40 protein-coding genes, 3 tRNA genes and 5 pseudogenes (1 of these 48 cut by a window edge) are annotated in these 52656 nt (G+C 46.3%); 17 read left to right on the top strand and 31 right to left on the bottom strand.

The window, feature by feature from the left end; genetic code table 11:
• Position 1 precedes the first annotated feature (1 nt).
• The 7 genes from DK423_RS02515 (at position 2) to DK423_RS02485 (ending at position 6040) form a co-directional block, all read left to right on the top strand.
• Positions 2–77, top strand: a tRNA-Val gene (locus DK423_RS02515).
• 27 nt (positions 78–104) lie between these two features.
• Positions 105–180, top strand: a tRNA-Val gene (locus tag DK423_RS02510).
• Between the two features lie 27 nt (positions 181–207).
• Positions 208–283, top strand: a tRNA-Val gene (locus tag DK423_RS02505).
• Between the two features lie 108 nt (positions 284–391).
• The gene (locus DK423_RS02500) at positions 392–1180 is read left to right on the top strand and encodes a glycosyltransferase family 32 protein (protein ID WP_005558507.1); all 789 of its coding nucleotides are present in this window, start codon (positions 392–394) and stop codon (positions 1178–1180) included.
• 112 nt (positions 1181–1292) lie between these two features.
• Positions 1293–2666, top strand: coding sequence for an argininosuccinate lyase (gene argH, locus DK423_RS02495; protein WP_005558505.1), 1374 nt, complete (start codon positions 1293–1295; stop codon positions 2664–2666).
• A 306-nt stretch (positions 2667–2972) separates the two neighbouring features.
• Entirely contained in the window at positions 2973–4322 is a 1350-nt protein-coding gene (gdhA, locus tag DK423_RS02490) for an NADP-specific glutamate dehydrogenase (protein WP_005558503.1), read from the top strand.
• A 263-nt stretch (positions 4323–4585) separates the two neighbouring features.
• Positions 4586–6040, top strand: a complete 1455-nt coding sequence (locus DK423_RS02485) for a catalase (protein WP_005558501.1) — start codon at positions 4586–4588, stop codon at positions 6038–6040.
• A 492-nt stretch (positions 6041–6532) separates the two neighbouring features.
• On the opposite strand, the pseudogene DK423_RS11485 reads toward DK423_RS02485, so the two are convergent.
• The 3 genes and pseudogenes from DK423_RS11485 to dnaE all read right to left on the bottom strand — a co-directional run bounded on the left by DK423_RS11485 (position 6533) and on the right by dnaE (position 10996).
• A pseudogene (locus DK423_RS11485) lies at positions 6533–6745 on the bottom strand (IS3 family transposase).
• A 235-nt stretch (positions 6746–6980) separates the two neighbouring features.
• A pseudogene (locus DK423_RS11080) lies at positions 6981–7425 on the bottom strand (transposase).
• Between the two features lie 94 nt (positions 7426–7519).
• Complete coding sequence (dnaE, locus tag DK423_RS02460; protein WP_061886836.1) at positions 7520–10996, bottom strand: DNA polymerase III subunit alpha; 3477 nt, start codon at positions 10994–10996, stop codon at positions 7520–7522.
• A gap of 197 nt (positions 10997–11193) precedes the next feature.
• Between dnaE and DK423_RS02455 the strand changes: the two genes are divergently transcribed.
• From DK423_RS02455 to nrdG, 4 genes and pseudogenes are all read left to right on the top strand, one after another.
• The gene (locus DK423_RS02455; protein ID WP_005558495.1) at positions 11194–12981 is read left to right on the top strand and encodes an AMP-dependent synthetase/ligase; all 1788 of its coding nucleotides are present in this window, start codon (positions 11194–11196) and stop codon (positions 12979–12981) included.
• A 344-nt stretch (positions 12982–13325) separates the two neighbouring features.
• Positions 13326–19221: pseudogene (gene emaA, locus DK423_RS02445) on the top strand (collagen-binding adhesin autotransporter EmaA).
• A 252-nt stretch (positions 19222–19473) separates the two neighbouring features.
• Complete coding sequence (gene nrdD / locus DK423_RS02440) at positions 19474–21600, top strand: anaerobic ribonucleoside-triphosphate reductase (protein WP_005558491.1); 2127 nt, start codon at positions 19474–19476, stop codon at positions 21598–21600.
• 749 nt (positions 21601–22349) lie between these two features.
• A complete protein-coding gene (gene nrdG, locus DK423_RS02430; protein WP_005558486.1) occupies positions 22350–22817 on the top strand; it encodes an anaerobic ribonucleoside-triphosphate reductase-activating protein in 468 nt (155 codons plus the stop codon).
• A gap of 26 nt (positions 22818–22843) precedes the next feature.
• Here the strand turns inward: nrdG and DK423_RS02425 are convergent, their stop codons facing one another.
• The 4 genes from DK423_RS02425 to DK423_RS02415 form a co-directional block, all read right to left on the bottom strand.
• Positions 22844–23632 carry a TatD family hydrolase gene (locus DK423_RS02425; RefSeq protein ID WP_005558484.1) on the bottom strand — a complete coding sequence of 263 codons (789 nt, stop codon included), beginning with the start codon at positions 23630–23632 and terminating at the stop codon, positions 22844–22846.
• Positions 23619–23921, bottom strand: a complete 303-nt coding sequence (locus DK423_RS02420; RefSeq protein WP_005558482.1) for a type II toxin-antitoxin system RelE/ParE family toxin — start codon at positions 23919–23921, stop codon at positions 23619–23621. The genes DK423_RS02425 and DK423_RS02420 overlap by 14 nt, the downstream gene beginning before the upstream one ends.
• The gene (locus DK423_RS11075) at positions 23914–24069 is read right to left on the bottom strand and encodes a hypothetical protein (RefSeq protein WP_176607399.1); all 156 of its coding nucleotides are present in this window, start codon (positions 24067–24069) and stop codon (positions 23914–23916) included. The genes DK423_RS02420 and DK423_RS11075 overlap by 8 nt, the downstream gene beginning before the upstream one ends.
• 90 nt (positions 24070–24159) lie before the next feature.
• Positions 24160–24672: a peptidylprolyl isomerase gene (locus tag DK423_RS02415; protein WP_005558478.1), complete on the bottom strand. Its 513-nt coding sequence runs from the start codon at positions 24670–24672 to the stop codon at positions 24160–24162.
• A 99-nt stretch (positions 24673–24771) separates the two neighbouring features.
• Here DK423_RS02415 and cysS point away from each other — a divergent pair, with 99 nt between their 5' ends.
• The gene (cysS, locus tag DK423_RS02410; RefSeq protein ID WP_061886207.1) at positions 24772–26151 is read left to right on the top strand and encodes a cysteine--tRNA ligase; all 1380 of its coding nucleotides are present in this window, start codon (positions 24772–24774) and stop codon (positions 26149–26151) included.
• A gap of 148 nt (positions 26152–26299) precedes the next feature.
• Here the strand turns inward: cysS and lipA are convergent, their stop codons facing one another.
• From lipA to rhlB, 10 genes are all read right to left on the bottom strand, one after another.
• Positions 26300–27262: a lipoyl synthase gene (gene lipA / locus DK423_RS02405; RefSeq protein WP_005547662.1), complete on the bottom strand. Its 963-nt coding sequence runs from the start codon at positions 27260–27262 to the stop codon at positions 26300–26302.
• Between the two features lie 63 nt (positions 27263–27325).
• Positions 27326–27964, bottom strand: a complete 639-nt coding sequence (lipB, locus tag DK423_RS02400) for a lipoyl(octanoyl) transferase LipB (RefSeq protein ID WP_005558474.1) — start codon at positions 27962–27964, stop codon at positions 27326–27328.
• Between the two features lie 45 nt (positions 27965–28009).
• Positions 28010–28309: a DUF493 family protein YbeD gene (ybeD, locus tag DK423_RS02395; protein WP_005558473.1), complete on the bottom strand. Its 300-nt coding sequence runs from the start codon at positions 28307–28309 to the stop codon at positions 28010–28012.
• A 73-nt stretch (positions 28310–28382) separates the two neighbouring features.
• Positions 28383–29573 (bottom strand): serine hydrolase, encoded by a 1191-nt coding sequence (locus DK423_RS02390; protein ID WP_005558472.1) that lies wholly within the window; start codon positions 29571–29573, stop codon positions 28383–28385.
• Positions 29574–29603: 30 nt separating this feature from the next.
• Positions 29604–30461, bottom strand: a complete 858-nt coding sequence (locus tag DK423_RS02385; RefSeq protein ID WP_005558471.1) for a septal ring lytic transglycosylase RlpA family protein — start codon at positions 30459–30461, stop codon at positions 29604–29606.
• 48 nt (positions 30462–30509) lie between these two features.
• Positions 30510–31631 carry a rod shape-determining protein RodA gene (rodA, locus tag DK423_RS02380; RefSeq protein ID WP_005558470.1) on the bottom strand — a complete coding sequence of 374 codons (1122 nt, stop codon included), beginning with the start codon at positions 31629–31631 and terminating at the stop codon, positions 30510–30512.
• Positions 31618–33579: a penicillin-binding protein 2 gene (mrdA, locus tag DK423_RS02375; RefSeq protein ID WP_005558469.1), complete on the bottom strand. Its 1962-nt coding sequence runs from the start codon at positions 33577–33579 to the stop codon at positions 31618–31620. The genes rodA and mrdA overlap by 14 nt, the downstream gene beginning before the upstream one ends.
• A 12-nt stretch (positions 33580–33591) precedes the next feature.
• Positions 33592–34059 (bottom strand): 23S rRNA (pseudouridine(1915)-N(3))-methyltransferase RlmH, encoded by a 468-nt coding sequence (rlmH, locus tag DK423_RS02370; protein WP_005558468.1) that lies wholly within the window; start codon positions 34057–34059, stop codon positions 33592–33594.
• Between the two features lie 59 nt (positions 34060–34118).
• Positions 34119–34427 carry a ribosome silencing factor gene (rsfS, locus tag DK423_RS02365; protein WP_005558467.1) on the bottom strand — a complete coding sequence of 103 codons (309 nt, stop codon included), beginning with the start codon at positions 34425–34427 and terminating at the stop codon, positions 34119–34121.
• A 66-nt stretch (positions 34428–34493) separates the two neighbouring features.
• Positions 34494–35750 (bottom strand): ATP-dependent RNA helicase RhlB, encoded by a 1257-nt coding sequence (gene rhlB / locus DK423_RS02360; protein ID WP_005558466.1) that lies wholly within the window; start codon positions 35748–35750, stop codon positions 34494–34496.
• A gap of 299 nt (positions 35751–36049) precedes the next feature.
• On the opposite strand from rhlB, the gene rho reads away from it, so the two are divergent.
• On the top strand, positions 36050–37312 hold the full coding sequence (gene rho / locus DK423_RS02355) for a transcription termination factor Rho (RefSeq protein WP_005577139.1): 1263 nt from the start codon (positions 36050–36052) through the stop codon (positions 37310–37312).
• Positions 37313–37434: 122 nt separating this feature from the next.
• On the opposite strand, the pseudogene DK423_RS02350 reads toward rho, so the two are convergent.
• The 13 genes and pseudogenes from DK423_RS02350 to DK423_RS11250 all read right to left on the bottom strand — a co-directional run.
• A pseudogene (locus tag DK423_RS02350) lies at positions 37435–38657 on the bottom strand (MFS transporter).
• Between the two features lie 236 nt (positions 38658–38893).
• Complete coding sequence (gene acpP / locus DK423_RS02345) at positions 38894–39124, bottom strand: acyl carrier protein (RefSeq protein WP_005544465.1); 231 nt, start codon at positions 39122–39124, stop codon at positions 38894–38896.
• A 273-nt stretch (positions 39125–39397) separates the two neighbouring features.
• Positions 39398–40126: a 3-oxoacyl-ACP reductase FabG gene (gene fabG / locus DK423_RS02340; protein ID WP_005558463.1), complete on the bottom strand. Its 729-nt coding sequence runs from the start codon at positions 40124–40126 to the stop codon at positions 39398–39400.
• A gap of 24 nt (positions 40127–40150) precedes the next feature.
• A complete protein-coding gene (gene fabD / locus DK423_RS02335) occupies positions 40151–41089 on the bottom strand; it encodes an ACP S-malonyltransferase (protein WP_005558462.1) in 939 nt (312 codons plus the stop codon).
• Positions 41090–41193: 104 nt separating this feature from the next.
• Positions 41194–42144, bottom strand: coding sequence for a beta-ketoacyl-ACP synthase III (locus tag DK423_RS02330; RefSeq protein ID WP_005558461.1), 951 nt, complete (start codon positions 42142–42144; stop codon positions 41194–41196).
• Between the two features lie 46 nt (positions 42145–42190).
• Positions 42191–43210 carry a phosphate acyltransferase PlsX gene (plsX, locus tag DK423_RS02325; RefSeq protein WP_005558460.1) on the bottom strand — a complete coding sequence of 340 codons (1020 nt, stop codon included), beginning with the start codon at positions 43208–43210 and terminating at the stop codon, positions 42191–42193.
• Between the two features lie 26 nt (positions 43211–43236).
• The gene (rpmF, locus tag DK423_RS02320; protein WP_005544470.1) at positions 43237–43407 is read right to left on the bottom strand and encodes a 50S ribosomal protein L32; all 171 of its coding nucleotides are present in this window, start codon (positions 43405–43407) and stop codon (positions 43237–43239) included.
• A gap of 16 nt (positions 43408–43423) precedes the next feature.
• Complete coding sequence (gene yceD, locus DK423_RS02315) at positions 43424–43948, bottom strand: 23S rRNA accumulation protein YceD (RefSeq protein ID WP_061886835.1); 525 nt, start codon at positions 43946–43948, stop codon at positions 43424–43426.
• 99 nt (positions 43949–44047) lie between these two features.
• Positions 44048–44722 carry a malonyl-ACP O-methyltransferase BioC gene (bioC, locus tag DK423_RS02310; protein WP_231093205.1) on the bottom strand — a complete coding sequence of 225 codons (675 nt, stop codon included), beginning with the start codon at positions 44720–44722 and terminating at the stop codon, positions 44048–44050.
• 272 nt (positions 44723–44994) lie between these two features.
• Entirely contained in the window at positions 44995–45360 is a 366-nt protein-coding gene (locus DK423_RS02305) for a hypothetical protein (RefSeq protein WP_005558454.1), read from the bottom strand.
• An 86-nt stretch (positions 45361–45446) separates the two neighbouring features.
• The gene (locus DK423_RS02300) at positions 45447–46757 is read right to left on the bottom strand and encodes a phosphatase PAP2/dual specificity phosphatase family protein (protein ID WP_032996808.1); all 1311 of its coding nucleotides are present in this window, start codon (positions 46755–46757) and stop codon (positions 45447–45449) included.
• A gap of 7 nt (positions 46758–46764) precedes the next feature.
• On the bottom strand, positions 46765–47652 hold the full coding sequence (locus tag DK423_RS11255; protein ID WP_231102136.1) for a class I SAM-dependent methyltransferase family protein: 888 nt from the start codon (positions 47650–47652) through the stop codon (positions 46765–46767).
• 129 nt (positions 47653–47781) lie between these two features.
• Positions 47782–48372: pseudogene (locus tag DK423_RS11250) on the bottom strand (alpha/beta hydrolase); the annotation flags it as partial.
• 375 nt (positions 48373–48747) lie between these two features.
• Here DK423_RS11250 and asd point away from each other — a divergent pair.
• Positions 48748–49617: an archaetidylserine decarboxylase gene (gene asd, locus DK423_RS02290; protein ID WP_005558446.1), complete on the top strand. Its 870-nt coding sequence runs from the start codon at positions 48748–48750 to the stop codon at positions 49615–49617.
• 25 nt (positions 49618–49642) lie between these two features.
• On the top strand, positions 49643–50275 hold the full coding sequence (locus DK423_RS02285; protein WP_005558444.1) for an FKBP-type peptidyl-prolyl cis-trans isomerase: 633 nt from the start codon (positions 49643–49645) through the stop codon (positions 50273–50275).
• A 62-nt stretch (positions 50276–50337) separates the two neighbouring features.
• Here the strand turns inward: DK423_RS02285 and proB are convergent, their stop codons facing one another.
• Positions 50338–51444, bottom strand: a complete 1107-nt coding sequence (gene proB / locus DK423_RS02280) for a glutamate 5-kinase (RefSeq protein WP_109043861.1) — start codon at positions 51442–51444, stop codon at positions 50338–50340.
• Positions 51445–51595: 151 nt separating this feature from the next.
• On the opposite strand from proB, the gene DK423_RS02275 reads away from it, so the two are divergent.
• On the top strand, positions 51596–52381 hold the full coding sequence (locus DK423_RS02275; protein WP_005558440.1) for a threonine/serine exporter family protein: 786 nt from the start codon (positions 51596–51598) through the stop codon (positions 52379–52381).
• A 1-nt stretch (position 52382) separates the two neighbouring features.
• A protein-coding gene (locus DK423_RS02270; protein ID WP_109043860.1) for a threonine/serine exporter family protein crosses the window boundary here: on the top strand, positions 52383–52656 show its 5' portion. 191 nt of this gene lie beyond the right edge of the window; the window shows 274 of its 465 coding nt (coding positions 1–274); its start codon is at positions 52383–52385; the stop codon falls past the right edge of the window.

Below are 52656 nucleotides of genomic sequence, written 5' to 3'. Positions count from 1 at the left end.
GGGGCGATTAGCTCAGTTGGGAGAGCACCTCCCTTACAAGGAGGGGGTCACTGGTTCGAGACCGGTATCGCCCACCACTTAAAATCTTAAAGTGCCGATTCGTCGGGCGATTAGCTCAGTTGGGAGAGCACCTCCCTTACAAGGAGGGGGTCACTGGTTCGAGACCGGTATCGCCCACCACTTAAAATCTTAAAGTGCCGATTCGTCGGGCGATTAGCTCAGTTGGGAGAGCACCTCCCTTACAAGGAGGGGGGCACTGGTTCGAGACCGGTATCGCCCACCACTCACTTCCCTTTAATTATTTTATTTCAACAGGTTCAGAACATTTATTCTTTTGGCGTAAAGTGATAAAGTACGCCCAATTTTTCAGTTGCATCAACGGATTCATTGAATGAATAAACCAATTAAAAATCAGACCGCACTTCTTATTTCTAACGGCTTGTTACGTTTAGCCGGCAATATTGTCAAAATCCTAAGTTACCCGTTCCACGCGATTTTTCCGAAAAAGCGCTTTACCATTCCGGAATTCAGCCCGGCAAGATGCCCAACCAATAAGCCCGGCAAAATCAATAAAGTCATCTGGCAAACCAACTACAGCAACCAAGTTACCTTACCGATTTATTGTAACTATTTGGTCAATCGCCTGTTTTCGCCTGGTTATGATTACCGTTATGTGAGCACCGAAGCGCGCAGCGATTATATTGAAAAAAACGCCGATACGCGTACGTTCGCCGCGTATAGCAGACTCACCGACGGCGCAGCGCAGGCGGATTTCTGGCGTTTATTCACGCTCTACCACGACGGTGGTATTTACATGGACATCGACGGCCATTTGGTCGGCAATTTGGATAAGATGATTGATCCCGAAGATGACGAAGTGCTCATTACGCGCCGTGGTCGTTACACCAATTTCTTTTTAGCCAGCCGCAAAGGCAATCCGTTTTTGAAAGAAACCCTGGACATTATTATTGATAATATCGAAAACCGTCGTATTGACGGCGGCGTGTTTGTCCTCACCGGTCCGGACACCTTAAATAAGGCATTGGAAAACAAAGATGTCAATACCCGCCGCGACAAACTGACCTGTGCGCAAGGCACCTTTGCCAACGAATATTTTCAATACATGGATAAAAAACGCGGCAAATGGATTCACGCGAAAAACGAAGATTTATTAAAATAACCGTCAATTAAGCAAAAAGTGCGGTCACAAAAAGCAGATTTTTGTTGATCGCCTTTTTTGTTTCTGTGATATATTTTTTAACCGATTTCACAAATAACAATCAGAGGGTTCTATGGCACTTTGGGGTGGGCGCTTCACGCAAGCTGCGGATAAGCGTTTTAAAAACTTTAACGATTCATTACGCTTTGACTACCGCTTGGCGGAACAAGACATTGAAGGCTCAATCGGCTGGTCGAAAGCGCTGGTCTCCGTGGGCATTTTAGATGCGCAGGAACAGCAACAACTAGAACAGGCGCTGAACGAATTATTAATTGAAGTGCGGTCAAATCCGCACGCGATTTTACAAGATGATGCGGAAGACATTCACAGCTGGGTGGAAAGTAAACTCATTGATAAAGTGGGTAATTTGGGCAAAAAACTGCACACCGGGCGTAGCCGCAACGACCAAGTGGCGCTCGACATCAAAATGTGGTGTAAACAGCGGGTTGCCGAATTGCAGCATTCCATTCGTGACTTACAACGTAAATTGATGCTCACCGCAGAGAACAATCAGGATGCCGTAATGCCGGGCTACACCCACCTGCAACGCGCCCAGCCGATTACCTTTGCACATTGGTGCATGGCGTATGTAGAAATGCTGGATCGTGATTATTCCCGTTTAGCCGACGCTTACCGTCGCATGAACAGCTGCCCGCTGGGTAGCGGCGCCCTTGCCGGCACGGCATACCCTATCGATCGCGAACAGCTCGCCAAGGATCTGGATTTTGCCTTCGCCACCCGCAATAGTTTGGACAGCGTGTCCGACCGCGATCACATCGTCGAACTGCTTTCCTCCGCGTCCCTTAGCATGGTGCATTTATCCCGTTTCGCCGAAGACATGATTATTTTCAACAGCGGCGAATCCAATTTCGTGGAACTCTCCGATCGCGTGACCTCCGGTTCTTCCCTTATGCCGCAAAAGAAAAATCCTGATGCCTGCGAATTGATTCGCGGAAAAGCGGGACGGGTTATCGGCGCCTTAAACGCTATGCTGATGACGCTAAAAGGCTTACCATTGGCCTATAACAAAGATATGCAGGAAGACAAAAAAGGCATTTTCGATGCGTTGGATACCTGGCAGGATTGCTTAGATATGGCGTCTTTGGTGTTGGATGATATTAAAGTGAACGTGGAACGTACCCGCGAATCCGCCCTCAAAGGCTACTCCAACGCCACCGAATTGGCGGATTATTTGGTGGCTAAAGGCGTGCCGTTCCGCGATTCCCACCATATCGTGGGCGAAACCGTAGTGTATGCCATCAAGCAACACAAGGCGTTGGAAGAATTGACCATTCCGGAATTCCGTCAATTCTGTGAAAAAGTGTCGGACGATGTATACAATATTCTGTCTCTGCAATCCTGCTTAGACAAACGTGCCGCCAAAGGCGGGGTTTCACCGTTGCGCATTGCCGAAGCCATCGCAGATGCAAAAGCCCGATTTGCGTAGGAAATACGTCGTAAAGTGCGGTCAGAAAAAATATTATTTTTTCTGACCGCACTTTTGTTTGTTTTTAGCACTGATTTTACTTACTGAGTCAAAAATTAAACTCTATTCAATAAAAGAAAATTTTTATTGAATATAATCTAACGTATTTCCATCAAGACAAAATATTTCAATATTTTTTTAGAAAAAAATTTGAAACTATCTACCCGACTGTTACAATATTGAAAACCGACTTAACAACATAATAGTTGAGCAACACACTACTCACACAAATGCAAACAACAACGTTCATCTTACAGGAGATTTCTTATGTCTAGCTCGGTTCCTTCCTTAGAAACATTTTTAGCCAAAGTCGAACAACGCGATGGCAACCAACCTGAATTTTTACAAGCCGTACGTGAAGTATTTACCTCCATCTGGCCATTTCTTGAACAAAACCCGAAATATCGCTCCGAAGCCTTGTTAGAACGTCTGGTTGAGCCTGAACGCGCCATTCAGTTCCGCGTGGCATGGACGGACGATAAAGGACAAGTACAAGTCAACCGCGCATTCCGTATTCAATTTAACAGCGCTATCGGTCCGTTCAAAGGCGGTATGCGTTTTCACTCGTCCGTAAACCAATCCATCTTAAAATTCTTAGGGTTTGAACAAATCTTCAAAAACGCCTTAACCACCTTACCGATGGGCGGCGCCAAAGGCGGTTCCGACTTCGATCCGAAGGGCAAAAGTGATGCGGAAGTCATGCGTTTCTGTCAAGCGCTGATGGCGGAACTTTATCGCCACATCGGCCCGGATACCGACGTTCCGGCGGGCGACATCGGCGTGGGCGGTCGTGAAGTAGGTTATTTAACCGGCATGATGAAAAAACTCTCCAACCAAACCGGCTGCGTATTCACCGGTAAAGGGTTGACGTTCGGCGGCAGCTTAATCCGTCCGGAAGCCACCGGTTACGGCTTGGTCTATTTCGTGCAAGCCATGTTAGCGGAAAAAGGGCAGGCGTTGAAAGGCAAAACCGTGGCGGTTTCAGGCTCCGGCAACGTAGCGCAATATGCCATCGAAAAAGCTTTGGAATTAGGTGCAAAAGTCATCAGCTGTTCCGACTCCTCGGGCACTGTGGTAGATGAAGAAGGCTTCACCACCGAAAAATTAGCCGCTCTGATGGAAATCAAAAATGTGAAACGCGGTCGTGTAAAAGATTACGCCGATAAGTTCGGTTTGAAATATGTGGCAGATGTGCGCCCATGGAACTTAAAAGTGGACGTTGCCCTGCCTTGCGCCACCCAAAACGAATTGGAATTGAGCGACGCACAAACCCTTATCGCTAACGGCGTACAGGTAGTGGCGGAAGGCGCCAATATGCCGACCACCATCGACGCCACCAATGCCTTCATTGGTGCCGGCGTTTTATTCGGACCGGGCAAAGCGGCAAATGCTGGCGGCGTGGTAACTTCCGGCTTAGAAATGTCGCAAAATGCACAACGTTTAAGCTGGACCCGCGAAGAAGTGGACTCGAAATTACACAGCATCATGCTGGATATTCACGCCAACTGTAAAAAATACGGTTCCGATGCCCAAGACAACATCAACTATGTGGTGGGCGCCAACGTCGCCGGCTTCGTGAAAGTCGCCGATGCTATGTTGGCACAAGGCGTGTATTAATCAGCCAGAAAAAACACCGTTGAAAATGACCGCACTTTGATCCGCCCTGTTTTAGGGTGCAGATCAACGTGCGATCATCTTCTTTTCTCATTTCTTTTTCTTGATTAAATCAATTCTAACTATTAATAGTTATTTTTTAATCGTCAAATATTATTAATTTAATAGATTGAGAACTTTTTGGCGGTATTTATAATTTTTGTCAATCGATCATCCATGAAAATGGATATTTTTTACTCTACTACTCAAAAATTAAGGAAATGATTATGTCAGCAAAATGCCCTTTCGATCATAACTCTGCCACATTGACTACTGCTGCCGGCGCGCCGGTGGTGGATAATGACAACACCATGAGTGCCGGCCCACGCGGTCCGTTGTTGTTACAAGATGTGTGGTATCAAGAAAAACTGGCCCACTTTGCCCGCGAGCGCATTCCTGAGCGCGTGGTGCACGCCAAAGGTTCCGCCGCATTCGGTACATTCACCGTCACCCACGACATCACCCAATACACCAAAGCCGCGCTGTTTAGCGAAGTGGGCAAACAAACGGATGTGCTGTTGCGCTTTTCCACCGTTGCCGGCGAACGCGGTGCCGCCGACGCAGAACGCGATGTACGCGGTTTTTCGTTGAAATTCTACACCGAACAAGGCAACTGGGACTTAGTGGGCAATAACACGCCGGTGTTCTTCATTCGCGACCCGCTTAAATTCCCGGATTTCATCCACACTCAAAAACGCAACCCGCAAACTAACTTACGTGATGCCACCGCCGCGTGGGATTTCTGGTCGCGCCACCCGGAATCCATGCACCAAATTATGATTCTGTTCAGCGATCGTGGCATTCCCGCAAGTCTGCGCAACATGAACGGCTACGGCAGCCACACTTACAGCTTTATCAATGCCGACAACGAACGCTTTTGGGTGAAATTCCACTTCAAAACCCAACAAGGTCATAAATTCTTAACCAACGCAGAAGCGGCGAAGGTGGTGGGTGAAGATCGCGAATCCAGCCAACGTGATTTATATGATGCCATTGCCAACGGCAATTTCCCCCGTTGGAACGTGAAAATTCAAATCATGCCGGAAGCCGATGCAGAAAAACACAATTACAGCTTTGACTTAACCAAAGTATGGCCGCACAAAGATTATCCGTTGATTGATGTAGGCGTGTTGGAACTGAATCGCAATCCGCAAAACTATTTTGCTGAAGTGGAGCAAGCCGCTTTCGCGCCGAACAACAACGTGCCCGGCATCGGCTTCTCGCCGGATCGTATGTTGCAGGGTCGTTTATTCTCTTATCAAGATGCACAACGCTACCGCTTGGGCGTAAACCACCACCAAATTCCGGTGAATGCGCCAAAATGCCCGTATCACACCACCCACCGTGACGGTGCAATGCGCGTAGATAACAACGGCGGCACACACCCGAACTATGCTCCAAACCGCTTTGACACCTATGTGCCAACCCACGATCAAGGCCCGTCATTGCAACTGGAACGTGAAGGCGCGCACTTTAATTTCCGTGATTACGACGAAGATTATTACTCGCAACCTGCTGCGCTTTACGCCATTATGGACGCCGCCCAACGCGACCGCCTCGCCGGTAACTTCGCCGCCAGCCTCGCAGAAGTCACCGACGAAGTCGTCGTGGAACACCAGTTGGTACACTTTGAACGCGTTAATACGGAATTGGCAAACGCCATTCGCGCAAAACTTGCTTAATTCAAATCTAACTCAAGAGCCGACCGCACTTTTGCTTCAAAAGTGCGGTCATTTTTTTAGCCGAATCCGCTATAAAACCAACAAGCTTGATCTAACAATGCACGGTGTGCAAATATTGAAATTCATCAAATTATAGTGTTAAATCTGAACTCATTGTGTGGTTATGCTAAGTAAAGGTTAGAAACAGATTTGTGTAGCTACCTGACATAAACAAATCCTTCTACTACCTCATCGGAAGCATCGATTCTAAAACGGCATTTTGTTACATGGCGGAAGAATAAAAAAACACTTCCATAAAAAGGCAAGTGAAGAACAAATTTTCTAAGCAATTTAATAAATTAGTAATGTATTGACAGAGCACAGCACCTTTAATTTTATTTTATCTAACGGGGAATGTCGCTGTGCCACTAAGCACGTTGGGAACTGAGAAAGCGATGTAAAGCAAATAATACAAATAGAAAGTAATCTGTCCCCAAAAGTTGGACAGGTTAGCTAACTTAAGTATTGATCACGGTATTGTATCGTGCTCAATCCTTTTAAATTGAGTTTAATTCGTTTTTCGTTGTAATACACCAAATATTCTTCAATCTCCGTCTATAATTCAGCAATAGAGGTGTAAGTGCATGAGTAAAAACATTCTGATTTCAAGATAGCAAAAAAACTTTCAATCACTGCATTGTCGTCGCAATTTCCTCGGCGGTTCATGCTTTGCATGGCTTTCCCCTCTAACATGTTCAACCCATTCTGCCGTGCCATATAATATATCCCGGTCGCTGTGAATAATCGGGCAGTCTGTCGGTTTTAGACGACTAAGCCCCTCCTCTAACATCTTTTTCACCGGCGAAAACTTGGGGCTCGTAGAAAAACTATAAGCAATAATTTCCCGGTTCGCTAAGTCCATCAAGGTCGAAATTCTCCCGGCTATAACCTTGCTTTTCCTTTAACTTTTTGATGGCTTTTCTTTTTTCTGCCGTCGTTTTTGATCGTCCAATTGCCCTAACTTTTTTAGATAATCAATATCTGCTTTTGCAAGGGCGGGTTCCCGTTTCAGCTTTTTAAAAGCTTGTGGTGAAAAGTCGCTTGTTTCAGCCATTTCAATCTGCGTTCTTTTCATTTGGGGTTTCAGAATTTTGGAGGTTTTAGGTTTTGGATTTTGGATTTTGGATTTTGGATTTTGGATTTTTGGTTTTGGGTTTTGGGTTTTGGGTTTTGGGTTTAGCATAAGGCAATTTTACGCGATCAAGCCCTCTTTCACGAGAGGCTTTTAACCAATAAATGACTTGAAAATGAGGAATCTGATGAAGTTTAACCACCTCACGGATACCAAAATCCTGCTCGGTGACCGGCTTGATAATTTTTAAACGAAATTGATAAGAATAGGACATAATCTACACCTCAAATTAGATGCCGGTTTTTTTGGGGTGTAGATCAAAGTGCGGTTGAAAAAACAATCATTTTTTTAACCGCACTTTTCCTTATCTATTCAAACTCCAATTCCACCGCACTTTCACCCAACAATGCCGCCAGTTCGGTGAGCAGTTCGTCCGTCGGGTTGACTGACCATTGCACGCCCATTTTAACCAGCGCCCTGCCCTGCGGGCTTTGGTAGTAAATATGCACCAGCAGCGAATTGCCGCTGTAAGGCTGTAAAATGCCTTTAAATTGTTTAATGAATTGCGATGTGATTTGCTCTTGCGACAAGCAAATCGCCAGGCTTTTGGCATAACGGGCACGGGCTTCGTCGATGGTCATCAGATCACGCACGGACATACGCAACCCCTGCGAGAAATCATCAAAACTCACTTGCCCGGAAACCACGATCACCGTGTCTTTTTGCAGTTTCTCGCCGAATTTTTCCAAGGCTTCACCGAATAAGGTTAAATCCAATCGACCGGAACGGTCATCAATGGTGGCGATACCGATATGGTTGCCTTTTTTCGTCACCGCAACGCGGGTGTTAATCACCAAACCGCTGGCGGTGCTCATTTGCCCGCGATAATTCGGCACCAACTCTTTCAAACGAACGGGGCTATAATGCGCCAATTCTTTCAAATAACGGGTTACCGGGTGGCTGCTTAGATACAAACCTAAGGTTTCCCGTTCGCCGTCCAAAATGGTCTTTTCCTTCCAAGGTGCGATGTTGGCGTAGGAATTTTCTACTTCCTCGTTAGTTTCCGTCAGCACACCAAACATGTCCACCTGCCCTAAGGCTTCGTCTTTCGCGTGTTGATCGGAAGCACGCAGCGCATCTTCCAGATTTTGCTGTAGCGCGGCGCGGTGCGGTCCGAGTTTATCGAAAGCACCGGATTTAATCAGGCTTTCAAAGGTGCGTCGGTTGATTTTCTTTAAATCCACACGGGCGCATAAATCAAACAGGTTTTTAAAGATCCCGTTCTTTTCACGCGCTTCCACCAATGCGGCAATAGGGCCTTCACCCACGCCTTTGATGGCACCGATTCCGTACACGATTTCGCCGTTTTCATTCACGCTGAAATGGTGTTTACCGGTGTTAATGTCGGGTGGCACTACTTTTAACCCCATGCGCATACATTCGTCGTATAGGCCTACAATTTTGTCCGTGTTATCCATTTCCGAGGTCATCACTGCTGCCATAAATTCCGCCGGATAATGGGCTTTCAGCCACAGAGTTTGATAAGACACCAACGCATAGGCGGCGGAGTGGGATTTGTTAAAACCGTAACCGGCGAATTTTTCCACCAGGTCGAAGATCTTCATAGCAAGTCCGCCGTCCACGCCGTTTTTCACCGCGCCTTCTTCAAACACGGAACGTTGCTTCGCCATTTCCTCCGGTTTTTTCTTCCCCATGGCACGGCGCAGCAAGTCCGCGCCGCCCAACGTATAGCCCGCCAACACTTGGGCGATTTGCATCACCTGTTCCTGATACAAAATAATGCCGTAGGTCGGTTCCAAAATCGGTTTGAGGGATTCGTGCTGATAATTAGCGTCGGGGTAAGATACTTCCTCCCGTCCGTGTTTGCGGTCGATAAAATTATCCACCATGCCTGATTGCAACGGACCTGGACGGAACAACGCCACCAACGCGATAATGTCTTCAAAACAGTCAGGTTTCAGGCGTTTGATCAAATCTTTCATACCGCGCGATTCCAGCTGGAACACCGCCGTGGTTTCCGCATTCAGTAGCACATCGAAGGATTGTTGGTCGTCTAACGGAATGGCGCTGATGTCCACCAACGGCTTGCCTTCTTTTTCCATGCGGGCGTTAATCATATCCAGCGCCCATTTAATAATGGTCAAGGTGCGCAAACCGAGGAAGTCAAACTTCACCAAACCGGCATATTCCACATCATTTTTATCGAAGTGGGTGACCGGGTGTCTGCCTTCCGAATCGCAATACAGTGGCGAGAAATCCGTGATCAGGGTCGGTGAAATCACCACCCCGCCGGCGTGTTTACCGGCGTTCCGCGTGACACCTTCCAGTTTACGCGCCATGTCGATAATGGCACGTACTTCTTCATCCGCGTCATAAATTTCCTGTAATTTCGATTCTGCTTCAAAGGCCTTAGCCAAGGTCATACCCGGATCCGGCGGCACCAGTTTGGAAATGCGATCCACAAAGCCGTAAGGTTGCCCCAGCACCCGCCCCACATCGCGAATTACCGCTTTTGCCGCCATAGTACCGAAGGTAATGATTTGCGACACCGCACCATGCCCGTACATTTCCGCCACATGGTCAATCACGCGGTCGCGTCCGTCCATGCAGAAATCCACGTCGAAGTCAGGCATGGAAACCCGTTCCGGATTGAGGAAACGCTCAAAGAGCAAATCGAATTCCAACGGATCCAAATCGGTAATTTTTAGTGCATATGCCACCAAAGATCCCGCCCCGGAACCACGCCCGGGTCCCACCGGAATGTCATTATCTTTCGACCATTGGATAAACTCCATCACGATCAAAAAATAGCCCGGGAAACCCATTTGGTTAATCACATCCAGTTCAACCTGTAGCCGTTCATCATATTCCGGGCGGCGTTCGGCACGCACCTTTTCATCGGGGAACAACACCTTTAAGCGTTTTTCCAAGCCGTCTTTGGCGCGCTTCACCAGATAATCTTCCGTAGTTAAATCACCGGTCGGGAATTGTGGCAGAAAATATTCGCCCAAACGAATGGTGACATTACAACGCTGTGCAATTAACACCGTATTTTCCAACGCGCTCGGCACATCGGCGAACAAATCGCACATTTCCTGTTCGGAGCGAAAATATTGTTGCGACGTATAAAGTTTCGGGCGCTTCGGGTCGTCCAAGGTAAAACCGTCATGAATCGCCACGCGAATTTCATGGGCTTCAAAATCCTCCGTCTGCAAGAAACAAACATCGTTGGTCGCCACCACCGGCAATTGTTGTTTTTCCGCCAGTTCCAGCGCTGCTTTAATATAACGTTCTTCGTCAGGGCGACCTGTGCGGGTGAGGGTTAAATAGAAATGATCGGGGAAAAATTCACGGTAAAAATCCACCGCACTTTTTAGTTCATCGGTGTTGCTTCTGAGTAATTTCTTGCCCACATCACCGCTCACCCCGCCGGACAGCACAATCACCCCGGCGCGATGTTCCACCAGCCATTGCTGATCGATATAAGGTAAATCGGCATAGCCGCGTTCATAGGCTTTCGAAAGCAGTAACGTAATGTTTTTATAACCTTCGTTATTCTTCGCCAGCAGGGTTAAACGGAATTTTTCATCGCCGCACAGTTCACTTTGCACCAACACATCCGTCCCGATAATCGGCTTCACACCGGAAGACAACGCCTCGCCGTAAAAACGCACCAAACCGCAAAAATTGGTGAAATCCGTCAGGCCCATCGCCACCATACCACTTCCCACACAGGCTTTCACCAACGGCTTCACCTTGGCGATACCGTCAATCATGGAAAAATCACTGTGAACCTGCAAATGAACGAAACGTGGCTGCGACATAAAAATCCTTGGGAAAAATCAGACAAAAGTGCGGTGTATTTTAGCGGTATTTTGCGGGGAATTGTAGGGATAATTGTCTTGATGTCTTGCCGTACCGACACAATAAATCCCCACAAAACGCGGTTTTATTACTAGAGTTTTGATCGTCAATCGGCTATATTAGCGCACAATTGTTAGCTGATTTTGGATTTTTAACCATGGATCTCAATTTTCATTTTATCAACCGTATTCGCCATCAGGCAAAAACACTGGCAAATCGCACCGCACTTCGCTATTTCAAAGACAATAACCGGCTGGATATTTCCTGGGCGGAGCTGCAACAGCAGGTGGATCACATCTCTCTGGCACTTTTAGCCAATCATATTGATATTCAGGATAAAATCGGTATTTTCGCACACAATATGCCGCGCTGGACAATCACCGACATCGGTATATTACAGGTGCGCGCAGTGACCGTGCCGATTTATGCCACCAACACCGCAAAACAGGCGCAGTTCATTATTAATAATGCCGATATGAAGATCATTTTCGTCGGCGATCAGGAACAATATGACCAAGTGCTCGACATCGCCGATGAATGCCCTAAGCTTATAAAAATCGTGGCGATGAAAAGCACCATTCATTTGCAGGAACACGCCAAAGCCTGTCATTGGCAGGATTTTATTGAAATGGCGGACGAGCAATCTCGACCACAATTGCAACAACGGCTGGACGACAAATGCCTGGAAGATTTATTCACCCTGATTTACACCTCCGGCACCACCGGCGAACCGAAAGGCGTGATGTTGGATTATGCCAATCTGGCGCACCAGCTGAAGGCGCACGACCAGGCGTTGCAGGTGGATGATACCGATGTATCCCTTTCTTTTCTGCCGCTGTCCCACATTTTTGAGCGGGCTTGGGTGGCGTATGTGCTCCATCGCGGTGCCACCAACTGTTACATTGAAGACACCAATCAAGTGCGGGCGGCGTTGATGGAGATTCGTCCGACGTTGATGTGTGCCGTGCCTCGTTTTTATGAGAAGATTTATGCGGCGATTTTGGACAAAGTGCATAATGCACCGAAGCTGCGCCAATGGATTTTCAATTGGGCCATTGCCGTCGGGCGCAAACATTTCGATGCCCTTGCCAAGCAACAGAAAATCGGCTTCCTGTTAAAACAACAACATGCCCTCGCCGATAAATTGGTGCTCGGTAAATTACGCGCCTTACTCGGCGGGCGCATTCGTATGATGCCGTGTGGTGGTGCCAAATTGGAACCGACCATCGGTTTGTTTTTCCACAGTATCGGCTTAAACATCAAACTGGGTTACGGCATGACGGAAACCACTGCCACCGTTTCCTGCTGGAATGATTTCAACTTTAACGCCAATTCTATCGGCACCCTCATGCCGGGCGCGGAAGTAAAAATCGGCGAAAATAACGAAATTTTGGTGCGTGGCGGCATGGTGATGAAAGGTTATTATAAAAAACCACAGGAAACCGCCGATACCTTCACCACAGACGGTTTCCTGAAAACCGGCGACGCCGGCGAATTCGATGCCGACGGCAATTTATACATCACCGATCGCATTAAAGAACTGATGAAAACCGCCAACGGCAAATACATCGCGCCGCAGGTGCTGGAAAGTAAAATCGGCAAAGATAAATTCATCGAACAAATTGCCGTCATCGCCGATGCGAAAAAATACGTCTCTGCCCTCATCGTGCCTTGCTATGCAGCACTGGAAGACTACGCCAAACAGGTCAACATCAAATATCAGGATCGTTTGGAATTGTTAAGAAATTCGGAGATTATTCAAATGTTAGAACGCCGAATTAACGAGTTACAAAAAGAATTGGCAGGCTGGGAACAAATTAAACGTTTCACCCTTTTGCCCCAAGCATTCAGCACGCAATTGGAAGAAATCACACCAACCTTGAAATTACGACGAAAAGTGATTTTACAGCGTTATAAAGAGCTGATTGAGGCGATGTATAACTAAATGATTCAACATAAAAGTGCGGTGGAAAAATAATGTGTTTTTTCACCGCACTTTTTATATTAATTTCTCTTTATTATTCGTCTTTCAAGTGAATTTTAATAAAAAATTTCAAAAAAGACCTTATTTTTTGTAAAACAATGAAAATTTACTTGCATTTAAAAATTATATGGTTACGATGTACCCCCTTAATTCAGTCTTGCGCAAATATTAGCCAATAAAATTCCATTAATATAATCAAGTACCAAATCTAATTTATAACACCTTAATCTACATTTTTAAGCTGCACAACCTATTAACATATTAATTATCAATGTAATTTACCCTAACAAAAAGGAAAACATAAGATGAATAAAGTCTTTAAAGTAATCTGGTGTAAAGCATCTCAGACATGGGTTGCCGTATCTGAACTATCTAAAGCTTTCTCCCTTTCTACCACTACAGATATACCTAAAAAAACTAAAATATTCATTGCTGCAGCCCCGTTATTATTTCTCTCCTTTAGTATCAACGCTTACATTGCTATAGGTTCTGTTGAAAACAATTCTGTGAAATCCGAGGGGGCAAATTCTTCCCCAAGAACAGGGAATAGCCCCTTCAACTATTTCAACCCCGGTAGCAAATCCTACGAAAATAAAGATCAACTCGGTACCCCAAATCGACTGTATGACAGTCGATATGCATATGGTATTGCCATAGGTAAAAATTCAGACGCACGAGATGCAGACCAAGATTAAAATGGGATCGCTTTAGGTGATTATGCCAAAGCAACTGGGGGATTAGCTATGGCCCTAGGTTCGTTTTCCAGAGCAGAAAAAAATGGCGGTATTGCGATCGGTACAGCATCCAGATCATCAGGAATTAATTCCCTTGCGATGATGCGCCAATCTGCGGCAACCGGGGATTATTCCACTGCTATTGGTTCTGTTGCTTGGGCTGCAGGCGAATCTAGCTTTGCGTTAGGTGCTTCAGCAACAGCAAAAGGAGATCAGTCTATTGCCATTGGTAGCGTAAAACCTAAAGTTCTCTCAACATCTACTGGTAATACTAAAAAGACAAAATATGATGGCTTAGACAATACTCAAACTAATGGCCATCGCTCTATGGCATTAGGCACTGCAGCTAAGACTAATGGTGACGATTCTTTTGCATTAGGTTATGGTTCACAAACTGGCGGATTTGACGTAGTACATGATTCCTATCTTAACGAAAATGTTACTTCAGCCAATACCTCTCAAAAAGCGGAAAAAGCCATTGCAGTGGGCACAAATGCAAAAGCTTTAAAACAGTCCTCAGTTGCTTTTGGCTATGAGGCAAATGCAGCTGGTGAAAACACGATTGCTATCGGTTCTAAAGCAAATGCAACCTATAAAAACGTTGTAGCAATCGGTGAAAGTTCTAGTGCAACTAAGGAAGGTGCAATGGCAATTGGTCAAGGAGCTCAAGCTAACGTAGCCAATTCTTTAGCTTTAGGCACAGGCACTATCGTAACTAGTATTGATGGGGGAACATCAAAATATACATCACAAAACTACAATGTTAATAATGGTGTTGTAGCTGTTGCAAACGCCGGTAAAGAGCGTCGAATTATTAATGTTGCCGGTGGTCGTAATGATACTGATGCAGTGAATGTTGCGCAGCTAAAATTCGTGAATGATAATTTAGCCAAGTCCATTGCCGGCAATAGCTATACAGGCTATGCAACAGATGGGCACACTTATCAAGCGCCTGTATTTAATATCAAAAATACCCCATACTCCAATGTCAAAGCCGCCGTTGAAGCGGCACAAACCAATTATGTAAGTGTAAATAGTACCAATACCGCAACCGGTAGCAATTACGACAATAAAGGGGCTAAAGCGGCAGGTTCTATTGCGTTAGGCGAAAAAGCCGCAACAGGAACCACAGCAACGAATTCCATTGCTATTGGTTTAAACAGCAATGTTAGCGGCAAAAATACCGTTGCATTGGGTGCCAATATCACTGCGACAACCAACGGTTCCGTCATTTTAGGAAATTCCTCCACCACGGAAGGTTCACATTCTGTTTCAAGTGTTAGCAGTGCGGCTGTTAACGGATATACCTATTCAGGTTTTACCGGCACGGTAAAAGACTCAGGGTATTTTGTAAGCATTGGCTCAAAAGGCAATGAGCGTCAAATTAAAAATGTGGCAGCGGGTAATGTTGCGGCAAACTCAACCGATGCCGTTAATGGCTCTCAATTATTTGCTGTCGCCAGCCGTGTAGAACAAGGTTGGCAAATCACTTCCAGCGTGGAAAATGGTGGTACTCAAAATGGCGCAGCCTCGACAGCAGCAATCAAACCGAGTAACCAAGTGAAGCTACTGGCAGGAAAGAATTTAGCAGTCAAACAAAACGGCACTAACTTCACCTTCTCAACCCAAGAAAATGTCACGTTCACTAATGTTACGACCCAAGATCTAACTGCAACAGGCAACACCACTGTTAAGAACTTCAGCGTTCAAAATGGCGGAACCATCAATATGGGAAATAATCGCATTACCGGCGTGGCTGAAGGCACTCAGGATAACGACGCGGTTAACTTTAAACAATTAAAAAATCTTCTTGGTGGTGCCGCATCAACGGAAGTTGTTGAGAAAAAAGCAGCTCAAGCCGGAGATGAAAATCTGGCGGATATTAGCGTAGCAAATGGTAAAAACGCCGGCGATATGGGTGCGAAATACGAAGTATCCGTATCCAAAAAAGCTGTACAAAGTGCCGCAAAAGAAGCGGTTAAAGTGACAGGTTCGGCACCGATTAATGTAAACAAAACAGATGTAAATGGCGTTGATACTTATGCCGTAACCTTTAATGGCACAGAAGCGGCGAAATCTATCCTGTTAACTTATAAAGCTAACGGTAGCGGTGATAAAACTGTTATGTTGGACAAAGGGTTAAACTTTACCAATGGCATGATGACAACCGCTTCCGTTGCAGACAATGGCGTAGTGAAATATGACGTCAATTTATCCACCATTAAAGTGGAAAATGGCAAAGCTGCGGTAGCAGGAACGCCGGGAGCAAATGGCGCCAACGGCACTGATGGTAAAGATGGCGTAGCCACAGTTAAAAATGTGATAGATGCGCTAAATAATGCCGCATGGACAATCACTGCCTCTAAATCCGATGGCGAAGTTGTCGGCAATGCGTCTAATTCCGTTAAAAATGGCGATACGGTGACTTACGATGCAGGAAAAAACATCAAAATTACTCAAAGCGATAAAAAATTCTCTTTTGCCACCAAAGATGATGTTGAATTTACTTCTGTGACCACGGGCAATACCAAATTAACCGGTAACGGTGTAGAAATCACCAACGGCCCTAAACTTACTCAATCAGGTGTAGATGCAGGCAATAAGAAAATTACCAATGTAGCAGATGGCACTATTGCAGCTAACAGCCAAGATGCCGTGAATGGCGGGCAATTATTGGCTGAAACCGCAAAAGCCAAAAGCACGGTTGAGAAAGGCGATGATAATATTCAAATCACACCTGAAAACGCGGCGGATGGGCACATTAACTATAAAGTGGCGTTAAATCCGAGCTTGACCGTTGGGCCGAAAACCAATGGCCACCCAATCACCATTGATGGTAATAACGGCCATATTAGCGGTTTAACCAATACAAGTTGGACAGGCGCGCCAATAACCGGTCGTACAGCAACGGAAGATCAATTATCTATAGTCGATAAAAAATTCGATAATAAGGTTTCTTTAGGCGGTAACAACGGTAGCACTACAGAGAAAACCTTATCTCACAACGGCGGGATCAAATTTAATATCAAAGGCGGAGATAACCAGAAATATGTGACAACATTGGCATCCGGCGATGATGTCACGGTGGATCTTGCCCAAACAACGAAAGATAAGATCGACAATGCGGCAGATAAAAATCTCGCCAACATTACCGATAACGGCAAGAAAGTCATTACCGCTTTAGGCGCTGTTGTGAAAGCGGCTGATTCTACGATTACGGTAACTGACGAAACCGATAATACGACAGGACAAAAAACCTACAAAATCAAAGCCAATATTCCAACACCGGAAAAAACAGCAATGGCTTCCGGCAACAATACAACCATTGAAGGCGATGGCTCAGCCGCCAATCCGTTTAAAGTGAATCTGAAAGATGATTTAGCGTTAGGTCAAAAAGACGCTAACGGTGTGAATGGTAAAGATTCTTCCATTAAAGTGAACGGCAAAGATGGTTCCAGTGTGGCGATTAACGGTAAAGACGGTTCCATTGCGTTAAATGGCAAAGACGGGGCGAATCCTGTCACCATCAACACAGCACAAGGTCCTGCCGGTGTGAATGGAACCAATCCGAAAAATCGTTTAATGGTGAATAATGAAGCAGTGGCGACCCTTGAAGACGGCTTAAAATTCGCCAGAGATAACGGCACTGAAGTCATCAGCAAAACCTTAAATCAAAAACTGGAAATTGTGGGCGGTGCGGATAAAAACAAATTATCCGACAACAACATCGGCGTGAATGCCAATAACGGCAAACTGGAAGTGAAATTAGCCAAGGAGCTTAAAGAGTTAACCAGTGCGCAATTCAAGAATGGCGACAATACAACGGTTATCCATGGCAATGGTATGACGATTACCCCGAAAGATCCGACAAAGGCAGTCAGCTTAACGGATAAAGGGCTAAATAACGGCGGTAATCAAATTGTGAACATAGACAGCGGGCTAAAACAAGCTGACGGTTCAACGGTTGCCTTAAAAGATGCCTCAGGTAATACCTTAAAAAATGCGGCGAATATCGGCGATTTACAAAAATCCATTAACAACATTACCGACGCAGGTAAAAATGGTGGATTCGGTTTAAGTGATGACAATGGCGTAACCGCTAAAGCCAATTTAGGGGAAACCGTGCACGTAAAAGGCGATGGCAGTGTTATTACAAAAGTGGTTACCGATAATGGCAAACCGACCTTACAAGTGGGTTTAAGCAATCACATCACCGTAGGAGACGATACGCAAGCAGGCACCATTAGCGTCAAAAGGGGAAAACGGTAAGGATGGCGTATCCATCAATGGTAAAGAGGCTTCCGTCACGTTTGCGAAAGACGGGCAACCAGGTATGTCTATTGCCGCTACACGTAGTGCCGATGGTAAAGACGCGTTGACCCTCAAAGGCAAAGACGGTAAAGACGGCATTTCGTTCCAAGAAGATGGTCGTATTACTCAGGTTGCCGATGGAGTAAATGACAAAGATGCGGTGAACAAATCCCAATTGGATAAAAGTATTGCCCAAGCCAAATCCAATGTCAGCTCCGGCAAAAACATCACTGTGACGCCTCAAAAGAACGCCGACGGAAGCACCACGTACACCGTTGAAACCCAAGACGATGTTGAATTCACCACAGTGAAAACCAGAGATACCACCCTGGATAGCAACGGTATCAACATCAATGGCGGACCAAGTGTCACCAAGGACGGCATTCACGCCAATGATAAGAAAATCACCGGTGTCAAAGACGGTGAAATTTCAGCCCATAGTAAAGAGGCGGTGAACGGCAGCCAATTACATCAAACCAACCAAAATGTGACGAATTTAGCCAACAATGTGGATAAAGGGTTAAATTTCCAAGGGGACAACCAAGAAGTCACGGTTAATCGTAAATTAGGCGATCAACTTAACATTCGCGGCGGTGCGGATCTGAAGAAATTAACGCAAAATAATATCGGCGTGGCTGCGGATAAAAACGGCACCATGACCGTTCAGCTGGCGAAGGAAGTTAATCTCGGCGCGGATAGCAGCCTCACCGTAGGTAATACCACGGTCAATAACGACGGCGTTACGATTAAAGACGGTCCCGGCATGACAAGCCAAGGCATCAACGCCGGCGGCAAACGAATTGCTAACGTTGCGAAAGGGAAAGCGCCGACGGATGCGGTAAATATGAGTCAGCTTCAAGAGGTCGGCAGTGCCATTAACAATCGCATTGATAACATTGATAACCGCGTGAAAAAAATGGACAAACGTCGCAAAGCCGGCACTGCTTCCGCCCTCGCTACCGCAGGTTTGATGCAGCCGCATAGAGACGGACAATCCGCATTAGTCGCCGCCGTCGGTCAATATCAAAGCGAAACCGCTGTGGCAGTGGGTTACTCACGTATTTCCGATAACGGAAAATATGGCGTGAAAGTCTCTTTCAGCACCAACTCCCAAGGCGAAGTTGGCGGTACGGCAGGCGCGGGCTACTTCTGGTAAAATACGCTCGTTGAACTAACCTGAAAAAAAGTGCGGTGGAAAAATAATGTGTTTTCTCACCGCACTTTTTTATTTTCGCCCGCTCATTTCTCCCCGAATGAAATTCCTAACGAAACCAATCACTAAACTTTTCTCATAACAGAACGTTAACAAACAAGCCACAAAAACACTACATCTTGTGTCTTGAAATCCATAAAATATCTATATATAGTATTATCCAATTTTTTATAACACTAAATATGGACATCTCTCATGGGTACATTTTTTGTCATTAAGCGTGACGGTTCACGCATTAGCTTTGAGCTTCAACGTATCGTAAACGCCATTAAAAAGGCGGCGCAAGCGGTCGGCATTACGGATGATCGTTATTGCTATGCCGTGGCGCAAAAAGTCAGTGATGACATTTTCAGCCATTACCAACAGGAAATCGACATTAGCCACATTCAAAAAATCGTGGAAAATCACTTAATGGGGAGCCAATACCCGCAAGTGGCGCGCGCTTATATTGAATATCGTCACGATCGCGATTTGGCGCGTGAAAAACGCAGTCAATTAACCCAAGAAATTGAAGGGTTAATTGAACAAAGCAACGTGGAATTACTGAACGAAAACGCCAATAAAGACGCCAAAGTGATCCCAACCCAACGGGATTTGCTGGCGGGTATCGTGGCGAAACATTATGCCAAACGTTACATTCTGCCGCGCGATGTGGTGAAAGCCCATGAAAAAGGCGAAATTCATTATCACGATTTGGACTATTCACCCTTCTTCCCGATGTTCAACTGCATGCTGGTGGATTTAAAAGGCATGCTGACCCAAGGCTTTAAAATGGGCAACGCGGAAATCGAACCGCCGAAGTCCATCGGCACCGCCACCGCCGTGACTGCGCAAATTATCGCGCAGGTGGCAAGCCATATTTACGGTGGAACCACCATCAACCGCATTGATGAAGTGTTGGCGCCTTATGTTCAACTCAGTTACGACAAACATCTGAAAAATGCCGCGCAGTGGAATGTGCCCGATGCGCAAGGGTACGCGCAGGCACTTATCGAAAAAGACTGTTTCGACGCCTTCCAATCCCTTGAATATGAAGTGAACACCTTGCACACCGCCAACGGCCAAACCCCGTTCGTGACGTTCGGTTTCGGTTTAGGCACAAGTTGGCAGGCACGTTTAATTCAAAAAGCGATTTTACAAAACCGCATTCGCGGCTTAGGCAAAAATCACAAAACACCGGTGTTCCCGAAACTGGTTTTCACCCAACGCAAGGGCGTGAATCTGGAACCGAATGATCCGAATTACGACATCAAACAGCTTGCTTTGGAATGTGCCAGCAAGCGTATGTATCCGGATATTCTCAATTACGATCAGGTGGTCAAAGTCACCGGTTCCTTCAAAGCGCCGATGGGCTGTCGTAGCTTCCTGGGTGCCTACGAAGAACACGGTGAACAAATCCACGACGGACGCAATAATCTCGGTGTGGTGAGCCTTAACCTGCCGCGTATCGCCATCGAAGCCAAAGGTGATGAAAAACGTTTCTATGAAATCCTGGACCAACGTTTAGCCTTGGCGAAAAGAGCGCTCATGACCCGTATTGCCCGCTTAGAACATACAAAAGCCCGCGTGGCACCGATTTTATACATGGAAGGTGCCTGCGGTGTGCGTTTGAAAGCGGACGACAACGTGGCGCAAATCTTCAAAAATGGACGCGCATCCATCTCCCTCGGTTACATCGGCATTTACGAAACCGTCAATGCGCTCTATCACCGAGGTCATATTTACGATGACGAAATGCTGCGCGAAAAAGGTCGCGCCATCGTGGAATACCTCAGCAACGCCACCAAACAATGGCACGCCGAAACGGGCTATGCCTTCAGTTTATATTCCACCCCGAGCGAAAACCTGTGCGACCGCTTCTGCCGTTTAGACACCAAACAATTCGGCGTCATCGACGGCGTGACCGACAAAGGCTACTACACCAACAGCTACCATCTGGACGTGGAGAAAAAAGTCAATCCATACGACAAACTGGACTTTGAAATGGTGTACCCGCCACTCGCCAGCGGTGGTTTCATTTGCTACGGCGAATACCCGAACATCCAGCACAACCTCAAAGCGCTGGAAGACGTGTGGAATTACAGCTACGACCGCGTACCTTACTACGGCACCAACACGCCTATCGACGAATGCTACGAATGCGGTTTCACCGGCGAATTTGAATGCACCAGCAAAGGCTTCACCTGCCCGAAATGCGGCAACCACGACAGCGAAAAAGTCTCCGTCACCCGACGGGTTTGCGGCTACTTAGGCAGCCCCGACGCCAGACCGTTTAATGCGGGCAAACAAGAAGAAGTGAAGCGCAGAGTTAAACACATGTAGTTACTCCTACTTTCTTGCTTGTGCAAGAAAGTAGCAAAGAACACACCCCGGATAAGCCGCTGTTCTTCGCTTGGTTGCAATTTTTTTCACGGAAATTTTCGAACTCGCTGCGCTCAAACAGGCGAAAATTTCCTAAAAATTGCAAGTCGCTCAGGCGTCTTATACGGGGACCCCATTTATTTGAGCATTATTCTGGAAAAGTGCGGTTATTCTTTTAAGCGTTTTTTATAGAAAAATAAAAAGGTTATGTATCAGTTGCACAAAGCTGAAATTCCGATTCCCGAGCTTGTCGAAGGATTAGTAATTCAGCCTTTTCAAACACAAAACTCATGCTTCGACAAGCTCAGCAACCGTTTTGTGCATTTGCTACATAATTTCTAAAAATACCACAAAATTTTACCGCACTTTAAAAGTCAACGTTGGGTTCCCTTCTTTGCCGCCTTTGTGAAATTGAATTTGTAGGGAATTTTGTACTGTTTGAGCGTAGCGAGTTTACAAAATTCCCGTAAAGCAAATTCAATGGAACAAAGGACAAAATGCAACGCATTTTAAGCGTTGGCTATGCCAACGACCCCGAAGGGGTGAGCAAGTCAGCTGTGCTGAGTTGCGAATAAACAAGGCAAAGCAGGGGCGCCTTTCTTTTGGTTACTTTTCTTTGGCGACGCAAAGAAAAGCAACTCGCTATCGGCGAAATCCGATATATCAACAAAAACCATAACGGGTTAAATAATCTAAAAAATAAGTAACTAATGAACTACCTCCAATACTACCCCGTCGACATCGTCAACGGCGAAGGTACACGCTGCACCCTTTTCGTCAGCGGTTGCACGCACGCCTGTAAAGGCTGCTACAATCAAAAAAGCTGGTCGTTTAGTGCGGGTGTACCGTTTGGTATTGAAATGGAAGAACAGATTCTCAAAGATCTCAAAGACACACGCATTAAACGCCAAGGCTTAACCCTCTCCGGTGGCGATCCGCTTCATCCGCGCAATGTGGAAACGCTGTTGCCGTTAGTGCAACGGGTCAAACGGGAATGCCCAGATAAAGACATTTGGGTGTGGACGGGTTACAAATTAGATGAATTGGATGAGTATCAACGGCAAATGCTGCCTTATATCGACGTATTAATTGATGGCAAATTCATTCAGGCGCAGGCGGATCCGAGCCTGATTTGGCGCGGCTCGGCGAATCAGGTGATTCATCGGTTTAAGATCTGATTTCGCACAAAAGTACGGTGCTTTTTTCAGGCGAATTTCGCCACGCTATTGTGCCAAATGGTCTCGGCGATTTGCGCCGGCGTTTCGCTTCTTAATTCACACAAGGCATTGAACACCTGCACCACGCGTTCCGGACGATTAGGCTGCCCTTGAAAACCAAACACCGGCATGTCCGGTGAGTCCGTCTCCAATAACAACGCCTCCAAAGGCAATTTAGCGATAGTCTGACGGGTTTTATTGGCGCGTTGATAAGTAATGGTGCCGCCCACGCCGATTTTATAGCCTAAATCCACAAAGCGTTTCGCCTGATCGTAACTGCCCGCAAAACCATGCACCACGCCGCATTTCGGCACGGCGATACGCCTTAAAAAGGAATACAGCTGCTCGTGAGATTTACGGGAATGCAGATTCACCGGCAAATCGTGCGTTTTCGCCAAATGCAACTGCGCTTCCAAAAAATCACATTGTTTGCGCCATAATTCATCCGTTAAGAGCTCCGGCACGGCGCGCTCCAAACCGATTTCCGCCACCGCCGTGCAACTTGTCGTACGCGCTGCCAATGCCTGATCCAGCAAATCCAAATCGCCGATTTGATGTTCTTTGATATACAAGGGATGCAACCCCAAGCCGTAGTACAGCTGCCCGGGATAAAGTGCGGTCATTTTTTCAATCGTTTTGAAATCCCGCTGCAACACGGCAACAATCAAGATTTTTTGCACGCCCACCGCCTGCGCGTTATGCACCAACTGCGCCAACGGCTCGCCGCTAAATTGTTGCAGGTAATCAAGGTGGGTGTGGGTATCAAAAAAAGGCATGATTAGAAAAGAAATTCGGGTAAAGTCTTTTACAATGAATGATGGTGCTGATTTGGATTTCTGTAGAAGAAACACGATAAACAATTCGATAGCCTCTGACATAAATTTCACGGGTTCCTTCAACACTACCGGCAACCCCCATCAGTGGCATATAGGCAAGCACTTCAATCGCTTGTTTAATATCTTCAAAAATAGTTATGGCACTGCTAAATCCGGCATATTCGGTTAAATCAAATACAATATGCTCAAAATCCTGAACGGCGTTTTCTGAATAAATAATTTTATGCAACGTCCTTCATTCCTTCTTTAGCTTTTACCGCTGCCTGAATCACGCGCTGATAAACTTGTTCAGACTCACATACACGATTATTTTTAAAATCTTCATCCGATTTTGTCACTTTTTGTTGCAAAAACTGTTTATATTCCTGTGTCATCATAACCTCCCGCGATTTTAATTAATTTTAGTACAAACCGATCCATTAAGGAACCAATAACCGCCCAATTATTTAGGCGGTTATTGTGAAAGATTACTTGTCCACAGTAACCGAAGTAATCACCACATCCTCATTCGGCACATCTTGATGGAAACCTTTATTACCGGTTTTAACGCCTTTAATTTTATCCACCACATCCATGCCTTCAACCACTTCGCCGAATACCGCATAGCCCCATTCTTGCACCACTTCGCGCCCGTGTAATTCTTTTGCGCGGTAATCCAGGAAGTTGTTATCGGCAACATTAATGAAGAATTGCGCCGTTGCGGAATGCGGGTCAGAGGTGCGCGCCATGGCGATGGTGCCGCGTTTGTTACTTAAACGGTTATTGGCTTCGTTTTTAATCGGCGCGTTGGTGGCTTTTTCGCGCATACCACTTTCCATGCCGCCGCCCTGAATCATAAAACCGTCAATCACGCGGTGGAAAATTGTGTTATCATAAAAACCGTTTTTACAATAAGTTAAGAAGTTTTCCGCCGTTACCGGTGCTTTCTCGTGATTTAAGGCAATTTTAATATCGCCGAAATTTGTATGGAGTGTAATCATTGTGCTTTTCCTCTACGAATTAAAGAGCGTCATTATTTCATAATCCGCCCCAAATCGCCATAAAGTGCGGTGCGTTTTCAAAAAGATTTGGATCCTAATATGTTAAAACTTTTCAATACCCTAACCCGCGAAAAAGAAATTTTTAAACCGATTCACGCCGGCAAAATCGGAATGTATGTGTGCGGCGTGACCGTGTACGATCTGTGTCACATCGGACACGGGCGTACGTTCGTTTGCTTCGATGTAATCGCCCGTTATTTGCGTTATTTAGGCTACGATTTAACCTATGTGCGAAACATTACCGATGTGGACGACAAAATCATTAAACGCGCGCTGGAAAACAAAGAAACCTGTGATCAGTTGGTAGATCGCATAGTGGTGGAAATGTACAAAGATTTTGACGCCCTGAACATTTTGCGTCCGGATTTTGAACCGCGCGCCACCCACCATATTCCTGAAATCATTGACATTGTACAGAAATTAATCCAACGCAGACACGCCTATGTGGCGGATAACGGCGATGTGATGTTTGATGTGGAAAGCTTCAAAGGTTACGGCAAATTGTCCCGTCAGGACTTGGAACAATTACAAGCAGGCGCGCGCATTGAAATTAACGAAATCAAGAAAAATCCGATGGATTTCGTGTTATGGAAAATGTCCAAACCGAACGAACCGAGCTGGGATTCGCCTTGGGGCAAAGGTCGCCCGGGCTGGCACATCGAATGCTCCGCCATGAATGGTAAACAATTAGGCGAGCATTTTGACATTCACGGCGGCGGCTCCGACCTCATGTTCCCGCACCACGAAAACGAAATCGCCCAATCCTGCTGCGCCCACGGCAATCAATATGTGAACTACTGGCTACATTCCGGCATGATCATGGTGGATAAAGAAAAAATGTCAAAATCCCTCGGCAATTTCTTCACCATTCGCGATGTATTAAGCCACTACGACGCGGAAAGCGTGCGCTATTTCTTACTGACCGCCCACTACCGCAGCCAATTAAATTACAGCGAAGAAAACCTTAACCTCGCGCACGGCGCATTGGAACGGCTCTACACCGCATTACGCGGCACAGATAAAAGTGCGGTGGCTTTTGGCGGTGAAAATTTTGTAGACACCTTCCGTGAAGCCATGGACGATGATTTCAACACGCCGAACGCCCTTTCCGTACTATTTGAAATGGCGCGCGAACTGAACAAGCTGAAAACCGAAGACATGGCAAAAGCCAACGGCTTGGCTGCACGCTTACGCGAACTCGCCGCCATTCTCGGTCTGCTTCAACTGGATCCGGAGCAATTCCTACAAGCCGGTTCCAATGAAGATGAAGTGGCGAAAATTGAAGCGCTTATCAAACAACGCAACGAAGCCCGCGCCGCCAAAGACTGGGCAGTCGCCGACGCCGCGCGCAACGCCTTAACGGAAATGGGCATCGTATTGGAAGACGGTCCGAACGGCACCACCTGGCGGAAACAATAATTCAAGCCATTCAAAAAAACAAAAGGAAAGTTAATCATAACTTTCCTTTTTTGTTATCACTACACGGGGTTCATCATAAAGTGCGGTGGTTTTTCCAAGCGTTTTTCAAGAGAAAAAACGTTCGTGAAAATCACCGCACTTTTTGCGATTATTTCACCAAGCCGCCGCTTGCCTGTAAATCGGCGTGATAAGAAGAACGGACGAATGGACCGCAGGCGGCGTGTTCAAAGCCCATGTTTTGAGCTTTATCGCGGAACATATCGAATTCTGTCGGCGGAACGTAACGGGCAACCGGAAGGTGGTGGCGACTCGGTTGTAAATATTGTCCCAGCGTCAGCATCGTCACACCATGATCCCGCAGATCCTGCATCACTTCCAAGATTTCGTCATTGGTTTCGCCTAATCCCACCATAAGTCCGGATTTGGTCGGAATATGCGGGAACATAGCTTTAAATTCCTTCAATAGGCGCAGCGACCATTGATAATCGGCACCCGGACGGATTTCGCGGTATAAGCGCGGCACATTTTCCAGATTATGATTGAACACATCCGGCGGATTGTCTTTTAATTTCTCCAGCGCCAATTCAATGCGGCCACGGAAATCCGGCACTAAAATTTCAATTTTAATATTCGGATTCAGGGCGCGGATTTCCCGAACGCAGTCGGCAAAATGCCCGGCGCCGCGATCCGGTAAATCATCGCGGTCAACGGAGGTAATCACCACATAACGCAATTTCATATCCTGAATGGTTTCCGCTAATTTACGCGGCTCTTCCGGATCTGGTGCCAACGGTTTGCCGTGCGCCACGTCGCAGAACGGGCAACGGCGCGTACAAATGGCGCCGAGAATCATAAAGGTTGCCGTACCGTGGTTGAAACATTCGTGCAGGTTCGGGCAGGAGGCTTCTTCGCAGACGGAATGCAAGCCATGGCGACGCATACCGGATTTGATGCTTTGAATGCGCGCGCCGTTTGCCGGAATTTTAATTTTCATCCATTCCGGTTTTTTGAGCAGTTCTTGCTCAGGATCGATATTTTTCACCGGAATAATGGAGGTTTTGGCGGCGTCGCGATATTTAACGCCGCGCTCCATTTTAAAAGGTGTTCCCATTGATATTCCTTAATTTTATGTGCAGATTTGTAGAGGTAATGTGCGTAAAAACGGTTGTTGATGTTAACAAGTTGTTACATTATACCCCAATTGCGCGGCGAAATGTTTAACTAATTGTGGGGAAACCTTGTCACAATCGGCATCCTGCGTGGGAATAAAATCTGCCAGCTGACACATTTCCAAGCCTGCATAACCGCAAGGATTGATTTGATGAAACGGAGTTAAATCCATGTTGATATTAAACGCCAAGCCATGGAACGAACGACCGTGGCGAATACGCAAACCGAGGGAGCAGATTTTTTTGCCGTCAATATAAACGCCCGGTGCATCAGGTTTCGCATAGCCTTCAATGTCGTAATCCGCCAAAGTCTTCACCACCGATTGCTCAAGTGCGGTCACTAATTGGCGCACATTTAGATTCTCATGGCGCTTCACATCAATCAGCACATACATAATTTGCTGCCCCAAACCGTGATAGGTAATCTGCCCGCCACGATCGGACTGCACCACCGGAATCGCGCTTTGTTGTAACAAATGTTCCGGCTTGCCCGCCTGACCTTGGGTGAACACCGACGTATGCTGCACCAACCAGATTTCATCGGGGGTATGTTCCGTACGATTATCGGTAAACGCCTGCATCTCGTGCCAAACGTCCTCATAATCACGAATGCCGAGCTGTCGTACAATTAATTCGGGTTGCATGATGATTTCCTAAAAACGTTGTTTTTTCTGACCGCACTTTGATGGTTAGAGTACCATCCGCACACCATCGATCTCCGCCAATTCTTTATACAGCGTTTCGATTTGTTCGATATTCTCGGCGCGCACTGTAATGGATACGGAATGATAAGTGCCTTTGCCGCTTTCTTTCATGCTCGGGTTGTAATCGCCTTTGATGGTTTTATGCACCACCTGAACCACGTCATCTACTAAATCGGGACGGGCGGCGCCCACCACTTTAAAGGTGAAATCGCACGGGAATTCCAACAGATCCTTTAATTTTTGTTGTGGAATATCAGCTAAATTTACGGTTTTTTTATCTGTCATTGCATTTTCCTAAAAAAGTGAACCGCACTTTCATGAAAAAGTGCGGTCAGTGTTGAGTGTGTTTTTTTAAAGGCTAGTCAAATAAACTTTTGATGGTAAGCACCAGCCAGTCCCAGATTTTGCCGAAGATACCGCCTTCTTTCACTTCTTGCATCACTTGTAAGTTCACACCGGCGATGTCTTTGCCGTCTAATTGATACACTACTTTGCCTACAACTTGCCCTTTGGCAAGGGGAGCTTCGAGGTATTTTTTCTCTAACTCGTAGCGGGCTTTGAGCTCGGCGCTTTTGCCTTTCGGAATGGTGATGAAAGCATCTTGCAACACGCCTAATTGGATGTTGCTTTCATCGCCGTAATACACCCGTTGTTCGGAAATGGATTTGCCTGAATCAAAGGTTTTGAAGGTTTCAAAATTAGCAAAACCCCATTGCAATAATTTTTTGCTTTCCACCTCGCGACCTTTATAAGTCGGCACGCCCATGACGACGGAAATCAAACGCATATTGTTCGGGCTGACGGCGGAAGCCACTAGGTTGTAGCCCGCTTTATCCGTGTGACCGGTTTTCATGCCGTCAACGTTAATGGTTTTGTCCCATAACAAGCCGTTGCGATTAGGTTGTTTGATTTTGTTAAAAGTAAAATCTTTTTCGGCGTAAATTTTATATTCTTCCGGTAAATCACGAATAATGCGCGCGCCGATAATCGCCATATCGCGGGCGGAAGAATATTGGTTATCTTCATCTAAACCGTGAACCGTGGTGAAATGGGTGTTTTTTAAACCGAATTGTTCCACATATTTATTCATAGTATCAACGAAGTTCATCACCGTGCCGGAAACGTGTTCCGCCATTGCCACACAGGCGTCATTACCCGAAACAATAATGATGCCGCGATGTAAATCCGCAACGGAAACCTGTTGATTTAAGTTTAAGAACATTTTGGAAGAACCGGGGAATTTATGCCCCCAGGAGCTTTCGCCGATGGTGACCATATCTGTATTATGGATTTTGCTCTGCTTAATTGCCTGCCCGACCACATAGCTGGTCATCATTTTGGTCAATGATGCCGGATATTGGCGCTGATCCAGGTTAAGGGACGCCAACACAGCACCGGAGTTGTAATCCATTAAGACGTAGGTTTGAGCATTAATTTCCGGCATGGCGATGTTAAATTGTATGTCTTCCGCCGCCATGGCGCCGAGCGACATCGCCAATGCACCTGCAACGATGGCAATCTTGCTGTTTTTTACTGCTTTATTAAACATAATGTTAAATATCCTAAAATTATGTACTTGTTATTGATTATAAGAATACACAATCAACGGTTCGGAATGATTTAACCGTCTTAATTGTGTTTTCAATTCGTTGATTTCCTGTTTTGAATTAAATGGTCCCAAATGGATATGGTATTTTTTACCATGTGCGGCAATTTCCGTTTTCACATTATTTAACGCTAAATCCTGAATGATCTGCTCGGCGTTTTTCTTGCTGGCGACATTGACCATTTTAATTTCATAGCGTTCCGCACTTGCCGCTTTACGACTTTTTCGCGGTACCGGCGTGGAGACGGTTTCATTATCCGCCAGGCGTTTTAGCCCTTCTTCCGTTCTACTCGCTTTCGCCAATGTGGAGATGCCTGCGCCGGAAAGCTCACCTTTGGCGTCCACATGCAACGCTTCTACCTTAACCAATCCCATACCGTAATTTACAATACCGATTTCTTTTGCCGCCGCGTGGGACAAATCAATAATACGATCTTTAGCAAAGGGCCCGCGGTCGTTGATATGTACAATGACTTTGCGTTGATTATACATATTGGTGACCACTGCGTAGGAATTCAAAGGCAAGGTTTTATGTGCCGCCGTATATAAAGTGGAATCGTAAATATCGCCGTTAGAGGTTTTCCGACCGTTAAATTTATGATGGTAATAGCTGGCAATCCCCTGTTTGGAATAATTTTTTGCCGTTTGGTGAGGCTTTGTGGTGTAAGTTTCCCCTTTTACATTATAAGTCTGCGCTTTATCGGACATCGGACGGTATGTCAACGATGGTCCTTGAATGCCATATAATTTTTTTGTTTCGGCTTGCACGGAAAGTGCGGTGCAAAATGAAAACAAAATCATCATATATTTTACAGTTTGCTTTAGATTCATTGAGTTTTCTCCCTCTCTGTAAAGCTCACAATTAAGAAAACTGAAAAATTAATTAGTTCCTTTCAGAAAGTGTTCTTTGTGAGTATGAATTGACATGATCAAACCGAAGCCCGCCATAATCGCCACATAGGATGTGCCGCCATAACTCACCAATGGTAAAGGCACGCCCACAACAGGCAAAATACCGCTCACCATGCCGATGTTAACAAAGACATAAACGAAGAAAATTAACGTTAATGCCCCCACTAAAATACGCCCGAAAGCGCTTTGCGCATTAACGCCAATCATTAAACCGCGCGCAACAATAAATAAATAAATGGCTAATAAAATCAAAAAGCCAATCATGCCATATTCTTCACTCAACACGGCGAAAATGAAATCCGTGTGCGGCTCGGGTAAAAACTCCAGCTGGGATTGCGTTCCCTGCAACCAGCCTTTCCCCCATAACCCACCAGAACCGATAGCAATTTTGGATTGCCAAATATGGTAGCCTGCGCCCAATAAATCTTTTTCCGGATCAAATAAAGTCAACACACGGGCACGTTGATAGTCGTGCATTAAATAGAACCACATAATCGGAATAAATCCCGCAAGCGCAACCACGGCAATTAAAATGAGCCACCAGCTCATGCCGGCTAAAAATACCACAAACAAGCCGGAACCGCTAACCAAAATTGAGGTGCCCAAATCGGGCTGAATCGCCACGAGTAAAGTCGGCACGATAATGATGATCAGCGCGATAAACGTTTCTTTTAACTTAATGGGTTGCGGGCGATTGCCCAAATACACCGCCACCATCAGCGGCACTGCCAGTTTTACGATCTCGGACGGCTGAAAACGCACCACGCCCAAATCCAGCCAACGCTGTGCCCCTTTACTGGTTGCGCCGATAAGATCCACCAAAATAAGCAATACGATGCCAAATCCAAATAAATACGGCGCAATGCGCTGATAAAATTTTGGCGGAAACTGCGCCATGACCAACATTACGGCAAACCCGAGCGCTACCTGAACAATACGACTGCGAAACATGGCTTCATTAGCACCGGAAGCGCTATATAAAACCAACATGCCATAGCCGGTAACCACCACCAGACCAATAAACAGCCACAAATCGATATGCAAACGTCGCCACAGTTCGAGCCAAATATTACGATCATTCATTTTCATTCGGCTCGTCTCCTGTTGCAGGTTCCGCTTCCGGCGATTCGGGCTCGTCGAATGGCGACATCACGGCTTGCGGGGTATTTTGTTTAAAATAATAATCCATAATTTTTCTGACGATCGGCGCTGCATTACTGGAACCGCCGCCGGCATTTTCCAAAATCATCGACACTACGATTTGCGGGTTATCATAAGGTGCGAAAGCGGTAAACCACGCGTGATCGTGCAATTCTTTTTTCAAGCTGCCGGCGTTATAAGTTTGATTTTCTTTCAAACTGAACACCTGTGCCGTACCGGATTTACCGGCAACACGATAAGGCGTGCCGATAAAGGCTTTACGCCCTGTTCCACCGGCACCATTCACTACGTTGTACATACCGCGTTTCGCCTCATCCCAGAAATACTGTTTCGGTTCGGTAATATCTTCGTACAACAGTGGATCTTTATAAGATTCCACTACCGAACCTTCCACGCTCTTCATTAAGTGCGGTGTGTTTACCTTGCCGTTATTTACTAAAATGCTGGTGGCTTTTGCCAGCTGTAATGGTGTCGCCGTCCAGTAACCTTGCCCGATGCCCACAGAAATCGTATCACCTTGCACCCAGGCTTTTTTATAGCGTTTTTGCTTCCATTCACGGGTTGGCATATTAGCACTGGTTTCCTCCTGAATATCAATCCCTGTCGGCACACCGAAACCAAAGCGTTTCATCCAATCGGACAGGCGATCTATGCCGAGGTTATAAGCAGTTTGATAAAAATACGTATCGGAGGATTCGGTAATGGCCTTGTTTAAATTGATCATGCCGTGCCCGCCTTTACGCCAGTCACGAAAACGCTTGGTACTGTTTGGCAACATCCAATAGCCGGGATCATAAATGGTCATGTTCGGCGTAATCACATTTTCCTGCAATGCGGAAACGGCGATGAACGGTTTCACGGTTGATGCCGGCGGATAGGCACCTTGGGTCACGCGGCTATAAAGCGGGCGATTTGAGTCATTGAGCAAGCGACGGTAATCCGCCCCGGAAATGCCATCCACAAAAAGATTATTGTCATAACTCGGTACGGAAACCATGGCTAAAATGCTGTTGTCTTTCGGATCCATCACCACCACGGCGCCTTTGTGTCCCGCCAATAAATCCGTAACGTAAAGCTGTAAATTTAAGTCAATAGTCAAGTGAATGCTTTTGCCGGCAATGGCGGGTTGTGCGCGCAATTTGCGGATCACTTTACCGCGACTGTTCACTTCTACTTCTTCAAAGCCCGTGGTGCCGTGTAAAGCATCTTCATAATAGCGCTCAATGCCGAGTTTGCCCCAATCGTGCGTGCCGGAATAATTGGCGTATTTTTCCTCTTTTTTCAAGCGTTCCACATCACGATCGTTAATTTTTGACACATAGCCCAAAACATGGGTCAGCGGTTCACCGTATAAATAGTGGCGCTTAAAATAGGGTTTCACATCCAAACTCGGGAAATTGTATTGATTCACCGCAAAACGGGCAATTTGCTCTTCCGTTAAATTTCGTTTCAGCATAATCGGCATATAACGGGAAGCGCGGCGTCGTTCCTTGTTAAAATTCGCAATATCCTCATCGGTTAAGCCTACCAACACTCTCAGCTCCGCAAAAGTGCGGTCTAAATTTTCCACCTTTTCCGGCACGATATACAGCCCGAAAAAAGTCAGATTTTCCGCCAGCAGTTTGCCGTTGCGATCATAAATCAGCCCGCGTGTCGGCGGCAACGGCAGCAGTTTTATGCGATTACCGTTGGAACGGGTTTGATAGCCGTCATAATTGACCACCTGCAAATCATACAAGTTTAAAATTAACACCACCGACAATACCAACACGCCGATAAATGACACCAAAGCGCGGCGGGCAAATAAATTGCGTTCGGCTTTTTTATCACGAATCGGATCGTATTGCGGCTGATTTAATAATATTTTTAAACTCATCTTATTATTGATTTATTCTCGATGATATGGATGATTGGTCATGAGCGACCAGGCGCGATACAGGCTTTCCGCCACCACCACGCGCACCAACGGATGCGGCAAAGTAAGCGGTGAAAGTGACCAGCTTTGTTCGGCGGCGGCTTTACATTCCGGTGCTAAACCTTCCGGCCCGCCGATGAGCAAACAAACATCGCGCCCGTCATTTTTCCAGCCTTCTAATTGTTGTGCCAGCTGTTCCGTGGTCCAGGGTTTACCCGGAATGTCCAGCGTCACCACTTTGCCTTTTCCGGCAGCCGCCAACATGGCTTTGCCTTCCTGCTCCAAAATACGTTTGATGTCGGCATTTTTGCCCCGTTTACCGGCAGGAATTTCAACGAGTTCAAAAGGCATTTCTTTCGGGAAGCGACGTTGATATTCCTCAAAGCCCGTGGTGACCCACGCCGGCATTTTGGTTCCAACGGCAATTAACTGAATTTTCACCTTTCGATCCTCAACAGCGCCTAAAAAACAGAGGGAAAAACAACCGCACTTTTCGGCGTTTACGCCCAAAGTTTTTCCAGCTGATACATCTCGCGACTGTCTGCCTGCATAATGTGTACGATGGCGTCACCCAAATCCACTACCACCCAATCGGCGGTTTCCTTGCCTTCATCGCCAAACACGTCGATACCGGCAAGTTTGCATTCGGTAATTAATTTTTGCGCCAAAGAAGACACATGGCGGGAAGAGGTGCCGGTACAAAGAATCATGGTATCGGTGACGGAGGATTTTCCCTTCACGTTTAACGGTAAAATATCGGTGGCTTTTAAATCGTCCAGTTTATTCACTACGAAATCGACTAATGACATTATTTTTCCTCAATTGACAAAAGGCGCAAATTCTACCATTGAATAAAATACACGCCAATCTTTTGGCTAGCGTTTTACGCGAAACGGTTTGCGGCGGTTGTTATTCTGCGCATTAAAATTGGTTTGCCGTTTTAACCGATAAGGCTTCGGTAAATCCTGTAGTAACGCGTTCGGATCGTATTGGCTTACGGGAATACTGTGTCCGATATATTCTTCAATCGCCGGCAAATTCATGGCGTATTGCTCGCAGGCGAAGCTGATGGAAATGCCGCTTTCGCCGGCACGTCCGGTACGCCCGATGCGGTGTACATAATCTTCCCGATCGTCCGGCAAATCGTAATTGAACACATGGGTCACTTCCGCAATATGCAGCCCGCGCGCCGCCACATCGGTCGCCACTAAAATATCCAAATCGCCGTCGGTAAATTGTTTCAATAAGGACAGCCGTTTTTTCTGCGCCACATCGCCTGTTAATAAGCCCACGCGATGCCCGTCCGCCGCCAAATAGCCCCAAATTTCCTCGCATTTATGTTTGGTGTTGGCAAACACAATGCAACGATCCGGCCATTCTTCTTCCAATAGTGTCAGCAACAACGGCATTTTGTCCCGATTGGACGGGTAAAATAATTCTTCTTTAATTTGTTGCCCGGTTTTTTGTTCAGGCTCAATTTCCACATATTCCGGGTCATTCATATCTTCAAAAGCCAGTTCGCGTACTTTGTAAGACAAGGTGGCGGAGAACAACATGGTGAGACGTTGCGGCGCCGGCGGGCATTTGCGTAACAAATAGCGAATGTCACGAATAAAGCCCAAATCGAACATACGATCCGCTTCGTCCAGCACCACCGTTTGAATCTGATCCAAACGAATCACGCCCTGTTTCACATAATCAATTACGCGCCCCGTGGTGCCGATAAGCACGTCCACGCCGTTTTCAATGGCTTTGAGCTGCTTGTCATAGCCGTCACCGCCGTAGGCAAGTGCGGTGTTAAATTTCGTTGTTTTTAAGAAAATCTGCGCGTCATGTTCAATTTGCACCGCCAATTCACGGGTTGGCGCCAGAATCAAAGCGCGCGGTTGATTGGACTCCGTTTGTTTCGGGTAGGTTAATAAATGATGGAAAAGTGCGGTCAAAAACGCGATTGTTTTTCCGGTGCCGGTTTGTGCCTGCCCGGCAACATCTTTGCCTTGTAAGGTAATAGGCAGCGAAAGCGCCTGAATCGGCGTACAAAAATCAAATCCTTTGTCGTTTAACGCCTGTAAAACCAAAGGGTGTAAGGCTAAATCGGCGAAGCGCGCCGAACTTAAATAATTCTGTTGCATAGTCTCAAATTTATCGTAAAAAATTGGCGCTAAGCATAGCACGAAGAAGGCAAATCCCCAAAAATTAGACACAATTAATTCAGGGAATTTTGTAAACGAACATTAAAGGTGAATCCAAAAAACGCCCGCAAAAACCACCGCACTTTTCCGCAATCCGGGGTTGGATCAAACAAACACAGAAAAAAAACGTTAAAAGCTAGACAGGGCCTAAATTTAATGCTAAGTTACGCACCAATTTCAAATTGACCCCCATTCATTTATTTCTAAACATTCAACTCTAAACAAACTTCAAATAAACTATGCATCTTACAGAACTTAAAAATATGCCGGTTTCCGATCTGGTGAAACTGGGCGAAGACCAAATGGGTTTGGAAAATTTAGCCCGTTTACGCAAACAAGACATTATTTTTGCGATTTTGAAACAGCACGCCAAAGGTGGGGAAGATATTTTCGGCGGCGGCGTGTTGGAAATTTTGCCGGATGGTTTCGGTTTCCTGCGTTCCGACGACAGCTCCTATTTAGCCGGTCCGGATGATATTTATGTCAGCCCGAGCCAGATTCGTCGTTTCAATTTGCAGACCGGGGACAAAATCGAAGGGAAAATTCGACCGCCGAAAGAAGGCGAACGCTACTTTGCCCTCCTTAAAGTTGACCAAGTCAACGACGACAAACCGGAAGTCTCCCGCAGCAAAATCCTTTTCGAAAACTTAACCCCATTACACGCCAACTCACGTTTAAGAATGGAACGCGGCAACGGTTCTACCGAAGATTTAACCGCCCGTATTTTAGATTTGGCCTCCCCGATTGGTAAAGGCCAGCGCGGTTTGATCGTGGCGCCGCCAAAAGCAGGTAAAACCATGTTGTTACAAAATATCGCACAAAGCATTACGCACAATTACCCTGATGTAGAACTTATTGTCTTGCTGATTGACGAACGCCCTGAAGAGGTAACGGAAATGCAGCGTTCCGTAAAAGGCGAAGTCATCGCATCCACCTTCGACGAACCGGCGACCCGTCACGTTCAAGTGGCGGAGATGGTTATCGAAAAAGCCAAACGTTCCGTCGAACACAAAAAAGACGTAGTGATTTTACTCGACTCCATCACCCGTTTAGCGCGCGCTTACAACACCGTCACCCCGGCTTCCGGCAAGATTTTATCCGGTGGTGTGGACGCCAACGCCTTACATCGCCCGAAACGCTTCTTTGGTGCGGCACGTAACGTGGAAGAGGGCGGCAGTTTAACCATTATCGCCACCGCGCTGGTGGATACCGGCTCGAAAATGGACGAAGTGATCTTCGAAGAATTTAAAGGCACCGGTAACATGGAATTGCATCTTTCCCGTAAAATCGCGGAAAAACGCGTGTTCCCGGCAATCGATTTCAACCGTTCAGGCACCCGTAAAGAAGACTTGCTTACCACGCCTGACGAGTTACAAAAAATGTGGATCCTGCGCAAAATCCTTAACCCAATGGGCGAAGTGGAAGCCATGGAATTCCTTATCGACAAACTCGCCGTGGCAAAAACCAACGAAGAGTTTTTTGAGATAATGAAACGTTCGTAATTTCCACCGCACTTTAGGTTGAAAAAGCCGCTTTTGACATCATCAAAAGCGGCTTTTTGTTTAAGGTTATCGTCTAAAGTGCGGTTAAAAAACACATCATTTTTTCACCGCACTTTAATCAGCTAATTTAACGCCTTGCCCTTTAATTCCGGCACCAGGAACACGGTCGCCAGCATATCAATCACATAAATCACCGCTAACAAGGCAATAGCGGTTTGGAAAGAATACGCGGAGACGACCGCACCGACCACAATCGGTCCGAATCCGCCCACGGCGCGACCTAAGTTAAACAACACATTTTGTGCGGTGGCACGGGCTTGGGTTGGGTAGGCTTCCGCCATTAAGGCGCCATAACCGCCCAGCATGCCGTTCACGAACATCCCTAAAAACGCGCCGGCAATCAGCATCGCCGTCGGGTCCGTTAATTGGGAATAGGCGAAAATACTCACCACGGCACCGGCTTGGAATAACAGAAAACTCGGTTTGCGTCCAATATGATCCGCCAATCGGCCGAAAATCCAAATCCCCACCATCATGCCGCATACGGTGACCGCCGTCCAAACACCGGATTTCGTTAAGCTGAAACCCAGTTGCTTGGAGAGAAAATTCGGCATCCAAATCATGATGCCGTAATAGCCGAAGTTTTGTACGGAAGTCAGCACCACAACGCCTAAACTGATTTTGGTGGTGGCTTTATCTTTCACCAGTAATTTGAACGATTCCAATTTGGAAAACCAACCGCTTTTTTCCGCTTTGCGCTCGGAAAGTGCGGTCTGTTTTTGCACAAAAATTTCAGATTCATGTAAGTGTGCGCGTAAATGCCAGGCGACAAATGCCGGGAAAATACCCACCACAAACATTCCGCGCCAGCCGATATGCGGTAATAATACCGGTGTGAGCAATGCCGCCCCCAGCACGCCGACTTGCCAGCCGAGCGCCACATAAGATGCCGCTTTGGCACGATGGCGGGCCGGCCAGGCTTCCGCCGCCAATGCCATGCCGATACCGAATTCGCCGCGGCGATGGCGCGGTAAATCAGTAAATCCCAATACCCTTGCGCCAAAGCACATAAACCGGTGAACACGGCGAACAGGATGATCGTCCACGTAAGTACGCGCACGCGCCCGTATTTGTCACTTAACGCACCGAATATGATACCGCCGAATACCGCGCCGACTAAGGTCCAGGTGACCAAAGAACCGCCCTGTGCCGGGGTTAAACCTAAATCGGCGGAAATGGCACTTAACATGAAACCGAGAATGAGAAGATCGAAACCGTCCATGGCATAGCCCACGGCGGAACCCAGCAAGGCTTTCCAGCCATAGCTATTTACGTTTGTTGTCATTTTGAATTGTCCTTCTGTTACTCACGGGTAACATTTAAAGTTAGAAGAGAAGAGATTTTTTAGGCTGTATACAGGGCTAAAAAATTGTGCGCTAGTCTACTGCTTTCAGGGAAAATTTCAATAAGCAAAACACAGAAAGTGCGGTCGGTTTTAGATGTGTTTTTTACGGCGGGAATGCAAGAATCACCGGAAAAAATTTAGGCGGTTATAAAAAACCGCCTAAATTAGCAAATCAATTATTGATTGTTTTGAACGTAATCAATCGCTGATTGAACTGTTGTGATTTTTTCAGCTTCTTCATCCGGAATTTCGATATCGAATTCTTCTTCTAAAGCCATTACCAATTCAACCGTATCTAAAGAATCCGCACCTAAATCTTCAACGAAAGACGCTTCAGGTTTTACATCTTCTTCTTTCACGCCTAATTGTTCAACGATGATTTTTTTTACGCGTTCTTCAATGCTCATTTGTTTCTTCCTATGTTTAAGTTTTCGCTCATTGCGATAAGTTAAGTAGTGTATGTACTTATCGAAAATTTACAACATTTTTGACGAGAGGTCAAACCTCAAGAAACATTGAATTTTCATAAAGACATACAGTGAAAAAAATAGTTACGTCTTTCACGAACCCTTGAACGACCTAACCAAGTTACATTGCGGAGGCGATTTTAACACTAAGCCGAACGTTTGGCTATTGCTTTATATCCTATTTACCGCACGTAACCTTTCGCCAAATACCGCCTAGCTCATGTACATGCCGCCATTAACGTGCAACGTTATGCCGTTAATGTATGCCGCATCGTCGGAGGCTAAAAATGCCACGGCTTTAGCAATGTCTTTCGGTTCGCCCAAACACCCTGCCGGGATTTGGGTCAGCAGGTTGTTTTTTAATTCTTCGCTTAAGACTTCAGTCATGTCCGTGGCGATAAAGCCTGGTGCCACAACGTTTACGGTAATCCCGCGGGAGGCTACTTCTTTCGCCAAGGCTTTACTAAAACCGACTAAACCGGCTTTTGCCGCGCAGTAGTTACTTTGCCCCGGATTACCGGAGGAACCCACAACGGAACCGATGTTGATGATACGTCCGAAACGTTTTTTCATCATGCTGCGTAACAGCGCTTTAGAAAGATGATAAACGGAGCTTAAATTGGTTTGTAAAATGTCGAACCATTCTTCATCTTTCATGCGCATTAACAGATTGTCACGGGTAATCCCGGCGTTGTTGACTAAAATATCAATGTCGCCGAATTCTTTTTTGATGCGCTCCAATACGCCTTCGATAGACGCTTGATCGGCAACGTTTAATACCAATCCTTTGCCTTTTTCAGCCAAATAGGCGGAAATGCTTTCGGCGCCTTTTTCGGAAGTTGCCGTGCCGATAACGAAAGCACCTTTCGATGCCAACTCTTCTGCCACCGCACGACCGATACCGCGCGTTGCACCTGTCACTAATGCAATTTTACCCTGCATAGTTTTACTCCTTTTTACTCATTATTATGCGAATAATTCTTCAATTGAATCGAGGGATTTCACATCGTTCACCGAAACTGCTTGCAGTGAATCCACAATGCGTTTGGTTAACCCATTTAAGACTTTGCCCGGACCAATTTCCACTAAAACTTCCACGCCGTTGTGCGCCATTTTTTCTACGGTTTCCGCCCAACGCACCGGGCTATAAAGCTGGCGAGCCAAGGCGTGACGAATGGCTTCCGCCTCGTTTTCCTCTTTCACGTCCACATTATTTAATACAGCAATGCTCGGTGCTTTTAAGGTAATACTTTCTAGGGAAACGGATAATTGATCCGCCGCCGGTTTCATTAATGCACAGTGGGAAGGCACACTCACTGCTAACGGTAACGCGCGTTTTGCGCCGGCTTCTTTACACAATGCCGCCGCGCGCTCTACCGCCGCTTTCGCACCGGCAATAACCACTTGTCCCGGTGAATTAAAGTTCACCGCAGACACTACTTCCCCTTGTTCCGCCTGTTTGCAGGCATTAATAATCGCTTCGTTATCCAACCCGATAATGGCATACATGGCGCCGGTACCTTCCGGTACGGCCTGTTGCATAAGTTTACCGCGCAATTCCACCAATTTGACCGCATCTTGGAAATCCAATACACCGGCACATACTAACGCGGAATATTCGCCCAAGCTATGACCCGCCATGACTTCCGGTTTTAATTGCGGATATTTTTCCTGCCACACGCGATAAATCGCCACGGACGCGGCTAAAAGCGCAGGCTGGGTTTGCCGGGTTTTATTCAACTCTTCTGCCGGACCTTGTTGCACCAATTGCCATAAATCATAGCCCAATGCCTCGGATGCCTGTTTAAAAGTATCCTGCACCACTGGATATTCCGCCGCCAATTCGGCAAGCATCCCCACGGCTTGTGAGCCTTGTCCCGGGAAAACCATTGCAAATTTTTTCATACTTTTTTCCTACTTAAAAATGTGAGAAAAACCGACCGCACTTTAAGCGCAATCAGCATCAATGCCTAAAAAGTGCGGTCATAAAATTCATTAAATCTTCATTATTAAAACCTAACCAGGGCGGATCCCCAAGTCCAACCACCGCCGAAGGCTTCCAGCAGGAGCAGCTGCCCGCGCTGAATACGTCCGTCGCGTACCGCTTCATCCAGCGCCACCGGCACCGTCGCCGCACTGTTATTGGCATAACGATCCAGCGTCACCACCACTTGCGACATATCCATTTCCAGTTTTTTCGCCGTCGCCGTGATAATGCGTAAATTTGCCTGGTGAGGCACTAACCAATCAATATCTTTTTTATCTAAATTATTGGCGGCGAGGGTTTCTTCCACCACATTGGAAAGCTCGCGAACGGCAAGTTTAAAGGTTTCGTTGCCCTGCATTTCAATGTAGCCTGATTTGGCTTCGCCGCGTTCCGGTTGCGGAAGCACCAAGGCGGCGTGCTTGTCCGCAGAGGCGTGCAAATGGGTGGAAATAATGCCTTCTTGTTCGGAAGCCTGCAAAATCACTGCGCCGGCACCATCACCGAATAACACCACCGTGCTACGATCCGTTTCATCTAATTTACGGGAGTTTAAATCGGAGCCGACCACCAACGCATTTTTTACTTTACCGGTGCGAATAAATTGATCCGCAACGCCCAAGGCATACACGAATCCGGTGCAAGCGGCGGCAATGTCGAAGGAAATGGAATCATCAATCTCCAGCATTCCCTGAATCTGACAAGCGGCGCTCGGATAAGCATGAGAATTGCTGGTTGTGGCGACCAACACAAGATCGATTTCCTGCGGGTCAATATTTGCGGCTTCAATGGCTTTTTTCGCTGCTTCAAAGCCCATGGTTGATACGGTTTCATTCGGATCGGCAATGCGACGTTCACGAATACCGGAACGGGTCACAATCCATTCATCTGAAGTATCTACCATTTTTTCTAAATCAGCATTGGTGCGGATATTTTTTGGTAAATAACTACCGGTAGATAAAATTTTGCTAAACATAGTCATCTCATTAAAAATAGTGAGGGAACTCACTAATCTATGATATTTAATTCTTATTTAATCCCGCTAAAATTTTCTGCGGAATTTGACGACGGGCTTGTAACGCTGCATCGGCAATGGCATTGGCAAAAGCGTCTTGATTTGCGCTGCCGTGACTTTTTACGACCACGGAAGTCAAACCAATCAAGGACGCGCCATTATATTGATCGGGGTTGATTTTTTTTAATCGTTGGTATCTGTCTTTGAATAAAGACCGAATTAAACAACCGAAAACCGTGTTTAATATACTATTTTTCTTCTCACTTTTCAGTAAGGAAATCACATTCTTCGCCGCTCCCTCCAGGGTTTTTAAGGCGACATTACCGGCAAAACCGTCACTGACAATCACATCTGCCATACCGTTTAACAGGAAATTGCCCTCAATGAACCCCACATAATTAAGTGCGGTGTCTTTTTGCAGTAAATCGGCGGCATCACGCAGCGACTTATACCCTTTCACCGCTTCAATACCAATATTCAACAACGCAATGCGGGGGTAAACCAAATCCAGCGTATTCTCGGCAAAAATAGCCCCCATCAGCGCAAACTGGTATAGGTTTTCCGCGTCACATTCCAGATTAGCGCCCAAATCAAGCATGATGGTACGTCCGCCGGTGATGGTCGGAATCGTGGAGATGAGCGCGGGGCGATGAATGCCTTCAAGGGGCTGTAATAAAATTTTTGACAGACCCATTAATGAGGCGGTATCGCCGGCGCTGACACAAGCCTGTGCAGTGCCTTTTTGTACCGCTTCAATCGCTAAACGCATTGAAGTATCTTTACTGTGACGTAGCGCATAAGAAATTCCCTGACGGTTATCAATCACGCGGGCGCAATGAACGATATCGCAACGTTGGCGAACAGTGTTTGAAGCAGCAGATAAAAGCGGAAGAATTTGTTGGCGATCGCCAAATAATACAAGGAAAAGATCTGGATCACGTTCCAAGGCTAAAATGGATGCAGGGATAGTAATACGGGGACCTATGTCCCCGCCCATCGCATCTAACGCAAGGGTTAGACGACTCAAGTGATTACCTTTGTTGTAATGGATAATTACTTGTTAATCACTTTACGACCACGATAGTAACCGTCAGCGGTTACATGGTGACGCAAATGAGTTTCACCACTTGCTTTATCAACAGAGACTGCAGCTGTGGTTAAGGCATCGTGAGAACGACGCATATCACGACGTGAACGGGATTTTTTATTTTGTTGAACAGCCATTGGCTATACTCCTAAATTATTTTTGCTTTAAATTAGCTAATACAGCGAACGGGTTCGGTTTTTTCGCCGGTTCTTGCGGCAATTCGCCAAAAACCTGTTCCGCCACGGACACTTCACAGTGTTCAGATGAATGCATTGGTACAATCGGCAGACTTAAAATAAGTTCGTCTTCAATCGTACCGAGTAAATCTATTTCACCGAATTCATTGAATTCAATTGGCTCATAGATTTCCGGCAATACATCAATTTGATCCAAATTAGCTATCGGGCTGTAGCAAAATTCACAATCAACAGTTTGTGTAAACGGCTCACCACAACGTTGACAAGTCAACTCGACATCAACGCAGGAATGGCCTTTCATGACAACTAATTTTTGCGGATCAATAAAGAACGATAATGTAACCTGTGCATCGCTGAGCACTTTACTGACTGATTCGGCAAGGCGGCTTAATTGATTAACGGAGTAATAACCCTGATAATCCAATCTTCGTTGCGCGTCTTTTACCGGATCAACAGTTAGGGGTAGCTTTACCTTTTGCATAGGGAGCGCATGTTACTCTTTGAGAACAAAATAGTCAAGGAAATTATTGCCTTTCCTCTTAAAAAGCAGTACGCAAATCCCGCCTCTTCCACTCAACCTTTACTTTTTTCTCACCAACACAAAAATCGGGGTGTAAGTTAAACTCACTTTGCCCGAATAATCCGCATAACGACGGCGATATTGATCGCAAAATTGCACGATTTTATCGCGACTCCAAATTTGGTTATTGGTTGCCGTGACGCCCTTTTCCTTCAAATGTCTCAGCACCAACAACGGAGAATCAAATTTAAGTTGAATCTGCGTTTGCTCTAAATGGGTTAAATGAAACGCCTCCAACAACCAACTATACCATTGGCACAAATGCGGATATTCCAATCCGATCCCGCTTAATTTTCTCACTTCGGTAAGATTTTCCGGGGGAAACGTGCTGAATAACAACACGCCGTTCGGATTTAAACGATCCAGACAAGATTGAATAAACTGTCGTTGATTTTCAAACCATTGCACGGTTGAACAGGAGACAATCAAATCGTATTTTTTCTCGGTGAACGCCAAATCCTCGCCATCCACCTGATAAAAAGCATAATTCTGATGAGGAAGGTTCTTTTTTAATTGTTCGGAAACATCACACAAATCATTCAAATCCCAATTTTTAGGGTGAATATTTTGCATTAAAAGACGGGTAAAAATTCCTGTACCGCAGCCGATTTCCAAGAGGTTTTGAAATCCGCTTAATTGATTTTTTAGTAATATTTGAAGTAAATGTTGCCCGATTTCCTGTTATGCAATGGCATTTTGTTCGTAACTTTCCAACGCTTCGGAAAAAAATTGAGCAACCCGCTGTTTGTTAATCACCATGATGTTTTTACAGAGAGCGTATTGTTAATCGTTTAATAAAGAAACACAATCACTAATAAATTGGTTCCTTAGGTTAGTGATAGGAGAAATCAGAGCGCAATTCTACATGAAAAATCCCTACAGTTTTTAGGCTTTGCAAGGAATTTACACAGGATTACATAGAGTTACATTCAATGACAGAAATAAAATCAACAGGTAAGGAAAAGCAATAATAGCTGGACGCCGGTAGTATATAACACATATTTCCATAACGTTAAGGCGCCTTGTACGCGTTCGGTAATATTGCGTTGGCCTTGCGGTATTTTCAGTTTCAGTGCTTCAAGTGCAGCGTCAAGTTCTTCCGTGGTAATGTGCTGTTGCGCCAAATCTTTAAATAGCAGCTGATCAAAATAAATACGAATATGCAGATAAAGTAAGGCGACCGATAACAAAATTTGTAAACAAAAACTGAAGGAGCCAAAGCGGGAAGCCAAGGCAAAAACGACTAAATTCAGCACGCCGATATAACGGGTGGTGGCAAGCAGATGGCATGTTAAACGGGCCTGAGCAGACATAGTTACCTCCTAAAGTGCGGTCATAAAAAATAACGTTTTTAAACGTCGGCTGTGCCAACGGTGCCAAAGGGATGAATAAATTACTTTTATAATTTACAAATAAGGCTTTCCGACGGTTTTTGCAAACAATGAATGGCACTCAACACGTTTTTCTCCGCACCAGCAGACAATACAACCTGTGGACGGGCAAGGCGAAGTTGTTGTAAGGCATTAGGCAGATTTTCACAACCGCCGAAAACCGTTAACCAAACCAACATAGCCGAGGCACTGCGCCCATAGCCAAGGGCGCAACACACCAGCACCGTTTGCCGTGCTTTCCGTAAACGTTCAATTTCCTGCGCAGCCCGTGCAAGTTCGGCAGATTCGGGCGGCACCATGTCCAACATAGGAATAGACACATAATCTTTCGGCGAAGAAAAACAAGGATATTCGGCACAAAGATCCACCACCGCTTCAAATTTTGCCGCTTGAGTAATACTGCCGATAAATATGCCGGGAAGCACTTCCGAGGCTTTTGCCTGATGCCTTAACCAATAAAGCATATTCAGCCGCACACCGATTTGATAAGGCAAAAACAAAATCGTTGCCGCCACGCGATGCCGACCATTATCCTGTTTCTGAAACGCACTTGCGCCACCCCACGCATAAGCATACGCCACCAACAACAGGGCAACGCTTACCCAAATAAACCAAAGCCAACCGTCACTATATAAGGCGGGCAACAAAGCGACGAAAGCACCGACAAGATAATATTTCATTTGCTTGAGACGAAACCCATCGGCTTGTTGTCCGCATAACGGACTGCTACCTTCATAAGGTAACGCCCATAAAATCAGGTAGCCCACCAACGTGCCGGTGGGAATATCAATAAAATGGTGCTGGTAGGTGGTCAGTACGGATAACGCAATAAGCCCCAGCCAAATTAACAAAGGCCCACGCCAGATTCTCGGCAAATAACGCCAATAGAAGGTGCCGACAATAACGGTCAAAATAATATGCAGCGACGGCACCTGATTATAAGGCTGATCAAAAGCTGCGAGTGAATTGAACAACAACCCGGAAAGCCCTTCTGTCGGCGGTTTTTGCCAACTAAATTGCAACGGGAACAAAAGAAAACAGGCGACGGCAATGATCTGCGCCATCACTAATTGTGCAACATAAAGTCGTAATTCCGGTTTACTGCGCGCCAGAAAAAATGCCAGTGCATACATAGCATTGAGCGACCAATAAGGCACGATCGTCCACGCTAGAAAAGGAATATCTTTTTCCCACGCAAAGGCAAATTCCGCCACGCTTTCCCGCTGCGTACTAAACCAATTACTGAATCCGTAACTGGCATAAAACAAAATGCCGACGGCAAGCAAATAACCGAGCCGTTGCCAAAACACTTTTTTCATGAACACGCTATTTTTTCACCGCCAAACTCACGGTGAAAATGCCATCTTCGTCAATCCATTGATGGATTTTTTCAAAGCCGGCGTTTTCCACCAGTTGATCCATTTCCTGCTGACTACGACGACGCATAACCCAATCCGGACTGCCTTCTTTATGGCTGGTTAAGCAACGGGCGATGAGCTCCAATTGCGGGTGCCAAGGCTGCCCCGTATAGATCAAATAACCGCCCGTTTCGATAGCATCACCAAAACCGTTCAACGAATTCATAATCAAATCGTTATCGGCAAATAATTCATGCAAACCGGACACAATACCCAAGGTCGGGCGCGGTTGCAGATTTTGGTAGTTATTGCGATCGTACGCGTTCACCTGATCAAAGCTGACAATGTCCTGCAATTGACGTTCTTCAATGAGTTTGCGACCTGCTTCGACATTAATCGGGCTGTAATCGCGCAAACGCACGGAATCCGGCATTTGTTCGGCGGTTAGCGCATCCAAAACATAACGTCCATGCCCAGACGCGATATCCAACACATGCACCGGCTTATTGGCGGCGCGTAATTTTTCCATCGCCAGTTTAATCGCTTTACCGATATTCACCTTACGCTGACGAATACCGCGCCAGCCGATAGCGTTCAAGTAATTTTTATCAACCAACACGCCGAATTTATTGGTGCCTTGTGGCGTATTGCGATACACATAATCCAGCGTACTGCCTGAATCATAACCGGTTTCTTTACCGATTTTTAACCCTTCGCTCCAGTTGGCGCCCAGCTTCATCAGCCAACGATAAGCCGCCCAGAATGCGCCGGGCGGGCTAAAAGGCGACAACGGTGTTGCCAGTTCATCGGCTTCAATACGGCTTGCGCTGTGAATATGCGCTTGAGAAACATCCACGGTTTGCAACGGTTCGGAGAAGCGCTGGCGAATAAAACGGCGTATTTCTTTAAATGCCGATTCACGGTTTTCTTCACCCAAGGTATCGTGGTAAAAACCGGGCAGCACGTGGCGTTCTTTTATATGACTGCCCAAATGATTATAAAAATCATGTTGCGGTTTATGGTGTACCACCCAATCGTTACCGGAAATCAATAATTAAATCGGCGTAGTAATCGCCTGCGCGTCCGCCACCACACGATCCGCCGCATCGTATAAACCGAGCAAAATACGCACGGAAATAGCGCGGGCAATCAATTTATCGTTATTGTAACTTTCCTGACGGGCTTTGTTATGGGTGAGATAATGGGCTTTGACATAGCTATTCACAAAGAAATTACCACGCAACCGATACATCAGTTTTAAGCCGGCGCGGGCAAAAGGCACATAGAGTTTGACTTTAAAGGCAGGCGACGTCAACACGGCACAACGAATTTTCGGCGCATAATCATGCAACCATGCGGAAACCAACACCGCCCCGACACTTTGCGCGATGACGCAGATATTTTCCGCTTTGATGCCGTATTCCCGCTCAATATGTTGCATAAACGCTTGAATATCGGCAACGGAAGTGCCCAAACTCGGGCTATCGCCACGTTCGCCCGGGCTCAAGCCATGCCCACGCGCATCCCAGGCGAAATAAGCAAAATCGTCAAAACCCAGTTCATCCGCCACAAACATCATACGTCCGGAATGTTCGTGTCCGCGGTGAAACAACACAATCGCTTTATCGCAACTGCCGTCTTTTGCCGGACGATAACGGTAAAACAGCTCCGTATCATCGGCGCTACGAAAATATTTCTCTTGTTCCATATAGGCTCCTTTTCAGGTAAAAGTGCGGTCGAAAAAAACGTTATTTTTCGCGCCTGATTATACTCGACACGACGTCTTCTATGCATTAAGAATCCTTCTCATTTTTGTCGGGTTCATCGCAAATTCGAAAAAATTCTGCTCCGGATTTCGCCGAAAGCACGCAAAATCCCCTCATTGCACAAGCCGAATAAGTTGTTATAATCACCCCTCATTCATTTTAACATTGTAGAAAAAATAACCATTATGAATAAATTCACTTATTGGCAGCGTCTGAAAGTTGCCTTTCAATATGTTATGCCGCAACTGTATTTAACCCAACTGGCGGGCTGGTTTGCAAAGCAAAAATGGGGTGTGGTTACGCATTTCGTGATTAAGCTCTTCGCCAAGAAATACAACGTGGACATGAGCGAAGCGAAAAAAGAACACTTCAGCGACTACGAAAGTTTCAACCAATTTTTTATTCGTGAATTAAAAGACGATGCCCGGAAAATAAATAAAAATCCTACCGCACTTTGCTTGCCGGCAGATGGTCGTGTGAGCCAAATCGGGCATATTGACGACGAATTACTATTGCAAGCCAAAGGACATTTTTTCAGTCTGTCCGATTTATTGGCGGGCGATGAAGATTTGGTCAATACCTTTAAAAACGGTGAATTCGCTACTATTTATTTATCACCGCGCGATTATCACCGCGTACACATGCCGTGCGACGCCACTCTGCGCAAAATGATTTATGTGCCGGGCGATTTATTCTCGGTGAATCCGTTCCTGGCGGCACACGTGCCTAACCTATTTGCCCGTAATGAACGGGTGATTTGCCTGTTTGATACCGAATTCGGCTCTATGGTGCAAATTCTGGTGGGCGCCACAATTACCGCCAGCATGAGCACCGTCTGGGCGGGCGTGATTAATCCGCCGCGTACCGGTGAAGTGAAAGTCTGGACGTATCAAGAAGAAAACGCGGTGAAATTAACCAAAGGTCAGGAAATGGGCGCGTTTCAGTTAGGTTCTACGGTCATCAACCTCTTCCCTGCCAATCGCGTAACCTTCGCGGAACATTTACAGGTGGACGAGCCCGTCAGAATGGGTGAGATGTTAGCCACGATCAATTAATTTTTATCATACAAAGGAAAACAACATGACGGCAGCGTTTTTTAATCAAGTGAAATTGGACGATACACAAGCCAAAGGAAGCTACGGTATCGGCTTGCAAATCGGCCAGCAATTATTGGACAGCCAATTGGCGGTAAAAGCGGAAGCCGTGGCAAAAGGGATTTACGATGTGTTAAATCAACACACGCCGGCATTGGATTTCAACGAAATCAGCCAAGCGTTGCAACAATTGCAACAACAAGCGGCAGAAGCGCAACAGGCACAATTCAACGAAATTGAAGCGGCAGGTAAAGCTTTTTTGGAAGCCAACAAACAAAAAGACGGTGTGAAAATGACCGATTCCGGTTTGCAATATGAAGTGCTGGTTGAAGGCGACGGAAAAGTGCCTTCCGCCACGGACAAAGTCCGCGTACACTACACTGGCACGCTACTGGACGGCACCGTATTCGACAGCTCCGTCACACGCGGTCAACCGGCGGAGTTCCCGGTTAACGGCGTAATTAAAGGCTGGGTCGAAGCCCTTTCCATGATGCCGGTCGGTTCCAAATGGCGTTTAGCGATCCCGCATGAATTGGCTTACGGCGAACGTGGTGCGGGCGCAGCCATTCCGCCATTCAGCCCGTTAGTGTTTGAAGTGGAATTATTGGATATTCTGTAATTAAAGAAATCATCCCACAAAAAAACGGCGTTATGATGAACGCCGTTTTTCTTTTCTCTTTTTTATAACACGATCATATCGTCCCGATGAATCGCCACTGCGCCGTATTCATAACCCAGCAATTGTTCAATATCCTGCGATTGTTTGCCTTTAATCAGTTCCAGCGCATCGCTGTTATAGCGCGGCATGCCAAGGGCAATGTCTTTGCCTTGAGCATTCCGAATGCGCACCACTTCACCGCGTGAGAAACGCCCGCTGACACTCACAATGCCCGCCGGCAGTAAAGATTTATGCTGAATTAACACCGCACTTTGCGCGCCTTCATCAATGGTCAGCACGCCTGTCGACGGCGCGGCGAACAGCCATTGTTTGCGACTTTCCAAACGATCCGCCTGCACGATGAATTTAGTGCCGATTGGTTGTTCATACGCCAAATCTACGATTACATTCGGCTGATTACCCGGCGCGATGATGGTTTCGATACCCGAACGGGTCGCAACATCCGCCGCCGTGATTTTGGTGGACATTCCGCCCGTGCCTAAATTCGTGCCGCTGCCACCGGCGATGGAACGAATGTGATCGGTAATTTTATCCACCACCGAAATCAATTTCGCTTGCGGATTTTTGCGCGGATCGCTATCAAATAATCCCTGTTGATCGGTCAATAAATATAACTGTTCCGCCTGCACCAAAATCGCCACTAACGCCGATAAATTATCGTTATCCCCCACTTTAATTTCCGCCGTCGCCACCGCGTCATTTTCGTTGATCACGGGAATAATGCGGTTATCCAATAACGCGTGCAAGGTATCGCGCGCATTCAGGAAACGTTCGCGATCTTCAATATCGGCGCGGGTCAGCAACATTTGCCCGATATGAATATCATAAATGGCGAACAATTTTTCCCAGGTTTGAATCAACTGGCTCTGCCCCACCGCCGCCAACAATTGTTTTGACGCCACGGTGGGCGGCAATTGCGGATGATTTAAATAATGCCGACCAGCGGCAATGGCGCCCGAAGTCACGATCACCAGACGAAAACCCGCCTTATGTAATTGTGCCAACTGACGAACGATTTCCATCATATAGGCTAAATTCAATTTCGGCGTGCCCTGCGTGAGCGTGCTGGTGCCGAATTTCACTACAATGGTTTTATTATTATGTTGCATACCGACTCCTCTCAAAAATGCGCTTAAATTAGCATAAATCCTAAAATTTATCCAAAAATCCTACCGCACTTTAGTGCTTATTCTATTAAGCATTTTTTGTTCAATAGCGAAAGGTCTATAATATTGCTCATTAATTTTAGGTAGATTCATCATGGAAATGGAAAACATCACACCCGATTATCAACGGGAAGTTACGCGATTATGCGTACAAACGGCGCTCTTGTTGCTACAACACGGCGCGGAAAGTACCGTCGTGTCGCAAATGGCGCAGCGGCTCGGCTTGTCGCTGAGAGTGGAAAGCGTGGAATGCGCCCTCACCGCCAACGCCGTTGTCATCACCACCCTGGCTAACGGCCATTGCATCACCACCGCCCGCAAAAGCACTGACAAAGGCATTAATATGCAAATGGTCACCGACGTGCAACGCATTGTCATCTCCGCCGAACATAAAATCTACGACATTCACCTGGTCAGGAAAAAACTCTCGCAGCTCAAACCGTTAAAATATAATCACTATTTTGTGGTCTTGATGATCGGTTTATCCTGCGCCTCCTTTGCCCATTTATCCGGCGGCAATGCCCTGATTTCGCTTATCACCTTTTTAGCCGCCTCCGTCGCCATGTTCGTGCGGCAGGAATTGTCCAAACGACATTACAACCCCGTCATCGTGTTTGCCGTCACCGCTTTTGTCGCTTCGCTCATCGCCGGCACCAGCCTGAAATACCAGCTCGGCAACGATCCGCAAATCGCCTTAGCTTCCAGCGTGTTATTGCTGGTACCGGGTTTTCCGTTAATCAATTCTTTGGCGGATATGTTAAAAGGCTATGTGAACATGGGAATCGGACGTTGGGCGATCGCCACCATTCTCACCTTCGGCGCTTGCCTCGGTATCGTCTTCGCGTTAAGCGTACTCAACATCACCACTTGGGGGCATTAAGATGGATTGGTTATTTTTGTTACTGGACGATATGTTTTTTGCCGCCATTCCGACAGTGGGATTTGCGTTGGTCTTTAATGTGCCGCCGAAAGCGCTGAAATATTGTGCGCTGCTCGGCGCTTTAGGGCACGTCACCCGCACCATTTTAGTGCATTGCAACATTCCCATTGTGTTTGCGACATTGGTCGGCGCGGCGCTCATCGGCTTTATCGGCGTGCATTTATCCCATCGTTATTCGGCGCACCCGAAAGTGTTCACCGTCGCGGCAATTATCC

This window comes from Aggregatibacter actinomycetemcomitans (assembly GCF_003130205.1).
Taxonomy (GTDB): domain Bacteria; phylum Pseudomonadota; class Gammaproteobacteria; order Enterobacterales; family Pasteurellaceae; genus Aggregatibacter; species Aggregatibacter actinomycetemcomitans_A.
This window is presented reverse-complemented; position numbering and strand designations above follow the sequence as displayed.

What these genes read in the sequence shown, in the direction of transcription:
- nrdG (WP_005558486.1), top strand. Translation starts at nt 22,350, where the DNA reads ATGAACTACCTCCAATACTACCCCGTCGACATCGTCAACGGCGAAGGT.
- ybeD (WP_005558473.1), bottom strand. Translation starts at nt 28,309, where the DNA reads ATGACAGATAAAAAAACCGTAAATTTAGCTGATATTCCACAACAAAAA.
- DK423_RS02330 (WP_005558461.1), bottom strand. Translation starts at nt 42,144, where the DNA reads ATGTTTAGCAAAATTTTATCTACCGGTAGTTATTTACCAAAAAATATC.
- lipB (WP_005558474.1), bottom strand. Translation starts at nt 27,964, where the DNA reads ATGCAACCCGAATTAATTGTACGACAGCTCGGCATTCGTGATTATGAG.
- fabG (WP_005558463.1), bottom strand. Translation starts at nt 40,126, where the DNA reads ATGCAGGGTAAAATTGCATTAGTGACAGGTGCAACGCGCGGTATCGGT.
- DK423_RS02305 (WP_005558454.1), bottom strand. Translation starts at nt 45,360, where the DNA reads ATGTCTGCTCAGGCCCGTTTAACATGCCATCTGCTTGCCACCACCCGT.
- DK423_RS02455 (WP_005558495.1), top strand. Translation starts at nt 11,194, where the DNA reads ATGGATCTCAATTTTCATTTTATCAACCGTATTCGCCATCAGGCAAAA.
- lipA (WP_005547662.1), bottom strand. Translation starts at nt 27,262, where the DNA reads ATGGGAACACCTTTTAAAATGGAGCGCGGCGTTAAATATCGCGACGCC.
- yceD (WP_061886835.1), bottom strand. Translation starts at nt 43,948, where the DNA reads ATGCAAAAGGTAAAGCTACCCCTAACTGTTGATCCGGTAAAAGACGCG.
- DK423_RS11075 (WP_176607399.1), bottom strand. Translation starts at nt 24,069, where the DNA reads ATGATGACACAGGAATATAAACAGTTTTTGCAACAAAAAGTGACAAAA.
- DK423_RS02285 (WP_005558444.1), top strand. Translation starts at nt 49,643, where the DNA reads ATGACGGCAGCGTTTTTTAATCAAGTGAAATTGGACGATACACAAGCC.
- DK423_RS02385 (WP_005558471.1), bottom strand. Translation starts at nt 30,461, where the DNA reads ATGAATCTAAAGCAAACTGTAAAATATATGATGATTTTGTTTTCATTT.
- asd (WP_005558446.1), top strand. Translation starts at nt 48,748, where the DNA reads ATGAATAAATTCACTTATTGGCAGCGTCTGAAAGTTGCCTTTCAATAT.
- DK423_RS02415 (WP_005558478.1), bottom strand. Translation starts at nt 24,672, where the DNA reads ATGATTACACTCCATACAAATTTCGGCGATATTAAAATTGCCTTAAAT.
- cysS (WP_061886207.1), top strand. Translation starts at nt 24,772, where the DNA reads ATGTTAAAACTTTTCAATACCCTAACCCGCGAAAAAGAAATTTTTAAA.
- DK423_RS02425 (WP_005558484.1), bottom strand. Translation starts at nt 23,632, where the DNA reads ATGCCTTTTTTTGATACCCACACCCACCTTGATTACCTGCAACAATTT.
- rodA (WP_005558470.1), bottom strand. Translation starts at nt 31,631, where the DNA reads ATGAAAATGAATGATCGTAATATTTGGCTCGAACTGTGGCGACGTTTG.
- DK423_RS02275 (WP_005558440.1), top strand. Translation starts at nt 51,596, where the DNA reads ATGGAAATGGAAAACATCACACCCGATTATCAACGGGAAGTTACGCGA.
- DK423_RS02485 (WP_005558501.1), top strand. Translation starts at nt 4,586, where the DNA reads ATGTCAGCAAAATGCCCTTTCGATCATAACTCTGCCACATTGACTACT.
- rhlB (WP_005558466.1), bottom strand. Translation starts at nt 35,750, where the DNA reads ATGCAACAGAATTATTTAAGTTCGGCGCGCTTCGCCGATTTAGCCTTA.
- fabD (WP_005558462.1), bottom strand. Translation starts at nt 41,089, where the DNA reads ATGAAAAAATTTGCAATGGTTTTCCCGGGACAAGGCTCACAAGCCGTG.
- acpP (WP_005544465.1), bottom strand. Translation starts at nt 39,124, where the DNA reads ATGAGCATTGAAGAACGCGTAAAAAAAATCATCGTTGAACAATTAGGC.
- DK423_RS02390 (WP_005558472.1), bottom strand. Translation starts at nt 29,573, where the DNA reads ATGTTTAATAAAGCAGTAAAAAACAGCAAGATTGCCATCGTTGCAGGT.
- gdhA (WP_005558503.1), top strand. Translation starts at nt 2,973, where the DNA reads ATGTCTAGCTCGGTTCCTTCCTTAGAAACATTTTTAGCCAAAGTCGAA.
- nrdD (WP_005558491.1), top strand. Translation starts at nt 19,474, where the DNA reads ATGGGTACATTTTTTGTCATTAAGCGTGACGGTTCACGCATTAGCTTT.
- dnaE (WP_061886836.1), bottom strand. Translation starts at nt 10,996, where the DNA reads ATGTCGCAGCCACGTTTCGTTCATTTGCAGGTTCACAGTGATTTTTCC.
- rpmF (WP_005544470.1), bottom strand. Translation starts at nt 43,407, where the DNA reads ATGGCTGTTCAACAAAATAAAAAATCCCGTTCACGTCGTGATATGCGT.
- argH (WP_005558505.1), top strand. Translation starts at nt 1,293, where the DNA reads ATGGCACTTTGGGGTGGGCGCTTCACGCAAGCTGCGGATAAGCGTTTT.
- DK423_RS02500 (WP_005558507.1), top strand. Translation starts at nt 392, where the DNA reads ATGAATAAACCAATTAAAAATCAGACCGCACTTCTTATTTCTAACGGC.
- proB (WP_109043861.1), bottom strand. Translation starts at nt 51,444, where the DNA reads ATGCAACATAATAATAAAACCATTGTAGTGAAATTCGGCACCAGCACG.
- rsfS (WP_005558467.1), bottom strand. Translation starts at nt 34,427, where the DNA reads ATGTCATTAGTCGATTTCGTAGTGAATAAACTGGACGATTTAAAAGCC.
- rho (WP_005577139.1), top strand. Translation starts at nt 36,050, where the DNA reads ATGCATCTTACAGAACTTAAAAATATGCCGGTTTCCGATCTGGTGAAA.
- mrdA (WP_005558469.1), bottom strand. Translation starts at nt 33,579, where the DNA reads ATGAGTTTAAAAATATTATTAAATCAGCCGCAATACGATCCGATTCGT.
- DK423_RS02300 (WP_032996808.1), bottom strand. Translation starts at nt 46,757, where the DNA reads ATGAAAAAAGTGTTTTGGCAACGGCTCGGTTATTTGCTTGCCGTCGGC.